At 60.4% G+C, this 57671-nt stretch carries 48 protein-coding genes and 2 pseudogenes (2 of these 50 running past the window's edge); 25 read left to right on the forward strand and 25 right to left on the reverse strand.

Annotated elements, in window-relative coordinates; translation table 11 throughout:
• Both AKG12_RS11440 and rhaI read left to right on the forward strand, forming a co-directional pair.
• Positions 1 to 2041, forward strand: the 3' portion of a protein-coding gene (locus tag AKG12_RS11440; protein WP_052818885.1) for a bifunctional rhamnulose-1-phosphate aldolase/short-chain dehydrogenase. 56 nt of this gene lie to the left of the window's left edge; the window shows 2041 of its 2097 coding nt (coding positions 57–2097); the start codon falls outside the window, past its left edge; the stop codon is at positions 2039 to 2041.
• Positions 2042 to 2092: 51 nt separating this feature from the next.
• Positions 2093 to 3385, forward strand: a complete 1293-nt coding sequence (rhaI, locus tag AKG12_RS11445; RefSeq protein ID WP_052819073.1) for an L-rhamnose catabolism isomerase — start codon at positions 2093 to 2095, stop codon at positions 3383 to 3385.
• 162 nt (positions 3386 to 3547) lie between these two features.
• On the opposite strand, the gene panB is transcribed toward rhaI, so the two are convergent.
• From panB to AKG12_RS11485, 8 genes are all read right to left on the reverse strand, one after another.
• Complete coding sequence (gene panB / locus AKG12_RS11450) at positions 3548 to 4387, reverse strand: 3-methyl-2-oxobutanoate hydroxymethyltransferase (protein WP_052818886.1); 840 nt, start codon at positions 4385 to 4387, stop codon at positions 3548 to 3550.
• The gene (gene panC, locus AKG12_RS11455) at positions 4384 to 5262 is read right to left on the reverse strand and encodes a pantoate--beta-alanine ligase (RefSeq protein ID WP_052818887.1); all 879 of its coding nucleotides are present in this window, start codon (positions 5260 to 5262) and stop codon (positions 4384 to 4386) included. Before panC ends, panB begins: the two co-directional genes overlap by 4 nt.
• Positions 5263 to 5404: 142 nt before the next feature.
• Positions 5405 to 6181 carry an enoyl-CoA hydratase-related protein gene (locus tag AKG12_RS11460; RefSeq protein ID WP_052818888.1) on the reverse strand — a complete coding sequence of 259 codons (777 nt, stop codon included), beginning with the start codon at positions 6179 to 6181 and terminating at the stop codon, positions 5405 to 5407.
• Positions 6171 to 7097: a hydroxymethylglutaryl-CoA lyase gene (locus AKG12_RS11465; protein WP_052818889.1), complete on the reverse strand. Its 927-nt coding sequence runs from the start codon at positions 7095 to 7097 to the stop codon at positions 6171 to 6173. Before AKG12_RS11465 ends, AKG12_RS11460 begins: the two co-directional genes overlap by 11 nt.
• 1 nt (position 7098) lies before the next feature.
• Positions 7099 to 9096: an acetyl/propionyl/methylcrotonyl-CoA carboxylase subunit alpha gene (locus AKG12_RS11470; RefSeq protein WP_052818890.1), complete on the reverse strand. Its 1998-nt coding sequence runs from the start codon at positions 9094 to 9096 to the stop codon at positions 7099 to 7101.
• A 7-nt stretch (positions 9097 to 9103) separates the two neighbouring features.
• On the reverse strand, positions 9104 to 10705 hold the full coding sequence (locus AKG12_RS11475) for a carboxyl transferase domain-containing protein (RefSeq protein WP_052818891.1): 1602 nt from the start codon (positions 10703 to 10705) through the stop codon (positions 9104 to 9106).
• A gap of 9 nt (positions 10706 to 10714) precedes the next feature.
• The gene (locus AKG12_RS11480; protein WP_046801904.1) at positions 10715 to 11887 is read right to left on the reverse strand and encodes an isovaleryl-CoA dehydrogenase; all 1173 of its coding nucleotides are present in this window, start codon (positions 11885 to 11887) and stop codon (positions 10715 to 10717) included.
• A 77-nt stretch (positions 11888 to 11964) separates the two neighbouring features.
• Complete coding sequence (locus AKG12_RS11485) at positions 11965 to 12438, reverse strand: Lrp/AsnC family transcriptional regulator (protein WP_035221263.1); 474 nt, start codon at positions 12436 to 12438, stop codon at positions 11965 to 11967.
• Between the two features lie 183 nt (positions 12439 to 12621).
• Between AKG12_RS11485 and AKG12_RS11490 the strand changes: the two genes are divergently transcribed.
• The 6 genes from AKG12_RS11490 (at position 12622) to gpmI (ending at position 20208) form a co-directional block, all read left to right on the forward strand.
• Positions 12622 to 13785: an acetyl-CoA C-acyltransferase gene (locus tag AKG12_RS11490; RefSeq protein ID WP_082178813.1), complete on the forward strand. Its 1164-nt coding sequence runs from the start codon at positions 12622 to 12624 to the stop codon at positions 13783 to 13785.
• A gap of 12 nt (positions 13786 to 13797) precedes the next feature.
• Positions 13798 to 14925, forward strand: coding sequence for an acyl-CoA dehydrogenase family protein (locus AKG12_RS11495; protein ID WP_052818892.1), 1128 nt, complete (start codon positions 13798 to 13800; stop codon positions 14923 to 14925).
• A 44-nt stretch (positions 14926 to 14969) separates the two neighbouring features.
• Positions 14970 to 16208 carry a 3-methyl-2-oxobutanoate dehydrogenase (2-methylpropanoyl-transferring) subunit alpha gene (locus tag AKG12_RS11500; protein WP_046801907.1) on the forward strand — a complete coding sequence of 413 codons (1239 nt, stop codon included), beginning with the start codon at positions 14970 to 14972 and terminating at the stop codon, positions 16206 to 16208.
• 3 nt (positions 16209 to 16211) lie between these two features.
• Complete coding sequence (locus AKG12_RS11505) at positions 16212 to 17225, forward strand: alpha-ketoacid dehydrogenase subunit beta (protein WP_046801908.1); 1014 nt, start codon at positions 16212 to 16214, stop codon at positions 17223 to 17225.
• A 2-nt stretch (positions 17226 to 17227) separates the two neighbouring features.
• Entirely contained in the window at positions 17228 to 18481 is a 1254-nt protein-coding gene (locus AKG12_RS11510; RefSeq protein WP_052818893.1) for a dihydrolipoamide acetyltransferase family protein, read from the forward strand.
• Positions 18482 to 18690: 209 nt separating this feature from the next.
• Entirely contained in the window at positions 18691 to 20208 is a 1518-nt protein-coding gene (gene gpmI, locus AKG12_RS11515; RefSeq protein ID WP_052818894.1) for a 2,3-bisphosphoglycerate-independent phosphoglycerate mutase, read from the forward strand.
• An 80-nt stretch (positions 20209 to 20288) separates the two neighbouring features.
• On the opposite strand, the gene AKG12_RS11520 is transcribed toward gpmI, so the two are convergent.
• Genes AKG12_RS11520 through blh form a run of 4 tightly spaced genes read right to left on the reverse strand, consistent with a single transcriptional unit; the run spans position 20289 to position 22769 of the window.
• Positions 20289 to 20726: a YeeE/YedE family protein gene (locus AKG12_RS11520; protein ID WP_052818895.1), complete on the reverse strand. Its 438-nt coding sequence runs from the start codon at positions 20724 to 20726 to the stop codon at positions 20289 to 20291.
• Positions 20723 to 21130, reverse strand: coding sequence for a YeeE/YedE family protein (locus AKG12_RS11525; RefSeq protein WP_052818896.1), 408 nt, complete (start codon positions 21128 to 21130; stop codon positions 20723 to 20725). The genes AKG12_RS11520 and AKG12_RS11525 overlap by 4 nt, the downstream gene beginning before the upstream one ends.
• Positions 21127 to 21480, reverse strand: a complete 354-nt coding sequence (bigR, locus tag AKG12_RS11530) for a sulfite-sensing transcriptional repressor BigR (protein WP_052818897.1) — start codon at positions 21478 to 21480, stop codon at positions 21127 to 21129. Before bigR ends, AKG12_RS11525 begins: the two co-directional genes overlap by 4 nt.
• Positions 21474 to 22769 (reverse strand): bifunctional sulfur transferase/dioxygenase Blh, encoded by a 1296-nt coding sequence (blh, locus tag AKG12_RS11535; RefSeq protein WP_052818898.1) that lies wholly within the window; start codon positions 22767 to 22769, stop codon positions 21474 to 21476. The genes bigR and blh overlap by 7 nt, the downstream gene beginning before the upstream one ends.
• Positions 22770 to 23029: 260 nt before the next feature.
• Between blh and AKG12_RS11540 the strand changes: the two genes are divergently transcribed.
• Positions 23030 to 23761 (forward strand): FadR/GntR family transcriptional regulator, encoded by a 732-nt coding sequence (locus tag AKG12_RS11540; protein ID WP_046801915.1) that lies wholly within the window; start codon positions 23030 to 23032, stop codon positions 23759 to 23761.
• Between the two features lie 26 nt (positions 23762 to 23787).
• Here the strand turns inward: AKG12_RS11540 and AKG12_RS11545 are convergent.
• Positions 23788 to 24444: pseudogene (locus tag AKG12_RS11545) on the reverse strand (LysE family translocator).
• 318 nt (positions 24445 to 24762) lie between these two features.
• On the opposite strand from AKG12_RS11545, the gene AKG12_RS11555 reads away from it, so the two are divergent.
• From AKG12_RS11555 to AKG12_RS11570, 4 genes are read left to right on the forward strand one after another with little or no spacing between them, the layout of a single operon-like run.
• Positions 24763 to 25785, forward strand: coding sequence for an ABC transporter permease (locus tag AKG12_RS11555; protein ID WP_046801475.1), 1023 nt, complete (start codon positions 24763 to 24765; stop codon positions 25783 to 25785).
• On the forward strand, positions 25785 to 26672 hold the full coding sequence (locus tag AKG12_RS11560) for an ABC transporter permease (protein WP_052818900.1): 888 nt from the start codon (positions 25785 to 25787) through the stop codon (positions 26670 to 26672). The genes AKG12_RS11555 and AKG12_RS11560 overlap by 1 nt, the downstream gene beginning before the upstream one ends.
• A 4-nt stretch (positions 26673 to 26676) precedes the next feature.
• Positions 26677 to 27513, forward strand: a complete 837-nt coding sequence (locus AKG12_RS11565) for an ABC transporter ATP-binding protein (RefSeq protein WP_052818901.1) — start codon at positions 26677 to 26679, stop codon at positions 27511 to 27513.
• Positions 27513 to 28271 (forward strand): ABC transporter ATP-binding protein, encoded by a 759-nt coding sequence (locus AKG12_RS11570; RefSeq protein WP_046801472.1) that lies wholly within the window; start codon positions 27513 to 27515, stop codon positions 28269 to 28271. The genes AKG12_RS11565 and AKG12_RS11570 overlap by 1 nt, the downstream gene beginning before the upstream one ends.
• Positions 28272 to 28678: 407 nt before the next feature.
• Here the strand turns inward: AKG12_RS11570 and AKG12_RS11575 are convergent, their stop codons facing one another.
• The 3 genes from AKG12_RS11575 to AKG12_RS11585 all read right to left on the reverse strand — a co-directional run bounded on the left by AKG12_RS11575 (position 28679) and on the right by AKG12_RS11585 (position 32143).
• A complete protein-coding gene (locus tag AKG12_RS11575; RefSeq protein ID WP_052818902.1) occupies positions 28679 to 30277 on the reverse strand; it encodes an ABC transporter substrate-binding protein in 1599 nt (532 codons plus the stop codon).
• Between the two features lie 81 nt (positions 30278 to 30358).
• On the reverse strand, positions 30359 to 30988 hold the full coding sequence (locus tag AKG12_RS11580) for an SGNH/GDSL hydrolase family protein (protein ID WP_052818903.1): 630 nt from the start codon (positions 30986 to 30988) through the stop codon (positions 30359 to 30361).
• A 6-nt stretch (positions 30989 to 30994) separates the two neighbouring features.
• The gene (locus AKG12_RS11585) at positions 30995 to 32143 is read right to left on the reverse strand and encodes a mandelate racemase family protein (protein ID WP_046801469.1); all 1149 of its coding nucleotides are present in this window, start codon (positions 32141 to 32143) and stop codon (positions 30995 to 30997) included.
• Between the two features lie 422 nt (positions 32144 to 32565).
• Here AKG12_RS11585 and AKG12_RS11595 point away from each other — a divergent pair, with 422 nt between their 5' ends.
• Positions 32566 to 33594 carry an LLM class flavin-dependent oxidoreductase gene (locus AKG12_RS11595; RefSeq protein WP_052819075.1) on the forward strand — a complete coding sequence of 343 codons (1029 nt, stop codon included), beginning with the start codon at positions 32566 to 32568 and terminating at the stop codon, positions 33592 to 33594.
• Between the two features lie 82 nt (positions 33595 to 33676).
• On the opposite strand, the gene AKG12_RS11600 is transcribed toward AKG12_RS11595, so the two are convergent.
• Entirely contained in the window at positions 33677 to 34984 is a 1308-nt protein-coding gene (locus AKG12_RS11600; RefSeq protein ID WP_052818905.1) for an NtaA/DmoA family FMN-dependent monooxygenase, read from the reverse strand.
• A 354-nt stretch (positions 34985 to 35338) separates the two neighbouring features.
• On the opposite strand from AKG12_RS11600, the pseudogene AKG12_RS11605 reads away from it, so the two are divergent.
• The 8 genes and pseudogenes from AKG12_RS11605 (at position 35339) to AKG12_RS11640 (ending at position 45228) form a co-directional block, all read left to right on the forward strand.
• A pseudogene (locus AKG12_RS11605) lies at positions 35339 to 36405 on the forward strand (ABC transporter substrate-binding protein).
• 7 nt (positions 36406 to 36412) lie between these two features.
• On the forward strand, positions 36413 to 37309 hold the full coding sequence (locus tag AKG12_RS11610) for an NmrA family NAD(P)-binding protein (protein ID WP_052818906.1): 897 nt from the start codon (positions 36413 to 36415) through the stop codon (positions 37307 to 37309).
• Positions 37300 to 38484 carry an LLM class flavin-dependent oxidoreductase gene (locus AKG12_RS11615; protein WP_052818907.1) on the forward strand — a complete coding sequence of 395 codons (1185 nt, stop codon included), beginning with the start codon at positions 37300 to 37302 and terminating at the stop codon, positions 38482 to 38484. The genes AKG12_RS11610 and AKG12_RS11615 overlap by 10 nt, the downstream gene beginning before the upstream one ends.
• A gap of 89 nt (positions 38485 to 38573) precedes the next feature.
• A complete protein-coding gene (locus tag AKG12_RS11620; protein WP_052818908.1) occupies positions 38574 to 39773 on the forward strand; it encodes a M20 aminoacylase family protein in 1200 nt (399 codons plus the stop codon).
• Between the two features lie 34 nt (positions 39774 to 39807).
• Positions 39808 to 41397, forward strand: coding sequence for an ABC transporter substrate-binding protein (locus tag AKG12_RS11625; RefSeq protein ID WP_052818909.1), 1590 nt, complete (start codon positions 39808 to 39810; stop codon positions 41395 to 41397).
• Between the two features lie 438 nt (positions 41398 to 41835).
• Positions 41836 to 42186 carry a DUF3088 domain-containing protein gene (locus AKG12_RS11630; protein ID WP_052818910.1) on the forward strand — a complete coding sequence of 117 codons (351 nt, stop codon included), beginning with the start codon at positions 41836 to 41838 and terminating at the stop codon, positions 42184 to 42186.
• 40 nt (positions 42187 to 42226) lie between these two features.
• Positions 42227 to 43822: an ABC transporter substrate-binding protein gene (locus tag AKG12_RS11635; protein ID WP_052818911.1), complete on the forward strand. Its 1596-nt coding sequence runs from the start codon at positions 42227 to 42229 to the stop codon at positions 43820 to 43822.
• A gap of 53 nt (positions 43823 to 43875) precedes the next feature.
• Entirely contained in the window at positions 43876 to 45228 is a 1353-nt protein-coding gene (locus AKG12_RS11640; protein WP_052819076.1) for an LLM class flavin-dependent oxidoreductase, read from the forward strand.
• Positions 45229 to 45244: 16 nt separating this feature from the next.
• Here the strand turns inward: AKG12_RS11640 and AKG12_RS11645 are convergent, their stop codons facing one another.
• The 7 genes from AKG12_RS11645 to AKG12_RS11675 all read right to left on the reverse strand — a co-directional run bounded on the left by AKG12_RS11645 (position 45245) and on the right by AKG12_RS11675 (position 52526).
• Positions 45245 to 46216: a LysR substrate-binding domain-containing protein gene (locus AKG12_RS11645; RefSeq protein ID WP_052818912.1), complete on the reverse strand. Its 972-nt coding sequence runs from the start codon at positions 46214 to 46216 to the stop codon at positions 45245 to 45247.
• Positions 46217 to 46253: 37 nt separating this feature from the next.
• Entirely contained in the window at positions 46254 to 47492 is a 1239-nt protein-coding gene (locus AKG12_RS11650; protein ID WP_052818913.1) for an acyl-CoA dehydrogenase family protein, read from the reverse strand.
• A gap of 70 nt (positions 47493 to 47562) precedes the next feature.
• Positions 47563 to 48618: an aldo/keto reductase gene (locus tag AKG12_RS11655; protein ID WP_046801458.1), complete on the reverse strand. Its 1056-nt coding sequence runs from the start codon at positions 48616 to 48618 to the stop codon at positions 47563 to 47565.
• Between the two features lie 18 nt (positions 48619 to 48636).
• The gene (locus tag AKG12_RS11660) at positions 48637 to 49572 is read right to left on the reverse strand and encodes an ABC transporter ATP-binding protein (protein ID WP_052818914.1); all 936 of its coding nucleotides are present in this window, start codon (positions 49570 to 49572) and stop codon (positions 48637 to 48639) included.
• A complete protein-coding gene (locus AKG12_RS11665; RefSeq protein ID WP_052818915.1) occupies positions 49550 to 50548 on the reverse strand; it encodes an ABC transporter ATP-binding protein in 999 nt (332 codons plus the stop codon). The genes AKG12_RS11660 and AKG12_RS11665 overlap by 23 nt, the downstream gene beginning before the upstream one ends.
• On the reverse strand, positions 50545 to 51540 hold the full coding sequence (locus AKG12_RS11670; protein WP_052818916.1) for an ABC transporter permease: 996 nt from the start codon (positions 51538 to 51540) through the stop codon (positions 50545 to 50547). The genes AKG12_RS11665 and AKG12_RS11670 overlap by 4 nt, the downstream gene beginning before the upstream one ends.
• Positions 51537 to 52526: an ABC transporter permease gene (locus tag AKG12_RS11675; RefSeq protein ID WP_052818917.1), complete on the reverse strand. Its 990-nt coding sequence runs from the start codon at positions 52524 to 52526 to the stop codon at positions 51537 to 51539. Before AKG12_RS11675 ends, AKG12_RS11670 begins: the two co-directional genes overlap by 4 nt.
• Positions 52527 to 52795: 269 nt before the next feature.
• On the opposite strand from AKG12_RS11675, the gene AKG12_RS11680 reads away from it, so the two are divergent.
• The 3 genes from AKG12_RS11680 to AKG12_RS11690 all read left to right on the forward strand — a co-directional run bounded on the left by AKG12_RS11680 (position 52796) and on the right by AKG12_RS11690 (position 56678).
• Positions 52796 to 54403, forward strand: coding sequence for an ABC transporter substrate-binding protein (locus tag AKG12_RS11680; RefSeq protein ID WP_052818918.1), 1608 nt, complete (start codon positions 52796 to 52798; stop codon positions 54401 to 54403).
• A 68-nt stretch (positions 54404 to 54471) separates the two neighbouring features.
• A complete protein-coding gene (locus AKG12_RS11685) occupies positions 54472 to 55503 on the forward strand; it encodes an ABC transporter substrate-binding protein (protein WP_052818919.1) in 1032 nt (343 codons plus the stop codon).
• Positions 55500 to 56678, forward strand: a complete 1179-nt coding sequence (locus AKG12_RS11690; RefSeq protein WP_052818920.1) for an acyl-CoA dehydrogenase family protein — start codon at positions 55500 to 55502, stop codon at positions 56676 to 56678. The genes AKG12_RS11685 and AKG12_RS11690 overlap by 4 nt, the downstream gene beginning before the upstream one ends.
• Before the next feature lie 58 nt (positions 56679 to 56736).
• Here the strand turns inward: AKG12_RS11690 and AKG12_RS11695 are convergent, their stop codons facing one another.
• Positions 56737 to 57671 carry the 3' portion of an LLM class flavin-dependent oxidoreductase gene (locus AKG12_RS11695; RefSeq protein ID WP_052818921.1) on the reverse strand. Its footprint extends 136 nt past the window's final position, so only the last 935 of its 1071 coding nucleotides appear in the window; its start codon lies off the right edge, out of view; its stop codon occupies positions 56737 to 56739.

The following is a 57671-nucleotide window of genomic DNA, read 5'->3' on the forward strand; positions in this document are numbered from 1 at the left end:
GCTCGATGAGCCCGGCAAGCTGCTTTATCGCTCCAATCTCTTGGGTGCCGACAAGCGCATCACCAATTACGGCGGTGGAAATACCTCCGCAAAGGTACTGGAAATCGATCCGCTGACCGGTGAAAAGGTCCGTGTCATGTGGGTGAAAGGCTCCGGCGGCGATGTCGGCACCATCAAGCTTGATGGTTTTGCAACGCTTTATCTCGACAAGCTGGAAGCGCTGAAGGGCATTTATAAAGGTGTCGCAGACGAAGACCGCATGGTCGGCTTCCTGCCGCATTGCACCTTCAACCTCAATCCGCGCGCCGCCTCCATCGATACGCCGCTGCACGGTTTCGTGCCTTACGATCATGTCGATCACATGCATCCGGATGCGATCATTGCGATTGCCGCCTCGAAGAATTCTAAGGAACTGACGCAGCAGGTCTTTGGCGATGACATCGGCTGGCTGCCCTGGCGTCGCCCCGGTTTCCAGCTGGGTCTCGATCTCGAAGCTTTCGTCAAGGCCAATCCCAAGGCCAAGGGCGTCGTGCTGGAAAGCCACGGTCTCTTTACCTGGGATAATGACGCCAAGGCGTGTTACGAACTGACGCTTGCCATCATCAACAAGGCGATCGAATGGTTTGCGGCAGAGACCGAAGGCAAGACGATTTTCGGCGGCGCGGTGGCGAAAAGCCTGCCGCTTGCCGAACGCCGTGCGATTGCCGCCCGGCTGATGCCGGAAATTCGTGGCCGTATCGGCCGCGAAGAGCGCAAGCTCGGCCATTTCGATGATCAGGATGCGGTTCTGGAATTCGTCAATTCGAAAGATCTGAAGCCGCTCGGTGCGCTCGGTACATCTTGCCCGGACCACTTCCTGCGCACGAAAATCCGCCCGCTGATCCTTGATCTCGATACGGCAAATCCCGATGTGGATGCGTTGATGGCCGGTCTCGACAAGGCGCTTGACGCCTATCGCGCCGACTACAGCCGTTATTACGAGGCGTGCCGCCACGATAATTCGCCCAAGATGCGCGATCCGAACCCGGTGATTTTCCTGATCCCCGGCGTCGGCATGCTGTCCTTTGCCAAGGACAAGGCCACCGCTCGCATCGCCGGTGAGTTTTATGTCAACGCCATTAACGTCATGCGCGGCGCTTCCGCCGTCTCCGAATATCAGGGCCTGCCCGAGCAGGAAGCCTTTGATATCGAATATTGGCTGCTGGAAGAAGCGAAGTTGCAGCGCATGCCGAAGCCGAAAAGCCTTGCCGGCCGCGTGGCCTTCGTCACCGGCGGTGCCGGCGGCATTGGCCGGGCAACGGCGGAACGGCTGGCGGGCGAGGGCGCCTGCGTGGTTCTGGCGGATATTGACGAGGCGGCGCTGGAGGCTGCCAAGGGCGATTTCGTCAAGCGTTACAGCGCTGACGCGGTGCGTAGCGTCAAGCTGGACGTGACGCAGGAAGACGCCGTCATTTCCGCCTTCGCCGAAGCGAGCGTGGAATTTGGCGGCGTGGATATTCTCGTCTCCAATGCCGGTATCGCGTCCTCTGCGCCGGTTGAAGACACCACGCTTGCCATGTGGAACAAGAATATCGATATTCTCGCCACGGGTTATTTCCTCGTCTCGCGGGAGGCGTTCCGGTTGCTGCGGCGTCAGAATCTCGGCGGCAACGTCGTCTTCGTCGCCTCGAAAAACGGCCTTGCCTCTTCGCCCAATGCGTCGGCCTATTGCACGGCGAAGGCTGCGGAAATCCATCTCGCCCGTTGCCTTGCGCTCGAAGGGGCTGAAGCCGGCATTCGCGTCAACACCGTCAATCCCGATGCCGTGTTGCGTGGTTCGAAAATCTGGAACGGCGAGTGGCGCGAGCAGCGTGCGGCTTCGTCCAAGATCGAGGTGACCGATCTGGAGGAACATTACCGCAAGCGCTCGATGCTGAAGCTCAATGTGTTCCCGGAAGATATCGCCGAGGTGATCTATTTCCTGGCGTCAGATGCTTCGGCCAAATCGACCGGCAACATCATCAATGTCGATGCCGGTAACGCGCAGAGCTTCACGCGATAATATGGGACGGTGACAGGCGGCGGCAGCGCCGCCATGACCGGGGAGGAAGACATGACCGAAACGAAAATCGCCGCCGATGTGATCGCGGCCGAAAACGAAAAGCGCGCCGCCGCGCTGAAGGATGATTATCAGGCGCTGGGCAATCAGCTTGCACGTCGAAATATCGATATCGATGCGGTCACGGCCAAGGTGGCGGAGTTTTTCGTCGCCGTGCCCTCCTGGGGCGTCGGCACCGGCGGCACCCGCTTTGCACGGTTTCCGGGCACGGGGGAGCCACGCGGCATCTTCGACAAGCTGGATGATTGCGCTGTCATCAACCAGCTGACGCGCGCCACGCCGAATGTCTCCCTGCATATTCCCTGGGACAAGGAAGACCCAAAGCGGTTGAAGGCCCATGCCAATGCACTGGGTCTCGGCTTCGACGCCATGAATTCCAATACGTTTTCGGATGCGCCGGGCCAGAGCCATTCCTACAAATACGGTTCGCTCAGCCACACGGATGCCGCCACGCGCCGGCAGGCCGTGGAGCACAACATCGAATGTATCGAAATCGGCAACGCCATCGGCTCCAAGGCGCTGACGGTGTGGGTGGGTGACGGCTCGAATTTCCCCGGCCAGAGCAACTTCACCAGAAGCTTCGAGCGTTATCTCGCCGGCATGGCCGATATCTATAAGGCGCTGCCGGATGACTGGCGCATCTTTTCCGAACACAAGATGTATGAGCCGGCCTTCTATTCCACCGTCGTACAGGACTGGGGCACCAATTACCTGATCGCCAATACGCTCGGCGAAAAGGCCTTCTGCCTCGTCGATCTCGGCCATCATGCGCCCAACACCAATATTGAGATGATCGTCGCCCGGCTGATCCAGTTCGGCAAGCTCGGCGGTTTCCACTTCAACGACAGCAAATATGGCGATGACGATCTGGATGCAGGCTCAATCGAACCTTACCGCCTGTTCCTTGTTTTCAACGAGCTTGTCGATGCCGAACATCGCGGCGTGAAGGGTTTCCATCCCGCTCATATGATTGACCAGTCGCATAATGTGACGGACCCGATTGAAAGCCTGATCTCCAGCGCCAATGAAATTCGTCGCGCCTATGCGCAGGCGCTGCTGGTCGATCGCGCAGCTCTGGATGGCTATCAGCAGGAAAATGATGCGCTGCTGGCTTCCGATACACTGAAACGGGCTTACCGCACCGATGTTGAGCCGATCCTCGCGCAGGCCCGGCAATTGGCTGGGGGCGCAATCGACCCCATTGCGGCCTATCGGGCAAGCGGCTATCGCAAGCGGGTGGCGGCGGAACGACCTGCCTCGGTTGGTGGCAGCGGTGGGATTGTGTAGTCGCTCGATTTACTGGATGTCAAAAGCCTGCGATCAGGCCGAGTACACCGCTGGGAGCTGACAGCGTCGCGCCTCAACCTCTCCTTCGTCGCCCTCGGGCTCGACCCGAGGATGACGTCGAGTTTTGGTCAGGGCGTTGTCCAGCACATCAGCCCGGTTCCCTCACTCCCCCGAACGCGACGGCTTGCGAACCTGAAACGTATGCTCAGGCCCCGGAAATGCGCCGGAGCGCACCTCATCGGCATAACTTGTCGCTGCATCCGAAACCGCCGCACCAAGATCGGCAAAACGTTTAACGAATTTCGGTTTGAAGTCGGTGAAGAGGCCGAGCATGTCGTCGGAAACGAGCACCTGCCCATCGCAGGCCGGCGATGCGCCGATGCCGATGGTGGGGACGGAAAGTTTCTCGGTCAGCTCCCGGGCAAGCGGCTCGACGGTGCCTTCCACGACGATGGCGAAGGCGCCCGCCTGATCGACAGCAATCGCATCTCGCCAGATTTTCTGCGTTTCCGCTTCCGAATGGCCGAGCGAGCGGAAGCCGCCAGCGGTGTGGACAAGCTGCGGCATCAGCCCGACATGGCCAAAGACAGGAATGCCACGGGCCACGAGGAAGGCGATTGTCTCCGCCATTTCCTCGCCGCCTTCCAGCTTCACGCCGTCGCAGCCGGTGTCCTGCATCAGCCGCACCGCGTTGCGGAAGGCCTGTTCCTTGGATTCCTGATAGGTGCCAAAGGGAAGGTCGACAATAACGCAGGCTCGGTTGACGCCGCGCATGACGGCGCGGCCGTGGGCGATCATCATGTCCAGTGTGACACCAACCGTCGTGTCCATGCCGTAAAGCACCATGCCCAGGGAATCTCCCACCAGCAGCAGGTCGCAATGCGGATCGAGCAGGCGGGCGATCGGCGTCGTATAGGCGGTGAGGCTAACGATGCGCGCCTCACCTTTCATCTGCCGGATGGAGGCCGTCGTCAGCCGCTTCAGTTTTCCATGGGTACTCATCGTGCGGCCTCCTGTTGATTGGTTTTGTCGCGGCCGATGACGCGGTTGTCGAGAAGGCGCGTGCTGCCGAAGCGCACGAACAGCGCCACCAGTACGGGGCCTGCCTGCACGGAGGTAACCGGCGCCAGCGTATCGGGATCGCGCACCGCAACGACCTCCGGCGAAGCCAGTGGCTCAGCGGCGATGAACTTTTCTATCGCCGCTTCCAGGGCGGCGGGATCATCAAGGCCTTGGTCATAAAGCCGGTTAGCTTCTTCAAGCGCGCGCGGCACGATCACCGCGGCAGCACGTTGCTCGGGGGTCAGATAGACATTGCGCGAGGAGCAGGCGAGACCATCCGCCTCACGCACCGTCGCGACCGGCACGACCCGCACCGGCTGGGCAAGGTCTTCGACCATCCGCCGGATCAACGTCACCTGCTGATAGTCCTTTTCGCCGAAATAGGCCGCGTCCGGCTGGACGAGGTTAAAGAGCTTGGTCACGACGGTGGTGACGCCGGCAAAATGCCCCGGCCGCACCGCGCCTTCCAGCTGGCTGCCCAGTTCCGGCACATCCACGACGGTCGACATCGGGCGCGGATACATCTCCGTTACCTCTGGCGCGAACAGAATATCGACGCCCGCCTCTTCCAGCAACGCGCTATCGCGGGCGAGGTCACGCGGGTAACGCGCCAGATCCTCATTGGCGCCGAATTGCAGCGGATTGACGAAGATGGAAACCACCGTCACGTCGTTTTCTGCCTTGGCTTTGGCAACGAGTGTGAGGTGGCCGATATGGAGAAAACCCATGGTCGGCACAAAGCCGACAGTCTTGCCTTCGCGGCGAAAGGCGGAAATCGCATCCCGCAATTCGGCGACGGTTTTTACAAGGCGCATAGGGTCTCCTCCGGCTGCTCGATCACCGTCCGGCGAAAGGTGCTGGATAGAACGCGATTTGCTGAACCGGGTCAACGCGGCTGCGGGCATTATATCGATTAACGCCCCGGGGAGACGACGACTACGGTGAGCGTGCTGCTATTCAGGATGTGCCCGCCCATACAGGAGGCCGCTTTTCCGCAAAAGCCTGCCGTCCTTCGCGGGCTTCATCGCTGCGGCTGATGGTGGCGATGGTACTTTCGGCAAAGGTCAGCCGATCATCGGACGGCATGTCGCGCATCGCCAGCAAGGCTGCCTTTCCGGCTGCGATGGCGCCCGGCGCATTCTGTCGCAGTTTTGCAAGAACATCCTCGATCAAGCGATCGAGTTCGGCCGCAGGTGCTGCGCGATTGACAAGGCCGAGACGCGTTGCCTCCGGGGCGCTGACTGGCTGGCCGAGATAGGCCATTTCCTGAAGCCCACTCAACGGTATTTTCGCCAGAAGCTTCGCCGCCACCATGGCCGGGAAAAGCCCGACCCGCACTTCCGGCAGGCCGAATTCGGCGTGATCTGCGGCATAGGCAAGATCGCAGGCGGCAACGAGGCCTAGCCCGCCGGCCAAAACCCGGCCATTGATGCGGGCAATGACGGGTTTTTCGCATCGCTCGATGGCGCGCATCACATCGGCGATCGGGTTTGTTCCATCGCGCGAAAGAAACATGCCACCCGCGCTTTCCTTGAGATCGGCTCCCGAACAGAAACTGCGGTCTCCTGCTGCCGTTATTACCACGGCGCGCAGGCTGTGGTCACCGGATGCAGCGCGGATGGCATCCGTGAGCGCGTCCGTCATCGCAGCATTGAGGGCGTTGTGCACCTCGGGCCGGTTGAGCGTCAGCCACAGAACATCCTTGCGTGTCTCACACAACAACTCATCCGCCATTCAGGTCACCCTCCTGTTTTGCGGCGAGCAGCGCTTTTCCGGCGCGTACCGCGTTCGGCCTGCCGAGATGCCGGCTGATCCAGTCACCGGTCTTCGCTACCGCCATCAGGTCGATACCGGTTCCGATGCCAAGCCCCTGCAGCAGATAAACGACATCTTCGGTGGCGACATTGCCGCTCGCTCCCGGCGCAAAGGGGCAGCCGCCCAGCCCGGCAACGGAACTGTCGAAAACGACGATGCCTTCCTCAAGCGAGGCCAGCACATTGGCGACGCCCTGCCCATAGGTATCATGGAAATGCATGGCGATTTTTTCGCGCGGGATGCGGCTCGACACACGCTCGATGACATTGCGAATCCGGCCGGCCGTGCCGATGCCGATCGTATCGCCGAGCGAAATCTCATAGCAGCCCAGCGCGATAAGCGCCTCAGTCATTGCCGCCACCTCATCGGGCGCAACCGCGCCATCATAGGGGCAGCCGGCGATGCAGGAGACGTAACCGCGCATGCGGATATTTCGGCCAGTTGCGGCCTCTGCGACGTCGTGTAATCGTTCGAGGCTTTCCGCACGCGTGCAACCAATATTATGCTGGCTGAATCCTTCGGATGCGGAGACGAAAACGGCGATTTCCGTCACGCCGGCTTCAATGGCCGCCTCGAAACCTTTCATATTGGGAACGAGCGCCGGATAGGCTGTGCCTTGCCGCTGCTTCAGGCCCCGAAACACCGCCGCCGAATCCGCCATCTGCGGAACTCTTTTGGGCGACACGAAAGCTCCTGCCTCGACCGCTGGCAAACCGGCTGCGGCAAGTCGTTCGATCAATTCGATCTTGATGGCGGCGGGAACCTCGGCGCTTTCGTTCTGCAGGCCGTCACGCGCCCCCACCTCTACGATCTTCACGCTGCGGGGCCAGTCCATCTCACGCACCTTCCGGCTCGAAGTCTACCAGCACGGCACCGGCGGTCACCATATCGCCTTCGGCACAGTTGATGGCGGCGACGATACCTTTCGCCGGAGCACGTATCGTGTGCTCCATTTTCATTGCCTCCATTACCACCAGCGCCTCGCCCGCTTCGACGAGCGCACCTTTCTGGCTGAGCAAAGCGCGGATAATACCCGGCATGGGCGCCTCCAGACCGCCGGTGTGACTGGTGGAATCGGCAATATCGACCGGGTCCGGCTGGCTGATGCGATAGTGTTCGCTATCCAGAAAAAGGGCGGTGCTGCTACCTTCCGAAAAGAGATAGCCCTGCTTACCCCTGCCATCTATGGCCGCACGCAGCTCGCCATTTTCTGAGAGGTTCCCGGCGACATGGATCGACCCGCCGTCAATCTCCAGCGAAAACCCGTCCTCCTCATGAGTAACGGCAACCGTGAGCGGCTGGTGGTCGAGAGTGAAATTCAGGGTTTCCCGCGTTGGTGCATTCAGGCGGAAAGCGTTAGTGTTGTTCCAAGGGCTATAGGGATCGGTCGATGACAGAGAACCAGTCTTGGCCGCTTTCTGTCGCAAAAGAAGAAGGCCAAGCGCGGCTACAGCTTTCTCGCTCTCGCCGGTGGCTGCGGGGGCGAAAAGTGCCGCCTCGTTGCGGGCGATGAAGCCGGTATCGAGATCGGCGTTGGCGAAAGCCTCGAGCCTTGCAAGCCGCGCCAGAAAGGCAACATTGCTGGTGACACCGCATATTGCCAGTTTTTCCAGCGCCAGCCGCAGCCGCCGCACGGCGGCGGCTCGGTCATGATCCCAGACGATCAGCTTGGCGATCATCGGATCATAATGCACGGTGATCGCGTCTCCGGCGCGGATGCCGCTGTCGATCCTGAGATACGGGCCTTCATCGGGAAAAACGAGATGGCTGACCGTGCCGATTGACGGCAGGAAAGCATGCGCCGGGTCTTCGGCGTAAATCCGCGCCTCGATGGCATGGCCGTTGATGTCGAGATCGGTCCAGCTTTCCGGCAGGACCTCGCCGTTCGCGACGCGGATCTGCCATTCGACCAGATCGAGCCCGGTAATATATTCCGTCACCGGATGCTCGACCTGAAGCCTGGTGTTCATTTCCATGAAATAGAAGTCGCCGGAAGGGTCGAGCAGAAATTCCACGGTTCCCGCGCCGCGATAATCGATGGCGCGGGCGGCGGCGGTCGCTGCATCATACATGCGTTGCCGCAAGGCATCGGGCAGGCCGGGAGCGGGTGCCTCCTCTATGACCTTCTGGTGCCGGCGCTGGATCGAGCAATCGCGCTCGAAAAGCGAAACACAATTGCCGTGGCCATCGGCAAAGACCTGCACTTCCACATGCCGTGGCCGTTCGAGATATTTCTCGATCAACATGCGGTCATCGCCGAAGGCGGCAAGCGCCTCTCGCTTTGCGCCGGCAAGCTCCGCCGCAAAGTCGCGTTTCTTCCGCACGATGCGCATGCCCTTGCCGCCGCCACCGGCCGAGGCCTTGAGCAGAACGGGATAACCGATCGCCTCCGCCTCGCTGCTCAGCCGTTCTTCTGCCTGATCCTCCCCGTGATAGCCGGGAACGACGGGAACGCCGGCCTTCGCCATCAGCGCTTTCGCTTCGCTTTTCCCGCCCATGGCGCGGATTGCTGTGGCCGGCGGGCCGATGAAAACGAGCCCGGCAGCGGCGCAGGCTTCGGCGAAGCCGGCATTTTCGGAGAGGAAACCGTAACCGGGATGAATGGCTTGCGCGCCGGTCGCTTTTGCGGCGGCGATGATTTTTTCGCCGTCGAGATAGGAGGCACGCGCGGGCGCAGGGCCGATGGCAATTGCCTCGTCGGCCAGTGCCACATGCATGGCGTCACGGTCGGCGTCCGAATAAACGGCGACGGTGCGGATGCCCATGCTGCGGGCAGTGCGGATGATGCGGCAGGCGATTTCGCCCCTGTTGGCGATCAGTATTTTCGAGAACATCGTCGCCTCACATCCTGAATATGCCAAAACGGGTGGGTTCTATCGGTGCGTTAAGCGCCGCGGAAAGACCAAGGCCAAGCACGAGGCGGGTATCTTTCGGGTCGATGATGCCGTCATCCCACAGCCTTGCGCTGGCATAATAGGGATGTCCTTCCCGCTCGTATTTTTCCCGGATCGGCTGCTTGAAGGTCTCTTCGCCTTCTTTCGACCAGTGGCGGCCATCGGCCTCGATGCCGTCGCGGCGGATTTGCGCCAGAACGGAGGCCGCCTGTTCGCCGCCCATCACGGAAATGCGGGCATTTGGCCACATCCACAAAAAGCGCGGCGAGTAGGCGCGGCCGCACATGCCGTAATTGCCAGCCCCGAAGGAGCCGCCGATGATGACGGTGAATTTCGGCACCTTGGCTGAAGCGACGGCGGTGACGAGCTTGGCGCCATCCTTGGCGATGCCACCAGCCTCATAGGCCTTGCCGACCATGAAGCCGGTGATGTTCTGCAGGAACACCAGGGGAATGCCGCGCTGGCAGCAGAGTTCGATGAAATGCGCGCCCTTCAGCGCCGATTCCGAAAACAGAATGCCGTTATTGGCGATGATGCCGACAGGATAACCGTGGATGTGGGCGAAACCGCAGACCAGCGTCGTGCCGTAAAGCGCCTTGAACTCATCGAATTCGGAACCGTCCACCAGGCGGGCGATGATCTCGCGCACCTCGAAGGGTTTTCTCGTATCGGCGGGCACTATGCCGTAAAGTTCGTCCGCCGGATAAAGCGGTTCCGCCGGTTCGCGAATATCCAGCTCCACCTGTTTGCGGCGATTGAGGGTAGAAACGATCCGCCGGGTCAGCGCCAGCGCGTGGCGGTCGTCGTTGGCATAATGATCGGTGACACCGGATTGCCGCGAATGCACATCCGCGCCGCCCAGTTCTTCAGCCGTCACCACTTCCCCGGTCGCAGCCTTCACCAGCGGCGGGCCGCCGAGAAAGATCGTGCCCTGATTTTTGACGATGACGGACTGGTCGCTCATGGCGGGCACATAGGCCCCGCCCGCCGTGCAACTGCCCATCACCACGGCAATCTGGGCGATGCCTTCCGCCGACATATTGGCCTGATTATAGAAGATGCGGCCGAAATGATCGCGGTCGGGAAAGACTTCGTCCTGATTGGGCAGGTTCGCGCCGCCGGAATCCACGAGGTAAATGCAGGGCAGGCGGTTCTCAGTGGCGATTTCCTGCGCGCGCAGATGTTTTTTCACCGTCAGCGGATAATAGGTACCGCCCTTCACCGTCGCATCATTGGCAACGATCACGCATTCGCGGCCCGAGACCCGGCCGATGCCGGTGATAATGCCAGCGGCGGGAACGGGTTCGTCATACACCTCGTAAGCTGCAAATTGCGAAAATTCGAGGAATGGGCTGCCGGTATCAAGAAGGCCTTCGATGCGGTCGCGCGCCAGCAATTTGCCGCGGGAAAGATGCCGCTCGCGGGCCTTGTCGCCGCCGCCTTTGGAGATTTTTTCGACGTGCTGCCGCAGGTCATCCACCAGACCCGACATGAAATCGACATTGGCAGCGAAGGTGGGGTCGCGGCTCAGACTGGATGTAAGCTTCATCGCGCGTCCTCACCCGTTGCCTTTGACCAGTTCGCGACCGATCAGCATCCGGCGGATTTCGCTGGTGCCTGCGCCGATTTCATAGAGTTTAGCGTCGCGCAGCAGCCGTCCGGCCGGGCTTTCATTGACGTAACCGGAGCCGCCAAGAAGCTGGATCGCGTCCAGCGCCACCTGCGTCGCACGCTCGGCGGCGAAAAGGATCGCGCCTGCCGCATCCTGCCTTGTGATGCGGCCATTGTCGCAGGCCCGCGCCACGGCATAGACATAGGCGCGGGATGCATTCATGGCCGAATAGATATCGGCAAGCTTGCCCTGCACCAGTTGGAATTCGCCGATGGGTTTGCCGAATTGTTTGCGCTCGCGGGCATAGGGCAGCACCAGATCGATGGCCGCCTGCATGATGCCAACCGGGCCGGCAGCCAGCACGGCGCGCTCGTAATCGAGACCACTCATCAGCACCGTCACGCCGTCATTGAGGCGTCCGAGAATGTTTTCCTCCGGCACCTCGCAATCCTCGAAAACCAGCTCTGATGTGGGGGAACCACGCATGCCGAGCTTGTCGAGTTTCTGGGCCGGCCGAAACCCCTTGAAGCCTTTTTCGATCAGGAAGGCGGTGATGCCGCGCGGGCCGGCCGACATATCCGTCTTGGCGTAGACCACCAGCGTATCGGCCTCGTGGCCATTGGTGATCCACATCTTCGCGCCGTTCAGCACGTAGCGGTCGCCCCTGCGCTCCGCCTTCAGTCGCATCGACACGACATCCGATCCGGCTTCCGTCTCGCTCATGGCGAGCGAACCGACATGTTCGCCGGAGACGAGTTTCGGCAGATATCTGTGCTTCTGCTCTTGCGTTCCCCAGCGGTGGATCTGGTTGATGCAGAGGTTGGAATGAGCGCCATAGGAAAGGCCGATGGAAGCGGAAGCCCGGCTTATCTCCTCCATCGCCACGCAATGGGCGAGATAGCCCATGTCAGCACCGCCGAACTCCTCCGAAACGGTGATGCCGTGCAGGCCGAGATCACCCATTTGCGGCCAGAGCTGACGTGGGAAGTGGTCGTCCCTATCGATTTCTGCCGCCAGCGGGGCGATTTTATCGTCTGCGAATGCACTTGCGCTGTCGCGCAATGCTGCGATTTCCGGGCCGAGATCGGCGTCGAAAATGGCGGCGAGGTTCAAACTCATCGCGTCTCCTCCTCCGGACGGTATTTGCCGTCCCTTTTGTCAGCTGCCGGCACCTCCTCCGCGCCGGCAACCCTTGATTACGGCGCGTCACCTCCGGTGAAGGCGGCAGAACGGCGCACGAATGTCTTGATGGCAAAGTTGGACTGGATGCGCGACACGCCGGGAACCGTGGTCAGGAAATCCAGTAGCTCCTGATAATGCGGCAGGTCCCGCACCATGGCGTGGATCAGATAATCGGAACTGCCGCTCGTCTGGTAACCGCCCACGACTTCGGGGATAGAAGCGACGTGGTGTTCGAAGGTCGTCAGCGCTTCCTTGATCTGCCGCTCCAGCGTGACGGAGATGAAGACGCCCATATTGCCGAGCAGCCGGTTCTCATCGAACACGGCGGTATAGCCACGAATGATGCCTTCCTCTTCCAGCTTGCGCACGCGGCGCAGCGTCGGCGTGAAGGAAAGACCGATACGGGCCGCCAGATCGCGCCAGCTCACCCGCCCGTCATCGCCGAGCACATGCAAAATCTTGCGGTCGAAACTGTCGAGCTCAATCATGGATCATTTGCTCTATGATATGACTAATTGTTGGATCAAAGATATCGTCAATCAAAAAACTGTCAATCAAAATAGCTTTGAAATGAATTCGAGTTGGTGATAGCGTTCATGTCAGTCGAGGTCTGGAGGAGATCGCGATGACGGTCGTTTTCTCAAGCGAGAGAATGCCCAAGGGAGGTGAATTTGGCTGTGCATGACCCTGTCGTGATCGTCGGGGCCGCCCGTACTGCTATGGGTGGGTTCCAGGGCGAATTCAAATCGGTGGCTGCGCCCGATCTCGGTGCGGCGGCAATCCGCGCTGCCGTCGAGCGGGCCGCTATTCCAATTTCTGATATTGACGATGTGCTGATGGGGTGTGTGCTCACGGCCGGGCAGGGGCAGGCGCCCGCCAGACAGGCAGCCATTGCCGCCGGCATTCCCAATTCGATTGGCGCAACGACCATCAACAAGATGTGCGGCTCGGGCATGAAGGCGATCATGCTGGGCCATGACCAAGTCGCGGCGGGAACCGCCTCCATCGTGTTGGCCGGCGGCATGGAAAGCATGAGCAATGCGCCCTACCTGCTGGACCGTGCCCGAAATGGCTATCGTCTCGGCCACGGCAAGGTCATCGACCATATGTTTCTCGACGGTCTCGAGGATGCCTATGACAAGGGCCGGCTGATGGGTACTTTCGCGGAAGACTGCGCGCAAGACTACCAATTTACCCGCGCCATGCAGGACGACTATGCGCTCACCTCGCTGGAACGGGCGCGGCGCGCCATAGCAGAAGGTGCGTTCGAAGCGGAAATCACGCCTGTTGGCGATGTTGCCGTGGACGAGCAGCCGGGCAAGGCAAGGCCGGAGAAAATTCCGCAGCTGAAGCCCGCCTTTCGCGATGGCGGAACGGTGACGGCTGCGAATTCAAGTTCTATCTCCGATGGTGCGGCGGCGCTCGTTCTCATGCGTCGCTCCGAAGCGGAAAGGCGGGGTCTTTCACCGCTGGCGACCATTATCGGTCAGGCCGCCTATGCGGATGCCCCTGCCGGATATCCAACGGCTCCCATCGGCGCGATGAAAAAGCTGTTCGATAAAACCGGCTGGACGGCGAAGGATGTCGACCTGTTCGAAATCAACGAAGCCTTTGCCGTGGTGGCCATGGCGGCGATGCGCGATCTCGATCTGCCGCATGACAAGGTGAATGTGCATGGAGGGGCCTGTGCGCTCGGCCACCCGATCGGCGCTTCCGGCGCGAGGATCGTCGTCACATTGCTGGCCGCCCTGCAGCGCCACGGGTTGAAACGCGGCGTGGCCGCCGTCTGCATCGGCGGCGGTGAAGCAACCGCGCTCGGCATCGAGCGGCATTGAGGGGAGGCGGCGATGATCCTGAACGAAGCCCAGCAGCAGATCAGGGACATGGCCCGTGATTTCGCCCGCGAACGGCTGGCCCCCGGGGCTGCCGCGCGGGACCGGGAAAGCCGTTTCCCGAAAGACGAGTTGAAAGAGATGGGAGACCTCGGTTTCCTTGGCATGCTGGTCTCCGAGGATCATGGCGGGTCGGAAACCGGTGCCGTGGCCTATGCTCTTGCGCTGGAGGAAATCGCTGCCGGCGACGGGGCCTGTTCCACCATCATGAGTGTGCATAATTCAGTCGGCTGCGTGCCGATCCTGAAATTCGGGACCGAAGACCAGAAGCAGCGTTTCCTGCCGAAACTGGCTTCCGGCGAATGGATTGGCGGTTTTGCGCTGACCGAACCGCAGGCCGGCTCCGATGCCTCCAATCTGAAAACCCGGGCGCGGCGTGATGGTGACCGGTACATTCTGGACGGTGCAAAACAGTTCATCACGTCAGGCAAGAATGGTGATGTCGTCATCGTCTTTGCCGTCACCGATGCGGCGGCGGGCAAGAAGGGCATCACCGCTTTCATCGTGCCGACGGATACGCCGGGTTACGAGGTCATTCGGGTCGAGGAAAAGCTTGGCCTGCATTCGTCCGATACCTGCCAGATCGCTTTCACCGAGATGGCGGTCCCGGCCGAATTGCGGCTGGGCGAAGAAGGGCAGGGATATCGCATTGCGCTCGCCAATCTGGAAGGCGGCCGCATCGGCATCGCCGCGCAGGCCGTCGGCATGGCGCAGGCCGCCTTCGAGGCGGCGCGGGATTATGCCCGTGAGCGCAAGGCCTTTGGACAGGCGATTATCGAACATCAGGCGGTAGCGTTTCGGCTGGCAGATATGGCGACGCGCATTGCGGCGGCGCGGCAACTGGTGCTGCATGCAGCGGCGCTGAAGGAAGCGGGTGAGCCCTGTCTTTCGGAGGCGTCGATGGCCAAGCTCTTCGCCTCCGAAATGGCCGAGCGCGTCTGCTCGGACGCCATCCAGATTCACGGCGGTTATGGTTACATGGCGGGTTATCCGGTGGAGCGGATCTATCGCGATGTGCGTATCTGCCAGATTTACGAGGGAACAAGCGATGTCCAGCGCATGGTGATCGCTCGGAACCTGTGAGGATTGTTTCGCGGTCTGGAGGAGACCGTGACGGGAGGAGTAGAATGGATATATCAGAAACGCCACACCTCAGCCTGCATGTTCCGGAGCCTGCGGTGCGGCCCGGCGGGGAGCCGGATTTCTCCAATGTGAAGATACCCAAGGCGGGCACCGTGCCGCGTCCGGAGGTGGACGCCGCACCTGAAAGCATGCGCGATCTCGCCTATTCGATCATCCGCGTTCTCAATCATCAGGGCGAGGCTGTCGGGCCGTGGGCGGGGCTGCTTTCGGACGAGGAATTGCTGGTCGGCCTCAAGAACATGATGCGGCTTCGGGCTTTCGATGCCCGCATGCTGATGGCGCAGCGGCAGGGCAAAACCTCGTTTTATATGCAGCATCTGGGAGAGGAGGCGGTCAGTTGCGCATTCCGCAAGGCGCTTTCCAAGGGCGACATGAATTTCCCGACCTACAGGCAGGCCGGGCTGTTGATCGCCGATGACTATCCGCTCGTCACCATGATGAACCAGATCTATTCCAACGAACTCGACCCGCTGCATGGGCGGCAGTTGCCGGTTCTTTATTCCTCGAAGGAGCATGGTTTCTTCACCGTCTCCGGCAACCTCGCCACACAATATGTGCAGGCGGTCGGCTGGGCGATGGCCTCGGCCATCAAGGGCGATACGAAGATCGCGGCTGCGTGGATCGGTGACGGTTCGACGGCGGAGTCGGATTTCCACTCCGCGCTGGTCTTCGCCTCCACCTATAAGGCACCGGTCATCCTCAATATCGTCAATAATCAATGGGCCATTTCCACCTTTCAGGGCATTGCGCGCGGTGGCTCCGGCACATTTGCGGCGCGTGGGCTTGGCTTCGGTATTCCCGCGCTCCGGGTCGATGGCAATGATTATCTCGCCGTTTATGCCGTGGCGCGCTGGGCGGTGGAGCGGGCGCGCCGTAATCTCGGCCCGACGCTGATCGAATATGTCACCTATCGTGTCGGCGCCCATTCCACCTCGGACGATCCAAGCGCCTATCGCCCCAAGACCGAATCCGAAGCCTGGCCGCTGGGCGACCCGGTTCTCCGCCTCAAGAAGCATCTCACCCTGCGTGGCGTCTGGTCGGAAGAACGGCACCGGCAGGCGGAGGCGGAAATCGCGGACGAAGTGCTGGAAGCGCAACGCGAGTCGGAAAGCCACGGCACCCTGCATGAGGGCAAAAAACCGCCGAAAAAAGATATTTTTGAAGGCGTTTATGCCGAGATGCCGCCGCATCTCGCCCGCCAGCGCCAGAAGGCAGGATGGTAAGACATGGCAAGAATGACGATGATTGAAGCCGTCCGCAGCGCCATGGATGTGTCCATGGAGCGCAGCGACGATGTCGTGGTGTTCGGCGAAGATGTGGGTTATTTCGGCGGCGTCTTCCGCGCCACGCAGGGGCTGCAGGGGAAATACGGCAAGACCCGCTGTTTCGATGCGCCGATCAGCGAATCCGGCATTGTCGGCACGGCCATCGGCATGGCTGCTTATGGGTTGCGGCCCTGTGTCGAAATCCAGTTTGCCGATTACATGTATCCCGCTTACGACCAGATCACCCAGGAAGCGGCGCGTATCCGGTATCGCTCAAATGGCGATTTCACCTGCCCGATCGTGCTTAGAATGCCGACCGGCGGCGGCATTTTTGGCGGGCAGACGCATAGCCAGAGCCCGGAAGCGCTCTTTACCCATGTCTGCGGACTGAAGGTGGTGGTTCCCTCCAACCCCTATGACGCCAAGGGGCTGTTGATCGCCTCGATCGAAGACCCCGATCCGGTGATGTTTCTGGAGCCGAAGCGGCTCTATAACGGTCCCTTCGACGGCCATCACGACCGGCCGGTAACGCCGTGGTCCAAGCACGATATGGGCGAGGTGCCGGAGGGGCACTACACCATTCCCATCGGCAAGGCCGAAATCCGCCGCCCCGGAAACGATGTCACCGTCATCGCTTATGGCACCATGGTGCATGTGGCGCTGGCGGCAGCGGAAGAAACCGGAGTGGATGCCGAGATCATCGATCTGCGCAGCCTGCTGCCGCTTGATCTCGATAGTATCGTCAAATCCGTCTCCAAGACCGGCCGCTGCGTCATGGTGCATGAGGCGACGTTGACCTCCGGCTTTGGCGCAGAGGTGGTGTCGCTGGTGCAGGAACATTGTTTCTATCATCTGGAGGCGCCCGTCGTCCGTGTCGCCGGTTGGGATACGCCTTACCCGCATGCCCAGGAATGGGACTATTTTCCCGGACCCGCTCGCGTCGGGCGCGCACTTGTCGAAGTCATGGAGGCCTGATTATGGCGGAATATACCATTACGATGCCCGATGTCGGCGAAGGCGTTGCTGAAGCCGAACTGGTGGAATGGAACGTCAAGCCGGGCGATCCGGTACATGAGGACATGGTGCTGGCCGCTGTGATGACCGACAAGGCAACGGTTGAAATCCCGTCGCCGGTGGCGGGCATCGTCACCTGGCTGGCCGTGACGGTCGGAAACACCGTGCCGGTGAAAGCACCGCTCGTCCGCATCGAAACCGATGTCTCTGCCGACGCCCCAGAGCTCAACGCGCCGGAAGCCGAAGCGCCCGCGGATATGACGGAAGCACCGCCACCCGTTGAAAACCAGCCGGCTGTCCGCCAGGCCGAGGATGCGCCGCCGCCCCTTCCAGTCGAACCGCATCACAAACCGCTGGCGTCTCCCGCCGTTCGCCAGCGCGCCGACGATCTCGATATCGATCTCACAAAGGTCAAGGGAACCGGGCCGGACGGGCATATCACCCATGCCGATCTCGATGGGTTCTTAACCGTGCGGGAAAGGCCGGAACGCCCCGAGCCGGCAGCGGCCCACGATAGCGCCGTCGAGGAAGTGAAGGTGACGGGGCTGCGGCGCAAGATTGCCGAGAAGATGGTGCTCTCCGCTTCCCGTATTCCGCACATTACCTACGTCGAGGAAATCGACGTGACGGATCTCGAAGATTTGCGTGCGACCATGAACGGCAATCGTCGTTCCGGACAGCCGAAACTGACGATCCTGCCGTTTCTGATGCGCGCTCTGGTGAAAGCCGTGGCCGATCATCCCGGCATGAATGCCACTTTTGATGACGAGGTTGGTGTCATCAGCCACTACGAAGCCGTCCATATCGGCATTGCCACGCAGACACCGTCCGGCCTCACCGTTCCGGTCGTGCGCCACACCGAAACGCTCGGCCTTTGGGAATGCGCAGACGAAGTCGCACGCGTTGCCGAAGCCGCCCGCACTGGCACCGCGCATCGGGAAGAATTGATGGGCTCCACCATCACCATCAGTTCACTCGGAGCATTGGGCGGCGTGGTTTCGACGCCTATCATCAACCATCCGGAGGTGGCGATCATCGGCGTCAACAAGATCATGACGCGTCCGGTCTGGGATGGCACGCGCTTCGTGCCCCGCAAGATGATGAACCTGTCGTCCAGCTTTGATCACCGGGTGGTCGATGGCTGGGATGCGGCTGTCTTTATTCAGGCTATCAAGGCGCTCATGGAAAAGCCGGCTCTGATATTCATCGACGGCTGAGGTTTCATCCAAAAGCTTTTTTCCGTGAAGCGCTCCGGCTTCACGGAACTGTTTCGGTGTCGGTATAGGCTTGCGTTCGTGATCTTCGGGTATAGAAGAGAAGAACGAGAAGCATGTTTTCTCATCATGATCATAGTGGCGGACGGGGGCGCTCCGGTGCCCGGCGATCCGCTGTCCGCCGGCAACCGAATGAAGAAGAAGGTCCTCCCATGCGCACTCCCAAACCCGTTGTCCTGACTATTCTCGATGGCTGGGGGCTGAGTGAGGATAAATCCAGCAACGCACCGGTGCTGGCGAACACGCCCACCATGGACCGGCTTTTCGCCACCTGCCCGAATGCGACGCTGACCACTTTCGGACCGAATGTCGGCCTGCCCACCGGCCAGATGGGTAATTCCGAAGTCGGCCACACCAATATCGGCGCCGGCCGTATCGTTGCGATGGATCTCGGCCAGATCGATCTGGCGATCGAGGATGGCAGCTTTTTCCGCAATGCGGCGATGCTTGATTTCGCCGCCACCGTAAAGGCGGCGGGCGGCGTGGCGCATCTGATGTGCGTCGTTTCCGATGGCGGCGTCCATGGCCATATCCTCCACGGCCAGGCGGCGGTGAAGCTGATGATCAGCCACGGTCTGAAAGTCGTCGTGCACGCCATCACCGATGGCCGCGATGTCGCGCCGCAATCGGCGGAGGATTTTGTGGCGGCGCTCGTGGCGAGCCTGCCGCAAGGTGCCAGCATCGGCACCGTGATCGGTCGCTATTATGCGATGGATCGCGATAATCGCTGGGAGCGCGTTGAAAAGGCCTATGACGCCATGGTTCTCGGCAAGGGCGAACATGCGTCGGATGCGGTAAGCGCGGTCGCTCAGAGCTACAAGAACAATGTGACAGATGAATTCATCCTGCCGACGGTGATCAATGGTTATGAGGGCTTCAAGGCCGGCGATGGGTTGTTCTGCCTGAATTTCCGTGCCGACCGTGCCCGTGAAATCCTGCTTGCCATCGGTGCGGATGATTTTGATGGCTTTGCGCGTGAAAAGCCCGTGCTTTCGGCATTGCTTGGTATGGTGGAATATTCCACCCGCCACGCGGCTTTCATGACGACGGCCTATCCGAAGCGCGATATCGCCAATACGCTGGGCGCATGGGTGGCAAAACAGGGGCTCACGCAGTTCCGTCTTGCCGAAACCGAAAAATATCCGCATGTCACCTTCTTCCTGAATGGTGGCAAGGAAGAGCCGGAGGTGGGCGAAGACCGCTTCATGCCGAAATCCCCCAAGGTCGCGACGTATGATCTGCAGCCAGAAATGAGCGCGCCGGAAGTGACGGAGAAATTCGTCGAGGCGATCGGCAAGGGCTACGATCTCATCGTCACCAATTACGCCAATCCTGACATGGTTGGTCATACCGGTGATCTGCAGGCTGCGATCAAGGCCTGCGAAGCCGTGGATCGCGGGCTTGCCGCCGTCGTTGCCGCTCTCGAAAAAGTCGGTGGCGCCATGCTGGTAATCGCCGACCACGGCAATTGCGAAACCATGGTCGACCCAGTGACCGGCGGCCCGCACACGGCGCATACCATCAATCCGGTGCCGGTGATCCTGTTTGGCGGTCCGCAAGGCGCAAAGCTGCATGACGGCATTCTCGCCGATGTTGCGCCCACTTTGCTGCAATTGATGAACGTGGAGTTGCCCCCGGAAATGACGGGCAAGAGCCTGATCGACCTGTAATCGAAGGTCCTTGCGCGGGTGCTTTGCCACCCGCGCAGCCCATTTTTATCATGCCTGGGTATGAACGTTGGCCGGTTGCGTTATGGCTCTTTTGCCACGAGGCGATCATGCGCCAACATGCCTGCAATCATGGCGCAGACGAAAAGAATGACCGGCAGAAGCCCAAGAGCAAAAGCCGACAGTGCCGGGCCGGGGCAAAAACCGGCAATCCCCCAACCGATGCCGAAAATGGCCGAACCAAGGATAAGGGGCCGGTCGATGCGGGTTTTTGCCGGAAGGCTGAAGTCGTCGGCAAGAACCGGTCTGCCAATAAAACGGCTGAGCAGGACACCCGGCACGGCGACCGAGACTGCACCGCCAAGAACAAACATTAGGCTCGGGTCCCAATGGCCGCTCGCCAGATCAAGAAAACCTGAAACGCGGGCCGGATCGACCATGCCGGAGAGCGACAGACCGAAACCGAACAGTGTTCCTGCAACCAATGCCAGCATAACACGCGCCATGGCTTGATTTTTCATGACAGTGCTCCCGCGATCGTTGCCGCGAGAATGCCGGTGATCAGGAAGGTTGCGGTTGCGGCGATGGAGCGCCGGGAAAATCGCGCCAGCCCCATGATGCCGTGGCCGGAAGTGCAGCCGGAGCCCATGCGCGTGCCGAAACCCACAAGCAGGCCGGCAATGATGATCAGCGGCCATGGGGCGATTATGGTTATCGTGGGAAGCTGGCCAAATGCGGCCGCATAAAGATAGGGCCCGGCCAGCAGGCCAGCCACGAAAGCCAGATCGGTGAGACGCCGCTCCCTGCCGAGCATCTTGCCCATGATACCGCTGATGCCGGCGATGCGGCCGTTGAACAAAAACAGGAGGATGCTTGCAAGACCGAGAAGCATGCCGCCGAAAAGCGAGGGCCAATAGGGGCTCACGGGGCCGCCTCCGGTGCACAGAATATGGCGTAGAGAGCTTCGATAAGCTGGGCCGCTTTCGTCTCGCTCATCCGGTAGAAAATCTGCTTGGCTTCGCGCCGGGTTTCGACGACACCCGCTTCCCGCAGCACGCCGAGCTGCTGGGAAAGTGTGGGTTGGTGAATATCAAGCTTCGTCTCCAGTTCGCCGACGGAAAATTCGGCCTGGGCCAGCGTACAGGCGAGCATCAGCCGGGCGGGATGGGCGAGTGTTTTTAAAAGCAGCGCAACTTCGACCGCGCGTTCCTCCATGGCGGGCAGGGGGATTTCGGTGATGCGCCGAGCCTGTTGCAAGTTATTGTCCTTCACCATGTGCTGCCCTCCAGCACATCGAGCGGGAATTTGAGGTAACGTTTGCCATTGGCCTCCGGCTCCGGCAGGCGGCCACCACGGATATTGACCTGCAGCGCGTGCAGAATGAGCTTGGGCATGGGCAAGGTGCGATCCCGAGCTTCGCGCAGGCGGATGAAGCCTTCTTCCGTCATGTCGGCCAGATGCGGATTGTTGCGTTTCTGTTCTCCGACCGTGCTTTCCCATTTCGGCGCGCGGCCGCCGGGCTGGTAGTCATGGCCGGTGAAAAGCCGTGTTTCGTCAGGAAGGGCAAGGATATCCTGAATGGAAGCCCAAAGCTCCTTGGCGCTGCCGCCTGGAAAATCGGCTCGGGCTGTGCCGGAATCCGGCATGAAAACCGTATCATGCACAAAGGCGGCGTCGCCTACCACATAGGTGACGGAAGCCAGCGTGTGTCCGGGCGAAAACAGCACGCGGGTCTCCAGCGAACCGATGTTGAACCTGTCACCCGCTTCAAACAGCCGGTCCCATTGCGAGCCATCGGTCTCAAGATCGGGCCAGTTGTATTTCGCCTGCCAGAGTTTCTGTACGCCGGTAACTTTTGCGCCGATGGCGGTGTGTGCGCCGGTTTTCTGTTTCAGATAATGGGCGGCGGAAAAATGGTCGGCATGCGGATGGGTATCGAGAATCCATTCTACCGACAGGCCCTCGTTTTCGACGTAGGCCAGAATGGCATCGGCATTCATCGTGCCCGTCGCGCCGGATTTCTCATCAAAATCATAGACGGGGTCGATAATGGCGCAGCGTCCGGTCGCTGGGTCCGAAACGACATATTGCAGGCTGGATGTACGCGGATCGAAGAAGGCCTTGACGTGTGGCGCCGCCAAAGACCGCCGCTCCAGCCAGCGAACCGCACCGGACAGGTCAAAACCATGCGTCCTGCCGAAAGCCTCGATTTCGCTTTGCTGCATACGCGCGTCAAGCGCTTCTCCGAGCACGTAGAGCGTCAACGCGCGGGTGCCGCCTTTGCAATGGGCAAAAACAGGGCCGTCAGCCGCAGCCATCGCCTGCTGGAAGGCGCGAATATCGGCCTCGGTCATGGTCGGCCCGGTGACCGGAATGAAATTATAAGTCAGACCTGCCGTACCGGCGGCGCTTTTTTCCCGCATGTTGCCCGGCTGGCCGACATCTTCGTCATCCGGTCGGGCGTTAATGATGCTTTTATATCCTTGAGCGGAGAGCGAAGGGAAATCGGCGATCTCCGGCTGGCCGGCTACGGTCAGGCGCTCATTGATCTTCACGGCGCTCATCAGCATCTCCTGTTGTTCTAAATTAATATACGTTATTATATAATGTATATTGTTTCCATGCAAGAGCTGGAAATTTCTTTTCGAGTGACTGGATTGATTTGACATCCTTCGTGACAGGGCATTCTGGCTGGTGCAAGGCATCGCCCAAGATGGATGACCGCGAGGAGCAGGCAAGGCAGCCAATCGTCAAGGCGCCCGGCCCTTGCAATGTTGCGGGCGTTTGCTAACATGCCAGACAGGTTAAAAACAGGTGGGCTGGAATGGACGTTGAGAGCAGCACGAAGCAGGGGGTATCGCTCGCGGCGAAAATCAGTTCGGCACTGAGGCGGGATTTGTCGGAGGGCGTGTTCCGTCCCGGTGACCGTCTTCCGAGCGAGAGCGCCCTGACGCGTGAATATTCCGTAAGCCGTACCGTCGTGCGCGAGGCCATCGCCATTCTGCGCGCCGATGGTCTCGTTGAAGCCCGCAAGGGCGCGGGCGTTTTTGCCGTGGAGACGAAACCAGCCAAGGAACTGCCCTTCAACGATCTGGCTATCGGGCGGATTTCTTCGGTGATCGAATTGCTGGAATTGCGCACGGTTTTCGAGGTCGAATCCGCCGGCCTTGCGGCATCGCGCCGTTCCGCCGTGCAGGTGGAGGCGATTGTCGATGCGCACCGGCGGATTGGTGACTGCCTGGCCGCCGGGCTGCCGACAAGGGACGCCGATTTCGAATTCCATCTGGCGATTGCGCAGGCGACGCAGAACCGGCGTTTTCCGGAATTTCTGCAACTCATCCGTTCCGGCATCATCCCGCGCGGCGAATTGCAGGGTGCGGCACCCGGCGCACGTCCGAAGGACTATAATCTCCATCTGCAGGAAGAACATGCCAGGATCGTCGATGCCATCATAGAAAGCGATGCGGATGCCGCGCGCCAATATATGGCGGCGCATCTGCGCGGCAGTCTGGAACGTTACAAGGTGCTTCTGCGCTCCCGTACAGCGGCGGAGTAAGCGGGAAACATAGTTAGCTCAATGGCTTACGTGCTTGCCCGGCGATAAAGCGCCAGAGAGGCGGCAAGCGTCAACAGCGCGCCGCCGCAAATCCGGTCGAGCCACAGGGCGCCGGATTTGCGTAACATTCTGACGGCCTGTGCGCCCAGCAGGGCATATCCGAACATCACGATGAAATCGATGGCGGCAAAGACCATCGCAAGCACGCATATTGCGGAATTTGCGGCGCTAAAGGGTTGATGAACTGCGGCAGGAAAGCAGAAAAGAACAGATAGCCCTTGGGGTTGGTCGCCGCGACCAGAGTGCTTTGAGGAAGATCGAGCGCGCGGATGTTGCCCTGTTCCTATCTGCCGGTTGCAGCGCGCCGTCGAGCTTGCTTCTGGAGCGAAGCAGCATGAAGCGAGAAAGACAAGATAACAGACGCCCACCCATTTAACGACGTTGAACCAGAATTCCGAGGCAGCGAGCAGGGCTCCCAGCCCCAGCCCCAGCCCCAGCCCCAGCCCCAGTGCAACCGCACCGATTAGAACGAAATCGGAGAGAATGGCGCGGGCCATGCCGGTCAAAGTGCACGGAATTCCGAATTTCGAGCCATCCGAGAGTGCCAGCAGAACAGTCGGAGCGGGCGTCGCGATACCGACGAAAGCGACCATGGCAAATGCCAGAAGCGTCATATCGGCCATCTCTTGCTCTCCGCCGGAAGCCCTCGATGTTGTCGGTAGTGTCGTGGAACTGCACCCGCGCCGGCATATTTTCGAAGCGGAAGAACACCGGCTTTTGCGGTTGCAGCAACGCAGGCGGTTCATTTTCCCGCGAAGTAGAAACGCCGGTAACCGCAGGGTGAAATTTCCACCGGGAGAAATTTTTTGGAGCCTTTGGCACTATCGATTTTGCCGACCCGTGCTTGACAGCTTTCGACACCTGTGACAACTTGCGAATAGTTGTCAGACAGGATTGCGCTATCATCCTTGCGTCGGTCGGTTTCTGGCAAGGGAGGAATCATGTCAAAAAGACGCCTTTCGCTTTATGGCCTGTCCGGCCAGATCGGAAGTATTGCCGTTACGCTGCTTGGATTGCTGTTGCTGACCTTCTTTATCGGCCGACTGATGCCTGCCGATCCGGTGCGGGCGATCGTCGGCGAGGATGCAACTCGCGAAACCTATGAACAGGTGTATCATGCGCTCGGCTTCGACCGTCCGCTCTGGCAGCAGTTCATCTATTATCTCGGCGATGTGTTCACCGGCGATTTCGGCACCTCGATCCGCACCGGCCGTCCGGTCATCGAGGACATCATACGCGTCATGCCGGCGACGATGGAGCTTGCGACCTTTGCGATCCTGATCGGTGCTGGCCTCGGCATTCCCATGGGGGTTTATGCCGCCGTCAAGAAAGACCGCTGGCAGGACCATCTTGTGCGGGTTCTCAGCCTGTTCGGCCATTCCATGCCGATTTTCTGGACCGGCATGATCGCGCTGATCGTTTTTTATGCCCATCTCGGCCTTGTCGGCGGCGGCGGTCGCATGGACCAGTTCTATATCGGCCTGGTGGAGGAACGGACGGGCTTTCTTCTGATCGACAGCCTGCTTGCGGGCGATATGGAAGTGTTTTGGTCGGCCATCAATCACCTCATCCTTCCCGCCGCCTTGCTGGGCTATTCTTCGTCCGCCTATATTACCCGAATGACACGCAGCTTCATGCTGGATCAGCTGGGGCAGGAATATGTAACGACAGCCCGCGTCAAAGGTCTGTCGCAGCGGCAGACCGTGTGGCTGCATGCTTTTGGCAATATCCGCGTGCAGCTGGTCACCATCATTGCCCTTGCTTACGGCTCGCTGCTGGAAGGCGCGGTGCTGATCGAGACCGTCTTTGCCTGGCCGGGTTTCGGGCAATATCTCACCAGCAATCTTATCATCGGCGACATGAATGCCGTGATGACCTGCGTTCTGATCGTCGGTGTCATCTTCATCGGGCTTAATCTCCTGTCCGACATTCTCTATCGCTTTTTCGATCCGAGGACCCGCTGATGACGGCTCGTGCAGAAACTTCCTCTCGTCTTCCGGTGCCGTTGAACGCGCTGAAGAACATCATCCTCTTCCTGCTGAAAAGCCCGACATCGGCCTTCGGCCTGTTGATCTTGCTGCTTCTCGTCATTTCGGCGATTTTCGCGCCCTGGCTCGCGACGCACGATCCTTACGTGCAGGATCTCGCCAACACGCTGCAGCCACCCGGCAATGGCCATGTCTTCGGTACGGATGAGCTGGGGCGAGATATTTACAGCCGCCTGCTCTGGGGCGCGCGCATTACGCTCACCATCATCACGCTGGTGTCGGTCATCGTCGGCCCGGTCGGTCTTCTGGTCGGCACGGCATCCGGTTATCTCGGAGGCAAGTTCGATACGGTGATGATGCGTATCACGGATATCTTCCTGTCGTTCCCGAGCCTCATCCTGTCGCTCGCCTTCGTCGCAGCACTCGGGCCGAGCCTCAACAATGCGATCATCGCCATTGCGCTCACCTCGTGGCCGCCGATCGCGCGTCTTGCCCGCGCCGAGGCCATGACCTTCCGTAAAGCGGATTATATCGCCGCCGCGCGGCTTCAGGGCGCCTCGCCACTGCGCATCATCGTCAAGTCGATCATGCCCATGTGCCTGCCCTCGGTTCTCATCCGCCTGACGCTGAATATGGCCACCGTCATTCTCACCGCCGCCGGCCTCGGCTTTCTCGGGCTCGGCGCGCAGCCGCCGCTGCCGGAATGGGGGGCGATGATCGCTACGGGACGACGTTACATGCTGGATAGCTGGTGGCTGGTGACTTTCCCCGGGGTCGCGATCCTCTCCGTCAGCCTCGCCTTCAATCTTTTAGGCGACGGCCTGCGGGATGCGCTCGATCCCAAGCAGATGAACCGGAGATAAGACCATGGAAAAACCAATCCTTGACGTCGAAAATCTCCGCATTCGTTACGGCGGCTCGCCCACCGAGGCGGTGCGCGGCATCTCCTTCACCCTTGGCCGGGAGCGGCTGGGCATCGTCGGCGAAAGCGGCTCGGGCAAATCCACCGTCGGCCGTGCCCTTCTGCGCCTCCTGCCATCAGCGACGATCACCGCCGACAAGCTGGATTTCGAGGGTCTCGATCTTCTCGCGCTGAGCGAAAAAGAGATGCTGAAGGTTCGTGGGCGACGCATGTCGATGATCCTTCAGGATCCGAAATTCTCCCTTAACCCCATCCGCCGGGTTGGCGAACAGGTGACGGAAACCTATCTTCGCCACTTCAAGGCGTCGAAGTCAGAGGCCCGGGAAAAGGCGCTGGCCATGCTCGATGCGGTGAAAATCCGCGATGCCGCCCGTGTCTATGAGCAATATCCGCACGAGATCTCAGGCGGCATGGGCCAGCGCGTCATGATCGCCATGATGCTGCTTGCCGATCCCGATCTCGTCATTGCCGACGAGCCGACCTCAGCGCTTGACGTGACTGTGCGGTTGCAGGTGCTGAATATTCTCGACGGTCTGGTGCGGGATCGCGGCATTGGCCTGATCATGATCAGCCATGACCTCAATCTCGTGCGCAATTTCTGCGACCGGGTTCTCATCATGTATGCCGGCCGCGTGGTGGAAACGCTTGCCGCGCGCGATCTCGATCAGGCGCAACATCCCTATACGCGCGGCCTGTTGGCGGCGCAGCCGCGCATCGGCGGCTCGCGCTCACCGCTCGCGGTGCTGGATCGCCGTCCCGAATGGCTGGAGGAGAACGTATAATGGCCGTTTCCGTTGAAACCCGCGATCTCTCCATCACCTTCGGCAGCGGCCATACGGCCCTGAAAGTGCTGCCTTCGGTATCCTTCCGTGTCGAGCCGGGCGAATGTTTCGGGCTGGTCGGCGAGAGCGGTTCGGGCAAGTCCACCGTTCTGCGCTGCGTGTCGATGCTGAATGATTTCTGGAGCGGGGAAATCCTCATCAATGGCCGGTCGGTGCGTGACATGCCGCTGATCGAACGATGCCGCACCCTGCAGATGGTGTTTCAGGATCCATATGGTTCGCTGCATCCCCGCCAGTCGGTGCGCACCGTGCTTTCGGAATCGCTTGCGATCCACAAGCTCGGTGACCGTGAAGAGCGCATGCGCAAGGTCATCACCGATGTCGGCTTGCCCGTCTCCTTTCTCGACCGATTTCCGCACCAGCTTTCCGGCGGCCAGCGGCAGCGCGTGGCGATTGCCCGGGCGCTGATCCTCGAACCGTCGCTGCTCCTGCTTGATGAGCCGACCTCGGCGCTCGATGTCTCGGTGCAGGCGGAAATCCTCAACCTCCTCCAGCGCCTGCGGGAAGAGCGCGGCTTCACCTATATCATGGTGACCCACGATCTCGCCGTGGTCGATCATATGTGCGACCGCTTTGCGGTGATGCTGCGCGGCGAAATTACCGAAATCCTGCCGCGCGAGGCTATCGCCGGCAATGGCGCGACGCATCCCTATGCGCGCGAACTGATCGGCGCCTCGCTGGAATATGAAGGCGCGTGACGGCTCCAAGAACGTGACCGTCCTCCTCCGGGGCATCACGATAATAACATCCTCCTTCCTTGCCCGGCCTCCCTGTCGGGCATTTTTTTGGGATGGCTTGAGAGGAGCAGGCCGGCAACTGCACCATCGGGTATTGACGTAATGATGAAGCAGGAACGGGCGATGTTTTGCTGGGCTCCCTCCCACCGTCATACCGGCCTTGAGCCGGTATCCAGCCAGCCCAAGTCCTTGGGCTGAAAGGACTCTTTCCGCCATGCAGACGCACGTCGGCTGGATTCCGGCTCAAGGCCGGAATGACGGAAGCGATATGTTTTCGCCAGTTGGAGCCGCTCTGTGCAGTCTTGCCGCCAACAAAAAAGGCGCGGGGTAAGCCGCGCCTTTTCCTGAGTAACCGCTGTGTCGGCGAATTACCGATCCTTGCTCACCTCTTCAAACCGCGAAAGCCAGGGGCTGACGATCATGCCCTTGACGTCACTGCGGAAGGCGGCGGTGTCGATGACTTCCGAGAAGGGCTGAATGGACATGACGATCTCGTCCATATAGCCCTGCAGGTCCTCATATAGCTTCGTCTGCTTCGCCACGTCACGCTCGACCAGCGCTGCCTCGATCATCTTGTTCAGCTTCTCATCGAAGAAGCTGGTGCGCCAGCTCTGATAATTGGTGAGCTTGGCGTCGTCGGCATTGTTCGGATTATAGGCGATGGAGCGCAGATTGTTGTCGGGATGCGGCTGCTGGCCGCCGCCGCCGCGGCCGAGCAGCAGTTCGAAATTCCGCTCGCGCATCGCGCCGTAGATCTGGTCGCCGGAGCCGCTGATCAACTCGGCCTGAATGCCGGCCTGGGCAAGCGTGTTCTGGATCGCCGTTGCCGCCTTCATGAAGGGGTCTTCGGAAAGCACGCGAAGCGTCGTCTTGAAACCGTTGGGGTAACCGGCTTCGGCCAGAAGCGCCTTGGCTTTTGCGATGTCGAGCTTGTAGCCCTGGTCCGGCAGCGCGCCCATGACGCCGGTGCTGAGCGAGCGCTGATGCAGCTTGCCGTAATAGGGCATGACCGCCTTGTCGAGACCGTCGTAATCGATCAGGTAACGCAGGGCCTCGCGCACCTTCTTGTTGGCGAATTTCTCATCCTTCATCGAAACGCTGAGGTAATAAAAACCGGAGCCGGGTGTGGATTCAATGGTGACGGTCTTGTCGGCCTCAAGCGATTTCAGGTCCGGGGCCTGCAGGGAATAGGCAACGTCGATATCGCCTTTTTCCAGCATCAGCCGTTGCGATTGCGATTCCGGCAGATGACGCATCAAGATGCGCTTCATCTTGGCCTTTTCGCCCCAATAATCGTCATTGCGGGTGAGGATGATATATTCGTTGGATTTCCACTGGGTCAGCTTGAAGGGGCCGGAGCCGGCGGAATTCAGCGTCAGCCATGCGCCGCCCAGATCGCCGTCCTTTTCATTCTCAAGCGCCGTCTTGCTGTCGATGATCGAGCCGGGGCCGTTCTGCGCAAGGATCATCAGCAGAAGGTTGGGGTCGTCGGGTTTCGGGATATTCAGCACGAAGGTCTGGTCGTTCTCAGCGACGAAGAGCTTGTCGGCTTCCTCGAGCTTGAAGCCGCGGGTTTTCAGGAAGGACGATTGCGCCAGGTTGCGGGCGAGCAGGCGTTTCAGGCTCCATGCCACGTCCTTGGCCGTCACGGCGTTGCCGGACGCGAATTTGGCATCGGCACGCAGATGGAAACGGATGGATTTCCGGTCTTCGGCAATTTCCCAGCGTTCGGCAAGGCGGGGCTGAACACTGCGATCCTCAGGGGAAAGCACGACCAGCGTGTCATAGACGTTGTTCAAGACCTGCACGGTTTCGCGGCCGGTAATGGCGGCGGGGTCGAGGGTGAGGATATTGCTCATGGTCGTGGCGACGATAAGCTGGTCTTTCGGCGTTTCGGCAAAGCTGCTGAGCGGCATGGCGCCGATCAGCAATGCGCCAAGTGCTGCGGTTGCAAGAAAATGTCTCATCTTTCCTCCCAATACGGCCGGTTCATACGGCCTTTCCACGTTTTGATCCACACGCCCGGTTCCTCCTCGGGCGTCGCAGGATCAGCCAAGAATCTCTCTGACGGGTGCGACGAGCGCCCGGCCGATTGCGGCTGTTGCCGGTGCTTCCAGATGCACGCCATCCACCGGTGAGGCGCTGGCCACCGACCCGGCATCGAAGAATGCGTGTCCGAGTTCGGCGGCGAGCTTGCGGTAAAGCGGCGCAAGCCTGAGCGATTGCCCGATATCGCGCCCGCCCGCCGGTTCTCCGCCGGGACCGGCGACGCAGGGTGGCGGGGCGACGATCAGCAGTTTCGGTACGGCCTCGCGCGGTTTGTAGATGAAGGTTTCGACGATCTGCGCCAGCCGCCGCATGCCGGAAACGGCGGCTTCCGCCCGCCCGCCATGCACCGGCTTGATGTCATTGGTGCCGAGCATGATGATGACGAGATCAAGCGGCATGTGGCATGAAAGCGCAACTTCCAGCGCCCGCGCGCCGTTGCGGCAGGCGGGGCCGGCATGGTCGTCATAACAGGTGGTGCGCCCGCCAAGCCCTTCCGGGTGAACCTTCACCTTTCCGGTAAGCGCGGCCTCCAGCACCTCCGGCCAGCGGTTTTCAACGGGGTGCCGGAGACCCGTGGCCGGGTCCGCGCCCCAGGTGAGGCTGTCTCCGAAGGCGAGCACCGTTTTCATTACCCGTTACCTCACCCGGTTGTTGTCGATGAAGGTAAAATCGATGTCCTCGCCAAGGCCCGGCCGATCAGGGACATGCACGAAGCCGTCGCCATCCATCGGGTCGGACAGCGACTTCAGATAATCGTGGCCGTCATCATATTCGAGGAAGGGGTGCAACAGGCCGCGCTCATACCAGCGGCAATTCTTGGTGGCGGCGACCACATGCAGGTTCATGGCCGTGTTGCCATGCACCTCGCATTCCATGCCGAAGGCTTCGGCCAGATGCATGGTCTTCAGCGCCGGGGTGATGCCGCCGACATCATTGACGCCGGTGCGCAGAATATCGCAGGCGCCGGCCTTGATCCATTCGGCACGATGCCAATGCTTGCCGGCAGCGCTTTCTGGGCCGACGACCGGAATATCAAGATTGTCGGAAAGCCACTTGTAGGAGGATAGCGACTGTTCATCCATCGGCTCCTCGATCCAGTCGAAGCCGAGCTTTTCGAGGCCACGCCCGAGCGCCAGCGCATCGGTGCGGGAATACCAGTGGAAAGCGTCGATCATCAGGCGAATATCGGGTCCAACAGCCTCGCGCACGGCGGCGCAGGCCTTGAGGTCCATCTTCACATCCGGCGCCCAGCTGACGGGCGGCATCCAGGTGTGTAGCTTGATGCCCTTGTATCCGCGCTTCACCAGCGTTTCGGCAAAACGACCGTAATCTTCCGGCGTCGCCAGCCCGCCTTCCAGCTCGTCGCCGCACATGATGGAGCCATAGGCCAGCACCTTGTCGCGATAACCGCCGATCAACTTGTATACAGGTTGGTTGAGCGAGCGGCCGGCGAGGTCCCATAGGGCGCAATCAACCACCGCCAGCGTGCGGTCGGTCAGCTGCGCGGCCGATCCGCGCTGCCAGTGGGCAAGGTCCTGCCACAGCCGCTCCCGGTCGCGATGGTCCTCACCGATCAGGACTTTCTTGACGAATTTTTCGATGACATGCGGGCGAACGATCTCCGGCGCCGTGAAGGAATGACCTTCCTGCCCATCTTCCGTGCGGATGGTCAGCATGGCCTGTTCCACCTGATGCGCCGGACCCGGATGCGCGTGACCGGCACTGTCCGAGTGCCGACGGGTCGTCGTGCGGAAAACACGGACCTCGACGTCGGTGATGATCATAATTCCTCCCTCGTGCAGGTATCGCAGCGTTCATGATTGCTGCAATGTCATACATGTCTGCGTTATTTGTCAACATGTATGATAATCTGTATTACATGTTTGAGGCGGAAATCAAGTTTTTGTCGGCTGGCCCGTATCTGGCGTCGTGGGCCAGACCGGCTTTGTGGCTGGCAGAAACGGCGAAAGGAGCGCGGGAAGTGGAGAGCTGGACGCGGCAGGATTGTCGCGAATAACCTATAATTTTAGTAGACTATTGAATCGCGCAACGATCTTTCAACAATGACCGGGACTATAAAAGACCATGCCGTGCAAGCTGAGCCCCTCATCAGGCATTCTGCTGGAGTATGCGCGGCACGGAAGAACGGCCGCAGCAGCATCGCCTGAGCCCATCTTCCGTCAACAACCATTCCCGGACGTGCACTATGCCTCTCTCCCGTATTTCCCATTTCGCTTTTCTGGTTCCCGGCAATTATCACGATGATGACCCCGCAAAGGGGCTGGAGGAAACCCTGCAGCTTTTCGAAGCCGGAGAGGCGCTGGGTTATCACAGCGCCTGGGTGCGTCAGCGCCATCTGGAACGGGGCGTTTCCTCGGCAGCCACCTTTCTCGCCGCTGCATCGCAGCGCACGAAGCGGATCGGGCTGGGCACAGCCGTCATTCAGCTGGGTTATGAAAATCCTTTCAGGCTGGCCGAAGATCTCGCCACGGTTGATGTCCTGTCACACGGGCGGTTGAATGTTGGCGTTTCGGTGGGCGCGCCGCCCTTCGCGCATCTTATTTCGGATTATGTCGATAACGCTGCCGATGCGGATTACAGTCACGCCCGGGCGGAAAAGCTGGCGAAGGCGTTGAGATCGGAACCTTTATCCAGTGACACGGAGGCTGGAAATGCGGCCGGCGCGCAGGTGCCGCGCCTTCGTCCGTTAGCAAAGGGTTTGACCGACCGGCTGTGGTACGGCGGCGGATCGCAGAATTCCGCCCGATGGGCCGGCAAAGCAGGGTTCAATCTTCTGACCGGCAATATCGTCAGTGGCGAAAATACCGATGATTTTTTGACCGCGCAGGCGGCTCTCCTTGCCCGCTTCCGGCAGGAATGGGCGCATGAGCGCCAGCCGCGTGTCGCGCTTGGGCGGGTGATCCTGCCGACCGATAGTGCAAGCCCCGCGACACGCCGCCGTTATGCGGAATTCGCCGCTGAGCGTGACAAGCGCACGCATGCGCCGCATGGCGCGCGCCGCACGCTTTTCCTGCCCGACATCGTTGGCACGACTGAGGAGATTCTGGAGAAGCTGTCGCGTGATCCCGTGCTGCCGCATGTCTCTGAATTCCGTCTGGAATTGCCCTATGAGTTCCAGCCGGACGATTATCGCCAGATCGTCACGGATTTCGCGTCTGCCGTGCCGCAGCTTTCCGGCGGGCGGCCAGTTTTGAAAGTGGCGGCTGGCCAATAATATGCCCTTGCCCTCCATTGCCATGTACGGCGCAAAGGGGGGCGATGGAGGTGTGGCGCTTTACCCGCGCCCCATCCTTGGTTCAATCGGGATAAGGCAGACCATAGCGGTCGCGGATCGTCGCACCGTCATATTCACGCGGATAAACGCCGCGGTCCTGTAGCACCGGCACGACCTTTTCGACAAATTCGGCGATATCATCAGGCGCACGCGGCGGCTGCAGGGTGTAGCCATCAACCGTGCCATCCTGCCAGAGGTCGATAATGCCATCCGCCACCTCTTCCGGTGTGCCGAGCAGCAGCCGGTGATGTCCCTCGGAGCGGCGCACGGCCTCGCGGGCGGTGAGCTTCTCATGGGTCAGCAGCTCGGAAAGGCCAAGCCCCATGCCAACGGCCCATTGCCGGTTCTGGTCGGGAATGAAGCGCTCGCCATCGAGTTTTATGTCCGGGTTGAAATCGCGCGGATCAATGCCGTTTTCCTTGGCGAAACGCGCCAGAAGGCCGTCTTCCGAGCCGGTTCCGCTGAAGAGTTCATGCTTGCGCAGCGCTTCCTCACGGGTCTGACCGAGAATGACGACGAGGCCGGGAACGATGCGGATGCTTGCGGGATCGCGGCCGAAAGAGACGGCGCGGTCACGCACCTTTTTGCCGAAGGCCTGACCCGCCGGGCGTGACAGGATGTTGCAATAGATGATCTCGCCATGGCGAGCCGCCAGATCGATGCCACCTTCGGAAGCGCCGGCCTGCGCGATGACGGGATGTCCCTGCGGACCACGTGGAACGTTGAGTGGGCCTTTTACATGGAAATATTGCCCCTCGTGATCGATGGTTGCAGCCGTTGCCGCATCCCAGAAGCGGTCTTCCGGCACCTCACCTTCGCGGCGCGGATCCCAGCTAGACCAGAGCTTTTTCGCGACATCAAGAAATTCGGTGGCCTTGGCATAACGCTCGCTGCGTGGCGGCAGCGGATCGTTGCCGAAATTGGCAGCGACATTGGGATTGAAGGACGAGACGATATTGACGATCAACCGGCCACCCGTGACGACGTCGATAGACTGCGTCCGTCTCGCAAAATTATAGGGTGAATTATAGGTGGAGGATATGGTTGCCACGAAACCGATATCCGGCACCTGCGCGGCGAGCGATGTGGAGAGGATGAGGGGATCGATGGTGTGAAATGGGCGGCTTGCCGGGTCGGTCAGCAATGCCGGGTGATCGGAGAGGAAAACGGCGTCGAACCGGCCTTTGTGGGCCAGTTCCGTCAGCCGCCGATAATAGCCGATATCATTGATATCGTGCCGGTCTCCGCTTCTGTATTTCCAGGCATTGGGAAGATATCCCGTTGTGTTGATGCCGACATTGAGATTGAGCCGGCGTTCGGTCTTGCTCATGCTTTTACTTTTCCGTCTGTGTGGGGATTCCAGCCTGTAGCCGGCACATTTGTCTGAAAGCGTAACAGCCGCGATTGCGGTCGCGAGTTAAAAATCCTTGCTGCTCGGAGAAGAAAAACTTTCGAGCATGGCTTTTCCTGTTCCCAGGTAAGCGCCCGGTTGTGAATGGATGCAATCGGAAGCCGCGTTCGAAAATAACGCTATTTTCGAAACGATATTTCGCTCGCCATGTGACGGGCTGGTGTTATGGAAACGAATTTCTTCAATCGCCTCTTAAATAGTACACTTTATCTATAGAAAATATTTAACGACGTGTAGCGTGCTGTCCAGATCGCAATTTCGAGGACGACTGCCATGGCTGATGCCGCCCTTCGCCAAGCAACCCAACCCGTAACGCTCTGGTACACCCGGTGCCCGGCACCCACGCCGCTTTCCATCGCGGTACAGCTTGGCTGGATAGAGGAGCGTTTGCCGGTCATGGCATCTCCGTTTCCTCCATTCGCGATGCGGCTGATCCGGCTATCAGGCAAAGCCATTTCGATCATCGGCTGGACTGGTCCTTCCGCCAGGGCGGTAACATCCCGCCAATCTGGGCGAAGGCGGGTGGCCGGCAGACGCGGCTGGTGGGACTGACGAGAACCGATGAGTTTCAGGCGGTCATAGCGCTACCCGCAAGCGGAATAACCAAGGGTCGTGATTTGAAGGGGCGGCGCATCGGCCTGCCGAAACGTCCGAATGAAACCATCGATTTCCAGCGCGCCACATCGCTGAAGGGCATCGTGTCGGCACTCACCGTTTCCGATCTCACCGTTGCGGATGTCGAACTTGTCGATTTGACTGCCCGGGAGCCCGTGCTGCTTGGTCCAACGGATGAGCGGTTCCATGGCCTGCGCCGGCGACTTCCCTATGGCGAGGAAATTGCAGCACTGCACCGCGGCCAGATCGATGCGTTTTTCGTCAAGGGTGCCGAAGGTATCACCGTCGCCAATCTCATTGGCGCGCAGGTCGTCGTATCGACCGGGTTTCATCCCGATCCGAAAATTCGCATCAACAATGGCACGCCGCGTCCCTTGACGGTGGACGCTACCTTTGCCGATGAGCGGCCGGATCTGGTGGCGGAACTGGTGGCCACCGTTCAGCGGGTTGCCCAGTGGGCAAATGACAATCCGGCAGAAGCCGTGCGGTTCATCGCCCGCGAGATCGGCGTCAGCGAAGAGGCGGTGCTGGCTGCCAATGGCGCGGATGTGCATCGCAATTTGCGGCTCGATCTCGATCCGGCCGAGCTGGACGCACTGAGCCACTTCAAGGATTTCCTGCTGGAATGGAAATTCATCCCTGACGATTTCGAGGTGCGAGAGTGGGCCGATCCACGCGCCCTTTCTTCACTGCAAGAGGTCGCGCAACACAGTGCGGGAAAGTGAGGGCATCATGGCAGCCACCATTCTTGTAACGGGTGCAACCGGCAAGCTCGGCCAGCGTGTTGTCGGCCGTCTTTTGCAAAGACAGGCTAGAGTTCGTGTGCTGAGCCGCAGACGTGAGTATGCACTGAAACTGTGGGGCGACAGGGTCGATATTGCGGAGGGGAATTTTTCCGATCCGGCCAGCCTGAAGGAGGCTGCGCGCGGCATAAACGCCATATTTGTGCTTTCCCCCATCGGTGAAACGCTGACGGTTGATCAGAATGCGGTCATCGATGCGGCTCTCACCGCCGGGGTTTCGCCGATCGTGAAAATATCCGGCTCCGACTGGACCATTGAAAATGCCGCCCGCTCCATCTCGGGTGCGGCCCATGCTGAGGTGGAAGCGCATCTCGCCAGAACCGGCGTAGCGCATACGGTGCTGCGGCCGAATGCATGGATGCAGGTGGCGCTGGAACCCGTTGTCGCCGCGCTGCGCAAGGGAGAGGATGTACCCGCCCGGTTCGGCAATGCGGCCGTCTCCTTCATCGATGCCGACGATATCGCCGATGTGGCGGTTCATGCATTGACTGCCGACGCGCCGCTTGCCGGCCCCTTGGTGCTGACCGGCGGCGAAGCGTTGACGGGGCTGGAGATCGCCCGCATCGCGGCCCGTATCCTGCATCGGCCGGTTGGTGTTTCGCATAATGCCGTGCTGGCCTTTCCACCGGATATCGGCGTGTTCGAACAGAAAGCGATCGGCGAATTCGGGCAGCTCATCCGCGAAGGTCTGGCGGCATCCGTCAACGATACCATCCACCAGATCACCGGTCATCAGCCCCGCAGTGTGGAGGGGTATCTGCGCGCCCGGCTGGCTGCGGATACCCCGCAGGGTGATCATTCCGAGGGAGAAAAGACATGGCGCTGAGTGTTCCTTTGCCCGATGGTTCGGAGTTGAAAGGTCTTGAACTGAAAAGTCCTGCCGATTTTGACGACAGCCCGCTCAGCCGGGCGGTAAAACAGCCGCTGATGCTGGGCCTGTTCCTCAATCTGCAGGACATCAATTTTTCCAGCCTGCCGACCAGCAATAGCTGGACTTTCGATTATAACGTCGAGCTGGTGAAGCGGGCGGAGGAACTTGGTTTTGAAATCGCCTTCAGCCGCACGCAATGGCTGCCCAAGGGCGGATATGACGGCGAATCCTCGCTCGACAGCTTCATCGCGCTCGGCGCCATGGCGGCGGTCACGAAGAGCATTCTGCTGATCTCGACCATCCATGTGCTTTACGGGCCTCTGCATCCGCTGCATCTCGCCAAATATGGCGCGACGCTGGATCATATCGCCAAGGGGCGCTGGGGCATCAACATCGTCACCGGCCACCGCGCCATCGAGCATGAAATGTTCGGCTGGCAGCGGATCGACCATGACAAGCGTTACGATATGGCGGGTGAGTTGTTCGATGTGCTTCACCGCCTGTGGGGTGAGACCGAGAACTTCTCCTACGAGGGCAAGCTCAACCCATGGGCCATCAACAATGGCTGGATTACACCGAAGCCGGCCTTCGGCCGCCCGCCACTGGTGACGGCGACTGGTTCGCCTGCCGGTATCGATTTCGCGGCGCGCCATTCCGATCTGGTTTTCGTCACTTCGCCAGGCGGGGCGCATATAGACAGCGCGCTGGAAACGCTTCCCGGTCATGTCGCCACCATCAAGAACCGTGCCAAAGCCCATGGCCGGCGGGTGAAGACTCTCATCAATCCGATTATCGTCAGCCGCGATACGGAAAAGGAGGCGATCGCCTATGCCGATGCCATCGAGGCTGGAAAACCGCAGGCCGGCACCCGTGCCTTTGCCACCAATAATTACGACAGCGATGCCCATGCCTGGCGCGGCCGTGGCGATGCACGCCACAAGCAGGGGCGCAATCTCGGTGGCAATATCGAAATCATCGGTTCACCGGAACAGGTGGTCGAGCAGTTGATCGGCTTGAAAAAAGCCGGCATCGATGGGGTTCAGCTGAATTTCTACGATTTCCGTGAAGACCTTGATTACTTCGCCGAGCGCATTCTGCCCTTGATGAAGGAGGCTGGCCTGAGGCTCTGACCTCTTTCCAACCCCGATTTTCCAGTTCCGAAGCCACCTTCGCAATCGCCCGATTGCGAAAGCGATATTTTTTGCCCTGAGGAGATACCGTGAACATCGCCGTCGATCCCGTCAAAACATCCGCACCGAAAATTCTGGACCGGATCGGGACCTATGTTCCCGAACTCGTCTCCATCCGTCACGATCTGCACCGGCATCCGGAAATCGGATTCGAGGAGGTACGCACGTCAGGCATCGTGGCTGAAAAACTCGCTTCCTGGGGTATTGAGGTGCATCGCGGTTATGGCAAGACCGGCGTGGTGGGTGTGCTGCGCGGCCGCCATGCGGGCAATCGCTCCATCGGGCTGCGGGCGGATATGGATGCCTTACCGATGCCGGAGGAAACCGGGTTGTCCTATGCATCGGTCTATCCCGGCAAGTTCCACGGCTGCGGGCATGATGTGCACACCACCATCCTGCTCGGCGCCGCCCGTTATCTGGCGGAAACCCGCGATTTCGCCGGCACGGTGGTGTTCATTTTCCAGCCGGCCGAGGAAGGTCTGGGCGGCGCGCGCGCCATGATTGCCGATGGGCTTTTCAAGGATTTCCCCGTCGATGAGATCTACGGGTTGCATAATTCCACCCATGCTGCGCCCAATCATCTCAAGGTTTCGCCCGGCACCATTCTGGCAGGTGCGGATTTCTTCGATATCCGGCTAAAGGGCAGGGGCGCCCACGCCGCCCACCCCGATGTTTCGCGTGACCCGGTGCCGGCAACGGGCGAACTCATTCAGGCCCTGCAAACGATCGTCAGCCGCAACGTGTCGCCGACCGATCCTGCCGTGCTGTCGATCACGCGTATCGAGGCGGGATCGGCCTATAACGTCATTCCCGAAACGGCCTCGATTGCCGGAACGGTGCGCGCTTTCTCCGACAGCGTGCGTGAAACCATCCGGCAGCGCATCCACACGATTTCCGATCACATTGCCGCCGCCCATGGCCTCACCGCCGAGGTGGATATTCGCGACATATTCTCGGTTTTGACCAATGACGATGCATCTGTGGAGATCGTCGCCGGCGTGGCGCGCGAGGTTCTTGGAGACGAGCGCGTTTCCACCGAGCCCGGCCGCTTCATGGGCAGTGAGGATTTCGCCGATCTCCTCAAACATGCACCCGGTGCATTTTTCACCCTTGGCCATTCCGGCACCGTGCCCGCTCACAATCCCGGTTTCATCGTCGATGACGCCATTCTTCCAGTCGGCGCCACCCTGTTTGCCCGGCTGGTGGAAACCCGGCTGAAGGCTGTCTGAAAATTTAAAAACAATTTCGCAAAGGGAAACATCCATGGATATTACGAGACGTAGGACATTGCTTTTGAGTGCCGCTCTTGCCGGGGCAATTCTGTTGCCGTCCTTGCCCACGCTGGCGGCGGAACCGCCGAAAAAGGGCGGAATCGTCACGCTTGCGGGTCTTGGTGAGCCGACGACGCTGGTGCCGCTTTCTGATTCCAATACGCGCACCCGCGCCATTTCCACGAAAATCCTCGAAGGGCTGGTACGTTTCGACAGCGAGTTCAAACCGCATCCGGTTCTTGCCGAAAGCTGGGAAACCTCCGCCGACGGGCTGCGCCACACGTTCAAGCTGCGCAAGGGCGTCAAATGGCATGACGGCAAGGATTTCACGTCGCAGGATGTCAAATTTTCCCTGCTGGCCTTCAAGAAGGTCGGTCCACGCGGACGCATCACCTTCGCCAATGTTGCCGATATCGAAACGCCCGATCCGCTGACGGCCGTGGTGGTGCTGTCCAAGCCCGCGCCCTATCTCCTGCGGGCGCTGACGGGCGGCGAAACGCCGATTTTGCCGGCTCATGCCTATGCTTCGGAAAACTACAATGAAAGCCCGAACGGCAACGCGCCAATCGGCACGGGCCCCTTCGTATTCGAGGAATGGAAACGCGGCAGCTATGTGAAGCTGAAGAAGAACCCGAACTACTGGCAGGCCGATCTGCCTTATCTCGACGGTTTCGTGGCGCGCTTCGTTGCGGACGCCGCCTCCACCACTATCTCGGTGGAAACCGGCGAGGCGGATTATACCGCCGATGTTTCGTACAGCGATCTGGAGCGTCTGCGGCAAAATCCGAAGCTCGCGGTGGAGGTATATACCGACTCCTACCTTAACAATGCCGCCATCTTCGAGTTTAATCTGGAGAACCCGATCCTCGCCAAAAAGGAAGTCCGGCACGCACTGGCCCATGCCATCGACCGCGATTTCATCAACGACGCCATCTTTTTCGGAACGGCCAAACCCGCCGGTTCGAACATCCCGGCCGTCTTCACCGCCTATAATGATGAAAAGCCTTTCACCTATCCTTTTGATCTCGCCAAAGCGAACGAATTACTGGATAAGGCTGGTTACCCGAAAGGTGCTGATGGCACCCGTTTTTCACTACGGCTCGCCTTCCTGCCATCTGACGTCTTCCGCAAAACCGCCGAATATCTGCGCTCATCCTTCGGTAAACTCGGCGTGAAGGTGGATATCGTGGAAGGCGATCTCGCCACCTTCATCAAGCGCGTTTACACCGAGCGCGGTTTTGACCTGACGGTAAACGGCATCAGCCGGTTGTTCGATCCGACGGCTGGCGTGCAGCGTCTCTACTGGTCCGATGGCATCAAGAACCCCGCGCCCTATGTCAACGCTGCCCATTACAACAACCCCAAGGTGGACGACCTTTTCCGCGCGGCCGCCATCGAAGTGGATGAAACGAAACGGGCGGCGCAATTCCGCGACATCCAGAAAATCACTGGCGACGACCTGCCGAATTTCTCCATCGTCGCTTTGCCGACCGTCATCCTGCGCACCACCAGTCTGAAGTCGCTCGTGACGACCATCGACATTGCCTATGGCGATCTGGCGACGGCCTGGAAGAGCGAGTGAAGGCGAACCCGGCGTCCTGTGCAGCGAGAGTAGCGGCGAACTTTCCTATATATTCGACGTCATCCTCGGTCTTGTACCGAGGATCTACCAGGGCATCCTGACCTTGTAGCTCGCAGATGCTCGGGACAGGCCCGAGCATGACGAAGGAGAGGTTTTTCGCCAACAGCATCTCACCGGAACCCGGCAATTCTGCCGGGTTTTTTATTGTCGAAACCCACCCTCCATCCTGTTTGCACCTTCGCGCGGCAAGCCCGTTTCAGGGAAAAACTTTGCGCACGAAACAGATCGGGCGAAACAGCGATGCCATGCGTTAAAATTTCGAAAAAATAAGTTTCATCAATAATTTAGCGCAAAGCAATTCTTCGTTTCAAAGCAAGAATTGCTTTCTGGACCCACGCTTTGGCTGCCTGCACTGTGAGCAGGAAATCTCACCCACAAATGATGGATGCCATGGCCAAGGACACACTTTTTCTGATCGCCCCCGGTTTTGAAGACCCAAAGCACCCGGGTGTCCGCTTCGTCTGCCCGCATTGCAACCAGATCGAGGGACTGCTTGCCGCCTTTCCAGACCTAGCGGCGCAGATCGATATTCGCCGGGTCGGTTTTCAGCGTCCGCGAGAGGCGGTCATCGCCGCCGTGGGGGAGGAAAACCAGTCGCTGCCGCTGTTCGTCTTTGCCGGCGAGGCGCCCGCTGACGCTGCGGCAAAGGGCGACACGCACTTCATTCAGGACACCAAACGCATTTTGCAAATCCTCGCCGAGCGCCACGGGTTCCCGCAGCTGCATTGAGTTGCCGCTCCCTCGCATATCGGATTTTTCGGAGACAGACATGATCATTTCCAGACGCCAGTTTCATAAGATTGCACTTGCCGCCGGCGCATTCGTGGCGCTTCCGGGCGGTTCCTTTGCCGCTGCCGAAGAGCCCGTTTCGGGTGGCACACTCAAGATCGTGTATTTCCCTGAACCGAACCAGCTCGTGGCCATCAATACCAGCGCGGGTGGCCCGCAGTTCATCGGCTCAAAGATTTACGATGGGCTTTTGACCTATGATTACGAGCTATCGCCCCAGCCAAGTCTTGCGAAGGAATGGAGCGTTTCGGCCGACGGGCTGGAATATGTCTTCCATCTGCAGCCGAATGCGAAGTTCCATGACGGTAAGCCGGTAACATCGGTGGATGTGGAGTTTTCCATCCTGCGGCTGAAGGAAGCCCATCCGCGCGGCCGGGCGACGTTCTCGCATGTCGAGAGTGTCGATACCTCCGATCCACTGGTTGCGAAGGTGAAGCTTTCCAAACCCGCACCGGGCCTGATCACCGCGCTTGCCTCCTCGGAATCGCCCGTTGTGCCAAAGCACATCTTCGAGACCTTCAAGCCGACTGAAAATCCGAAGCCTGCCCAGATCATCGGCAGCGGCCCTTTCGTGCTGAAGGAATGGGTGCCCGGCAGTCATATCCTGCTGGAGAAGAATGCCGATTACTGGGATGCGCCGCGCCCTCATCTTGACCGCGTCATCATTCGCCTCATCAACGATGCCGGCGCCCGCGCGGCCGCACTGGAAACCGGGGAAGGGGATATTGGCCCCAACCCGGTCGCGCTTGCCGATCTGGAACGGCTGAAATCCATCCCGACACTGAAGGTGGATGACCGCATCTATGCCTATGCCGGCCAGCAGAACCAGCTCGTCATCAATCTTGAGAACGAGTATCTCAAGGAGCTGAAAGTCAGGCAGGCCATCGCCCATGCCATCGATGTTCCGGCGCTGATCGATACTGTGCTTTATGGTTACGCCGTGCCATCGCCGACGCCGATCAGCCCCGGATTGGCGAAGTTCCACAATCCCGACATCGGTTTCGCCAAGTTCGATGTCGCACAGGCTGAAAAGCTGCTGGATGAGGCGGGCTTCCCTCGTAAGGACGGCGGCAAGCGCTTCAAGCTCCGGGTCACCACCAACCCCTTCAATCCGCAGACCTATTCGGATTTCATCGCGCAGGCCCTGTCGAAAATCGGCATCGAGGCGGATATCCAGAAATTCGATTTCGGCACCTATGTGAAGGTAGTCTATACCGACCGCGCCTGGGACCTGTCGGTCGAATCCCTTTCCAATACCTTCGATCCGACAGCCGGTGTCCAACGTGTCTACTGGAGCAAGAACTTCAAGATCGGCCTGCCATTCTCGAATGCCAGCCATTACGCCAATCCCGAAGTGGATCGGCTGCTGGAAGCGGCGGCGGTGGAGCCGGATATCGAAAAACGCGCCGCCTTCTTCAAGGAGTTTCAGGCCGTTATCGCGAAAGATCTTCCCGTCATCAATCTCGTCTCGCCCATCCAGCCGGTTGTCGGCAGCGTCCGCATCAAGGATTACGCGACGGGGGCCGAAGGTCTCAGCGGCAATCTCGCCAAAGCCTGGGTGACGAAGGAGGCGTGAGCCGCCTTGCCTTCGGTTTCAAGCCGCATCAGAGCGAAAAAGAGGTCATTTCCATGAGCAGAAAATCCGAAAAGCTGGTTCTCAACGCCTTCATCTATCCGGGTGGACATCATGAGGCGGCCTGGCGGCATCCGGACTCGGAGCCCCACCGCGTCACCGATATCAGGCTCTATCAGGATATTGCCCGCAAGGCCGAGGCGGCGAAGCTGGACGCCATCTTCTTTGCCGATGCACCGGTGCTGGACGCCAATATCCGCTACGCCGCCCGCCACCGGCTGGAGCCGATCACCATGCTGGCGGCTCTCGCCGCCGTCACGGAAAAGATCGGCTTCATTGCAACGGCCTCCACCACCTATTACGAGCCTTATAATCTTGCCCGGCTGTTTGCCTCTGTCGATCATATCAGCGGCGGGCGCGTGGGCTGGAACATCGTCACGACCTCGGCCGATGCCGCAGCCGGCAACTTCAATCTGCAAAAGCACCCGCCGCATGCCGATCGTTACCGTCAGGCCATCGAGTTCGTCGATGTGGTGACGAAGCTCTGGGATAGCTGGGAAGACGATGCCATCGTCGCCGACAAGGAGAGCGGTCTGTTTGCCGAGACAGACCGCATCCACCCCGTCAATCACGATGGCGAATTTTATCGGGTGCGGGGCGCGCTGAATGTACCCCGTTCACCACAGGGCCGGCCGGTCTATGTTCAGGCGGGCTCCTCGGAGGAGGGCCGTGGTTTTGCGGCTCACTATGCCGAGGCAATCTTTACCGCGCATCAGACTCTGGAGAGTGCACGGTCTTTTTATTCTGACATCAAGCGACGTGTCGCGGCCACGGGGCGTAATCCCGCCCATGTAAAAATCCTGCCGGGCATCAGCCCCTTCATTGCGTCAACCGAAGAAGAGGCGCGCAAACTTGAGGCCTCCTTCAACGATCTCATCCAGCCTGCCTTTTCGCTCGGGCAATTGCAGCGCATCACCGGTATCGATCTTTCATCGGCCGATCTTGACCAGCCGCTGCCGATTGAGGCCGTCGAAGCGACACGCGCTCAGGCGGATAGCAGCCGCCATCAGCTGGTTCTTGATGTCATAGACCGGGAAAATCCGACGATCCGGCAATTGTTGCACCGGCTTGCCGGCGGGCGCGGCCACAAGGTTATTTCCGGAACGCCGGAACAGGTGGCGGACTGGATAGAGACCTGGTTCCGCGAGGGCGCTGCCGATGGGTTCAACATCATGCCGCCATGGCTGAATGGCGGGTTCGATATCTTCGTGGACGAGGTAGTGCCGATCCTGAAACGGCGCGGATTGTTCCGCGAGGACTATGAGGGCGACACGCTGCGCGACCATTATGGCCTGCCACGGCCTGAAAACATCTATGCGGCCCAGGAGCTGCAAAGGGAGCGCGCCTGAGGTGGGACGGGCGTGTTCAGGCGGCGGCCTCGAGAGAGCGCATATCCTCGCGCAACAGGGCGAGTAGAGATGCGACCTCCGGCAGCCGCCGCCTGTCGGGACTGGTCAGCAGGTGATAACGGCTGGCGGTCGGCTGCGGTGTGCCGAAGGGGGCGATCAGCCGGCCGGTCCTGAGTTCCTCCGAAATCAGCGAATGGCGCACGAGGCCGATGCCGTGGCCGGATAAAATCGCCTCTATCAGCGCGGTCTGGCGTGAAAAACGCGGGCCGGTGGCAGAAAGCCTGAGCGGAATGCGGCAGGCGCGAAGCCAGTTTGCCCATTCGAAGGCGGGGTCCATGCCATTGCCACGCAACATCGCAAAACCGAAATTTCGCAACCGCTCCGGTTCGTCTGCAAGCGCATGGCGGGCCGCGAAATCCGGGGTGCAGACGGCGTTGACCGTGTCGGCGAAAAGCGGCTCGTGAATGAAGCCCGGGATTTGCGCATGGGTGGCGACGATGGCGCAATCGGCATCGAAATGGGTGAGGTCGATGGTTTCGCTTTCAAGGGATTCGATCGAAAGCTCGACGTCGCCGAGTGCCGGAACGATGCTGCCCAGCCGCGGAGCCAGCCAGCGGGCGGCAAAACAGCCTTCGGCCAGCACCTTCAGCTGCGGTCGGGCGTTCGAAACCATCAGGTCGGAAAGGCTGCCAATCATGGTCTCGAAGGCGTCCGCAAGGCCGGGATAAAGCGCATTGCCGGCATCGGTCAGCAACAATTCACCGCGCTGGCGGCTGAAAAGCGGCTGGCCGAGATGGGTTTCGAGAATTCTCACCTGCTGGCCGATTGCCGCGGTCGAGACATGCAGCTCCTCCGCCGCCCGCGAGAAACTGGCATGGCGGGCGGCGACGACGAAGGCGCGCAAGGCGGTCAGCGGCGGCAGCCGGGAAAGTGTGGGCAGGCGAAAAGCCGCCCGGCTCCCGGCGGGAGCAACAAACTCTGTTCTCATTGCTGTTCCTCCTTTGCCGCCTGCACCTTCCGCATGGTCAGAACACCCGGCCTTCCCGGAGATGCGTCGTGGTGCCGTTCAGGTAATAGTCACCGATCACCCGCGCCTTATGCGCGAGCGGATTGTGATTGTAGACAGTGCGGATGTTGCGCCAGTGGCGGTCGAAATTCCGATCGCTCGATGTCGCCGAGCCGCCGCCGAGTTCGTAAAGATTGGTGGCGACCGTCAAAGAAAGCTGCGAGGCGATGATCTGGGTACGGGCCGTGGCGAGCGAGCCTTCCAGCAGGGCCGCCTCTATCGCCTCTTCGTCCCCGGCGGTGAAGGCCGCAGCGGTGCGGTCGAGCGTTCTCGCCGCTTCGCGGATCAGGGTCTTCACCGCGAAGGCACCGGCGCTGATTTCGCCGAGCATCTTCTGCACGAACGGATCCTGATTGGCGGTTTCGGCAGCGCTGTGAAGCGTGGTGCGCGCCTGGCGCAGAACATAATCGACACCGTCATTCAGCGCGCCCTGAACAGCGCCAGCGGCCGAAGCGGCAAGATGCAGCTGCCGCATGGCCGAGCTGTGGCGGCCGATCTGGGTGCCGAGCTTGCGGGTCGTCAGCTCATGCGGCAGGACCTCGACATTCTCAAGTAGCACTCCGCCGCTTGCCGTCATGCGCTGGCCCATGCTGTCCCAGTCGTCGAGAATGGTGATGCCGGCGCGATCGAGCGGAATGAGCACGCCGATCGGCTGCTCGTCATCGCCAATGGCGCTGAAGGTGCCGAAATCGGCAAAGGCAGTGCCGGTCGCATACCATTTGCGGCCGTTCAGCCGGTAGCGGTCGCCGTCGGCGCTTAGACGCGTGGTGATTTCACCGGGGCGTTTGGTGCCCTGTTCGGTGCTGGCGCCCGCGAAGAGCTTGCCGGTAAGCACATGTTCGAGATGCCGCCGGTCCTCCAGCTCGATAGGGGCCAGAGCGAGGGTTTCGGTGAAATTGAAATGGCTGCGAAGCGCGTGCGGAATATTGCTGTCGGCTTCGCCGAGGATCATCAGTACTTCGATATAGTCGGCAATCGAGCCGCCCGGTCCGCCCTTGGCTTCGGGAACGCGCAGCGTGCCGATCTTCGCCTCCTTGATAAGGGCGAAGATATCGAAGGGCAGTTCCCGCTGGCGTTCGCGGCGGGCGGCATCCCTAGCCGCAATAGCCGCAATGTCCTTTGCCCGGGCCAGAATCTCGTCCCGGCTCGGCACGCCGGCATTATCGGTGGTGGTTGTCTGTGGTTTCGGATTGGACATTGCGGTTTTCCCGTGAGCGGATGTGAGGGCCTGCGGCACAATCGCGCCGCAGGCGTGTTCGTCTGGACGATCAGGCGACCGCGCGTGGCTTGAGCGCCGGGCGGGGTGCGGGCTCGAGATTGCGCGGCACGCGGCCTTCGACGGGATGGCTCGGATCGTTGAAGCCGGGCGTGGAGGGATGGCCTGTCGTCACAAGGCTGTCGACCAGCGCTTCATCTTCGGCATCGATCTTCACATCGAGGGCGCGGATATAGCCGTTCCAATGTTCTTCGGTGCGCGGGCCGGTGATGGCGGCGGTGACGAACTTGTTGTTCAGCACCCAGGCGAGCGCGAAATCCGCCGCCGAAACGCCCTTCGAAGCGGCATGGGCCGCAACCTTCTGGGCGATTTCAACCGATTCCGGACGCCATTCCGTTTCCAGAACGCGCTTGTCGCCACGGCCGACGCGGGTATCGGCGCCCGGCTGTTCGCCCGGCTGATATTTGCCGGTCAGCACACCGCGTGCGAGCGGCGAATAGGACACCACGCCAAGACCATAATGATTGGCTGCCGGCAGTTGCTCGGCTTCGGCCGTGCGGTTGACGATATTGTAGAGCGGCTGGCTGGCAACGGGACGGTCGATGCCGAGTTGATCGGCCAGATGCGAAATTTCGGCGATACGCCAGCCACGGAAATTCGACACGCCGAAATAGCGCAACTTGCCAGCACGGATGAGATCGGCGATGGCGCGCACCGGCTCTTCCAGCGGCGCATCGAAGACGGCGCGATGGAAATAGAGAATATCGATATAGTCGGTGTTGAGGCGGCGCAGCGAATTCTCGACCGTCTCGATCACCCATTTGCGCGAATGCCCGCCGAGGTTCGGACCCTTGGTGTGGGAGTTGACGAATTTCGTCGCCAGAACCCAGTGATCGCGCGTGGACTTGATGCCGCGGCCAACGACCTCTTCAGACTTGCCGTCGTGATAGACATCGGCGGTGTCGATGAAGTTGATGCCCTGTTCGCGTGCCTTGTCGATGATGCGGAAGGCCACGTCATCCGGCGTCGGGCCTCCGAACATCATCGTGCCGAGGCTTAGCGGTGAAACTTTCAGCGCGCTGCGTCCGAGATAGCGATAATCGACCATTATGGTTGCTCCTTTACGTTATTGGGCATGGTGGCAGGCCACGGCGTGGTTCTTGCCGAAAAGGCTGTAATCCGGCGCTTTTTCGCGACAGAGATCGGTGGCGAGCGGGCAGCGGGTGTGAAACCGGCAGCCGGATGGCGGATCGTGCGGGCTGGGCAGATCGCCGGAAATGGGGGCCGCCTGCTTGCGGCGGGCGGGATCGGGAACTGCGGCGAGAAGCGCACGGGTATAGGGGTGTTTCGGCGAGGCCCAGAGTTCCGCCGTCGGCGCGCTTTCGACGATCTTGCCGAGATACATGACCAGCACGCGGTCGGAGAAATAGCGTACCACGGAAAGATCGTGGGAGACGAAGAGATAGGAGAGCGAAAGCCGCTTTTTCATCTCCACCAGAAGGTTGAGGATCTGCGCCTGTATCGAAAGATCGAGCGCCGAGACAGGCTCGTCGCAGACCACCAGTTCCGGTTCCAGAACCAGCGCGCGGGCAATGCCGATGCGCTGGCGTTGGCCGCCGGAAAACTCATGCGGATAACGGTCGAGCGCGTCAGCCGGCAGGCCAACCTGTGCGACGATGGCTTCAACAATCTCCCGCTGGCGCGCCCGGTCGCCGATGCCGTGCACCTTCAGCGGGCCGGTAAGGATGGTGCGCACCGTCTGGCGCGGGTTGAGCGAGGCGAAAGGGTCCTGAAAGATCATCTGGATGCGGCGGCGGATGCCGCGCAGTTGCGATGACGTCATTGCCGTGACATCGGCGCCCTTGAAGGTGATCCGGCCGGAAGACGGCTCGACCAGACGCATCAGCGACTTGCCGAGCGAGGATTTGCCGCAGCCGGATTCCCCCACCAGCGCCACGGTCTCGCCTGCCTCGATATCGAGCGAGACGTCATCGACGGCACGCACGGTTCCGCGTCCGCCCGTGTAATGGGTGGACAGGCTATGCACTGACAAGAGCGTCATCGGATACTTCCTTGGATGTGGGAGCAACGAAGGGGCAGGCGGCGTAACGACCTTCCGAAATATGCCGCAGCGGCGGTACGAACTGCCCGCAGAAGCCGCGGGCGCTCGGACAGCGTGGCCGGAAGGCGCAACCGCGTTCCCCCGTGGCGGAAACGATGGAACCGGGAATTTCAATGAGCGGCCCGTCGCGATAATGCTGGCCGTCTTCCGCGCGCGGTGACGCCGCAAGCAGGCCGCGCGTATAGGGATGGTAGGGGTTGGAGAAAACCGGCTCCGGCAATCCTTCTTCCACCTTGCGGCCGGCATACATGACCATCACCCGGTCCGCCCATTGCGCCACGATGCCGAGATCGTGGGTGATGAGGATGACCGCCATGTTGAGGTCGCGGCGCAGATTGTCTAGCAGCTGGAGTATCTGCGCCTGTATCGTCACGTCGAGCGCTGTCGTCGCCTCGTCGGCGATCAGCAATTTAGGATTGCAGGCAACACCGATGGCGATCATCACGCGCTGGCGCATGCCGCCGGAAAGCTGGTGCGGATAATCATCCACCCGGCGGCCGGCATCGGGAATGTTGACGAGATCCAGAAGCTCGATGGCGCGTTTGCGCGCCTGGTGCCGGTCTATCTTCTCATGGATGCGCAGCACCTCGATGATCTGTTCGCCGACGGTTAGGACAGGGTTGAGCGAGGTCATCGGTTCCTGAAAGATCATGCCTATATCCCGGCCGCGAATGCCGCGCCATTGCCGTTCGGAAAGCGGCAGCAGATCGCGGCCCTCGAGCAGAACCCGCCCACCGGTCTTGGCGTGCGAGGGCAGCAGGCCAATCAGGCCGAGCGCCGTCAGGGATTTGCCAGAGCCGCTTTCGCCGACGATCGCCAGCATTTCGCCGGAGCTGACATCGAAACTGACGCCTTTTACCGGCTGGGCCGAGCCGAAGCTGACGGAGAGATCATGGACTTCGATCAGTTTGCTCATCGGCGTTCCTCCGAAAAACGGGGGTTGAGCGCATCGTTGAGGCCATCGCTGATGAGGTTCAGCGAAATGACGGTGAAGACGATGGCGAGGCCGGGAAGGGCGGTCAGATACCAGGCGGTGCGGATGACATCGCGGCCCGAACCGATCATCGACCCCCAGGAGACACGGTTGGGATCGCCAAGCCCCATGAAGGAGAGTGCTGCTTCCATGAGGATCGCGCCCGCCACCATGACGGAGGAGGTGACGATGATCGGCGGCAGCGCATTGGGCAGGATTTCCTGAAAGACGATGCGCGCGTGGCCGTAACCCAGGCTGCGGGCGGCGAGCACATAGTCCTTCTCGCGGATGGCGCGGAATTCGGCGCGGGTGAGGCGCGCAACGAGCGGCCAGGTGATGATGCCGATGGCCGACGTGACCGTGGTGACGGATGGCTGGGCGATGGCGACCAGCACCACCAAGAGCACGAAGTTCGGCAATGTCTGGAAGATTTCGATCAGCTTGACGAGGATGTCGTCAATGACGCCGCCGAAATAACCGGCGAAGGCGCCGATGGCGATGCCGATCGTCAGCCCGATCAGTGTTGCCACGACACCGACGGTAAGCGAGATGCGCGCGCCATGCACGATGCCGGCCAGAACATCCCGGCCCATGGAATCGGTGCCGAGCGGATAGGCCGCATTCTGGCCCGGCCAAAGGAACGGGCGGGCCACCATTTCCAAGGGATCGCCGGGATAGATCAACGGGGCGATCAGTGCGGTGACGATGACGGTCGCGAGAAAAAGCAGCCCGACGATGGCGTTGGGATTGGTGAGGAAGATTTTCAGTTCCCGCCGCAGGCCGCGCCGCGGCACGGAGACGGAGCGGGCCGAAAGCGCATCCGGGGCATGGATATAAGGCCAGGCCTTTTCTTCCGGCTTTTTCGGTTTGGGATTGGTCTCTTCAGCACCAATTTCGGCCGTGTTGAGAACCGCTGTTGTGTGGGATGAGCTCATCGGCTTTTTCCGATGCGGGGGTCAAGCCATGCCTGCAGCAGGTCCACGGCGGCATTGACGATGATGACGACGAGGGAAGAGAGAAGCAGAATGCCGAGCAGCACGCTGAAATCCCGCGCCATCACGGCTTCGAAGGCGAGCCGGCCAAGGCCCGGCCAGCTAAAGACGGTTTCGACCACGACTGCGCCGCCGAGCAAGCCGCCAATATGCATGCCGGCCATGGTGGTGATGGGGATGAGCGCGTTGCGCAGGATATGGCGTGTGGTGAGCCTGATCGGCGAAACGCCCTTGGCACGCGCCGTACGCACATAGTCCTGCGATTTCACTTCCAGCATCGCCGCGCGGGTGAGGCGGGCATAGATCGCCAGAAAATAAAGCGCCAGCGAAAGGGCAGGGAGAACGATATAGCGAAGCCTGTCGAGAAAGGCTGCAAAACCGGTAAGGCTACTGCCAATGGTGCTATCCCCGCCCGAAGGCAGCCAGCCGAGCTTGACCGAGAAGGTCAGGATCAGCATCAGGCCGATCCAGAAACCTGGCACGGAATAAAAGATCAGCGAGCCGATCGAAATGATCCGGTCCGGCAGCTTGCCGGAAAAAAGCGCCATGATGGAGCCGAGGAACACGCCGACGAAAATGGCAATGCCAAGCGCCGCACCCATCAGCGCAAGCGTGCCCGGCAGGCGCTGGCCAATCAGATCAGCCACCGGCATGCCGTATCGCGGCGAAAAACCAAGGCTGAACTGGGCGAGATTGCCGAGATAATTCATCAGCTGATGCAGAACGGGCAAATCCAGACCGAAGCGAGAGCGGATTTCTGCCATGGTCTCGACGGTTGCCGAACCCGCTTCCGCCGCCAGCACATCGGCGGCATCACCCGGCGCCAGCTGCAGCAGGAAGAAGTTCAGGATGACGATACCGAGAACCGTCGGAATGGCCTGAATGGCCACCCGCTTTGCCTGCGATAAAATCCGTTTCGAATTCGACATCGGCTCCAGTCCGTAAGCGTGAAAATGTGAAATCAGCCCGTGAGGGCGTTGGTATTAGTTGACTAATTTTATGGAATTTGTCAAAGAGTAATAGAATTATTTTCTGAAATTTACGGAAAAATGCGCAATAAAGAAAAGATAATTCCTAATTATGAGAATGATTGGTTCTTCATGCCAAACTCACTCTCCTCTGCGGAACAAACTTCTTCCTAAGCGCGGCCGTTCAGTTTGCCGGTTTTTCGCCGATTCAATCAAGGAGAGGGTATCGCATGACTGTTTTCAACCAGACGACGCGGCGTGGATTTCTGCTGGCGTCGGTGGCGCTTGGCGTGGTGTCGCTGCCGGGACTGAGGCTTAACGCGGCGGAGCCGGCAAGTGGCGGCACGGCCACGCTGCTGATTTCGTCGGAACCGCCGGTGCTGACGACGATTGCGCATACGGCCTATAATTCCGTCTACATATCGCCCAAGGTCACCGAAGGACTTTTGACCTATGATTTCGATCTAAACCCCAAGCCGCTCCTTGCCAAATCATGGGATGTGAGCGCGGATGGCCTGCGTTACACCTTCAAGCTGAGGCCCGGCGTGAAATGGCATGACGGCAAGCCCTTTACCTCCGCCGATGTGGCTTTCTCCATCAATACCATCAAGGAAGTGCATCCGCGCGGCCGTAACACATTCCTGAACCTCACAAGCGTCGAGACGCCGGACGAGCTGACGGCGGTTCTGGTTCTTTCCAAGCCTGCGCCCTATCTGATTACGGCGCTCGCCGCTGCCGAAACGCCCATCGTGCCGAAACATCTTTATGAGGGTACGAAGGTGACCGAAAATCCGGTCAATCTCGCCCCCATTGGCACCGGCCCGTTCAAGTTCAAGGAATGGGTGCGCGGCAGTCATATCGTTTTCGAGCGCAACGCGGACTATTGGGATGCGCCACGCCCTTATCTCGACAAGCTGATCGTTCGTTTCATTCCGGATGCTTCGGCCCGCGCGATTGCCATCGAAACCGGCGAGATCGATCTCGCGCCCAGCACGCCAGTCGCCTATAGCGATCTCGACCGGCTGAAGGAGCTGCCGAGCCTCGGCTTCGAAACCAACGGCTATCAATATTCGAATTCCGTCAGCCGCGTTGAGTTCAATCTCGAAAAGGATGTGTTCAAGGATGTGCGCGTTCGCCGCGCCTTCGCCCATGTCATTGACCGCAACGTCATCTTCAACACGGTCAATTACGGTTATGGCGCGACGATCACCGGGCCGATTAATCCGAAGCTGACGAAATGGTTCGTGGATGATCTGAAAACCTATCCTATCGACCTGAAGGCGGCCGAGGCGCTGCTGGATGAGGCCGGATACAAGCGCGGTACGGATGGCATCCGTTTCAAGCTCAATCTGGATTACGTGCCGAGCACCGAAGCCTATCCGCGCGGCGCGGATTATATTCGCCAGGCGCTGGCGAAAGTCGGCGTCGACGTGACGGTGCGCACGCAGGATTTCGCCACCTATACCAAGCGCATCTATACGGATCGCGATTTCGATTTTGCCTATGAGGGCATGAGCAATCTCTTCGATCCGACCGTCGGCGTGCAGCGGCTTTATTGGTCGAAGAACTTCAAGAAGGGCGTGCCTTTCTCCAATGGCGCGGCCTACAGCAATCCGAAGGTGGATGCGCTTCTCGAAGCCGCCGCCATCGAGATCGATCCGGACAAGCGCGTCGCGCAATGGAAGGAAATCCAGCAGATTCTCGTTGAAGACGTGCCTGCCATCGACATCGTCGCGGCACCGGAGATCACCATCTTCAACAAGCGTATTTCGGATCACACCATCGGTGCCGAAGGTGTGGCGGGAAGTCTCGCCTTCGCGCATATCGCCGCATCCTGATCGTTTCACCAGACCCGGCCCCCCTTTGCGGCGGGCCGGGACTTTTCCCTTTCATCGAGGACAAAGCCATGAGCACGTCACTTTCTGAAATCTGGTATACACGTTGCCCGGTGCCCACGCCCGTGGGCCTGGCGGCGCAGCTCGGTTATCTCGGGCAGACATTCGAGGAGGTCGGCATAGCGCTGAAATCCATCATCGATTCGCCTGACCGCTCCGTTCGTCAGAGCCATTTCAACCACACGCTGGAATGGTCCTTCCGCCACGGCGGCAATGTGCCACCCATCCGCGCCCGTTCGGAAGGGCGCAATACGCGCCTCATCGGCATTACCTGGACGGATGAGTTTCAGGCGATCATCACCCTGCCGGAGACCGGTATCCGCTCTGTTGCCGATCTTGTCGGTCGCCGTTTCGGCGTGCCGCGCAGGCCGGAGGGCATTGTCGATTTCATGCGGGCGACGGCGCTGAAGGGCATCGTCTCGGCGCTTTCGCTGGAAGGGCTGACGGTTGATGATGTCGAACTGAAGGATATCGTCATTACGGATTCGGTATTGGCCTCGCAGGAGGGGCCGTCTCTTTTCGGGCTGAAGCGCCGGCAATCCTTCGGTGAGGAGATCATCGCGCTGCTGCGGGGTGAGGTCGATGCGATTTTCGTCAAGGGAACGGCGGGTATTGCCGCCGCCAATCTGATCGGTGCGGTGCAGGTGGTGGAATTCGGTTTTCACCCCGATCCGAAGATACGCATCAATTCCGGTTCGCCCCGGGTGCTGACGGTGGACGGGCGTCTGGCCGATGAGCGTCCCGATCTGGTGGAGCGGCTGGTTGCCGCCATCGGCAAAGCCTCGCTCTGGGCGGAGCAGCATCCGGAAGAAACCCGTCGTTTCATTGCGCGTGAGGCCGGTGCGACGGAAGAACAGGTTCTGGCTGCCAACGGGCCGGAAGTTAACCGTCATCTCGGTCTCGGCCTTGATGCAGAGTTTGTGGCTGCTGTCGGTCATTACAAGGATTTCCTGCACCAGTGGGGTTTCCTTGAGAACGACTTCGATCTCGGCGGATGGATTGACGACCGTTTCGTGACGGCAAGTGAAAGGGCGGTGGCATGAGCGTTGCACTTTCCGCCGTTCCGCGGCCGCCGGAACAGCAATCCAGCCCCGTTGCCGTCGCAACCGTGCTGGCCGAAGATTTCAGCCTGACGGCGGCGGACCATGACAAAAGCGGCGAATTCGCCGCCGGCAATTTCGAAGCGCTTTTCAAGTCCGGCCTGCTTGGTCTCGTGACGGCTGAAAAGGATGGTGGCTGGGGCGAGGGCATGGAAACCGCCCACGCAGTCATTGCGGCCATTGCCAGTGGCGATCCGTCGACCGCCCTCATTCTCGCCATGCATTACAGCGTTCATGCCGCGATCCGGCGCGGCAAGTGGCCGGCAGCACTTGCGGCAAGGGTGTTGGCCGCCAATAGCAGGGAACCGGCGCTTTTGAACAATGCACAGGCGGAGCCGGGTGTCGGTTCGCCGGCCCATGGCGGCCTGCCGGAAACGACGGCGCGGATCGAGGGCGATGTCTGGGTTGTCAATGGCCGCAAGAGTTTCGTCACCGGCCTGCCAGGGCTGAAATGGGCGATCGTGCTCGCCGTGACGACGGAAGAGACGCCGCGCCTGATCCAGCTTCTGGTGCCGCTCGACGCACCGGGGATCGCCCAGGAAAAGGCATGGGAGGCGACCGGCATGTACGCCACCGCCAGCCATGATCTGGTGCTGGAGGAGATAAGGGTGCCACTTGCCGATATCGTTGCCGAACAGCCGGCGGACGAGCCGCTGCGGCGCGATGAGGCAGACGGTTACAATTTCTTCGCGCTGCTGGCTTCTGTCTATCACGGTGTTGCGCTTTCGGCGCGGGATGATCTGTTGCGCCATCTGAATGGCCATGTTCCCGCAAGCCTTGGTGCGCCGCTCTCCTCCATTCCCCGTATTCAGGAAGGTCTTGGCCAGATCGAGGTGCTGCTGGCGACAAACAGACGCCTGCTTCTCTCCGTCGCCCGCGATATCGACGCTGGCGAAAGGGTGGGAACCGATGCGCTCGCCGTTCGCCACGTGGTGATCGACAATGCCGTGGCGGTGACGGATCTGGCGCTGGAGCTTGGCGGCAATCGCGGCCTGCGCCGGGATTATAATCTCGAACGTCATCATCGCGATGCCATTACGGCCAGGGCACATGCGCCGCAGAGCCACATGATTAGAACGATCCTCGGCCGCCAGAGCATCAAGGCGTCGGGCGGTTGACCGACGAAGCAACAGGGCGGCCTTGCCTGAGGCGGGCCGCCCATGTTCAAGCCGCGCATCAATCCCGCAACAGCGGTAGCAAGCTGTCGCCCTGCCGTTCGATCTCCTTCAGGTAAGGCGTGTCGGAAAGCACGAAATGGGTGATGCCAAGCGCGCGGTATTTGCGCAGTGACGCCGCGACGTCTTCCGCCGAACCTACCAGCCATGTCGTTGCGGCACCGCCGCCGCCGAATTTGCCGGGCGCTGTATAGAGATTGTCGTCCAGCACGTCGCTCTGACGGTGCAAATCCAGCAGCCTGCGTTGGCCGATTGCCACGCCTTGCAGATGGTCGTTCCAGCGCGCTCCGTTATTTGCCGCCATCTCGGCAACCTTTGCTTCCGCGTCGCGCCATGCTTCTGCCGTCGTCTCACGCACCAGCGTGGTGATCCGCAGGCCGAATTGCAGCGGCGCCAGATCGCGGCCAAGCGTTTCACTGAAATGCCTGAGCCTTTCTATCCGTTCGCCCACACCGGCGAGCGGCTCGCCCCAGAACAATTGTACATCGGCCTCGGTTGCGGCGACCTGCTCGGCCGCCTCGGATGCGCCGCCGAAATAAAGCTTCGGGTGCGGCCGGCCTTCGCGCGCGGCGATGCGCGGCGAAACCGTGGAATTCCTCACCTGGAAATGATCGCCACTAAAAGTGACGTTTTCCTCCGACCAGAGCCGCCGCAGGAGCCGCATGAACTCTTTCGTGCGCGCATAACGCTGTGCCTGATCACCTTCTTCATCGCCATAGGCAGCAAGCTCGTCGCGACCCGAGACGACATTGATCCGTACCCGGCCACCCGAGAGCTGATCGAGCGTGGCGGCGGCGGATGCGAGATTGGCAGGCTTCCAGTAGCCGGGGCGGATGGCGATCAGCGGCTCGAAGGTGGTGGTGCGCGCCGCAAGCGCTGCCGCCACCGTGAATGTGTCGGGCCGGCCCCAGCCGGTGCCGATCAGCGCGCCTTTCC

This window comes from Agrobacterium sp. SUL3 (assembly GCF_001263295.1).
Classification (GTDB): Bacteria; Pseudomonadota; Alphaproteobacteria; order Rhizobiales; family Rhizobiaceae; genus Agrobacterium; species Agrobacterium tomkonis.

Bases quoted from the DNA above. Each gene is read 5' to 3' on its own strand.
- rhaI (WP_052819073.1), top strand. From the start codon at position 2,093: ATGACCGAAACGAAAATCGCCGCCGATGTGATCGCGGCCGAAAACGAA.
- panB (WP_052818886.1), bottom strand. From the start codon at position 4,387: ATGAGTACCCATGGAAAACTGAAGCGGCTGACGACGGCCTCCATCCGG.
- panC (WP_052818887.1), bottom strand. From the start codon at position 5,262: ATGCGCCTTGTAAAAACCGTCGCCGAATTGCGGGATGCGATTTCCGCC.
- AKG12_RS11460 (WP_052818888.1), bottom strand. From the start codon at position 6,181: ATGGCGGATGAGTTGTTGTGTGAGACACGCAAGGATGTTCTGTGGCTG.
- AKG12_RS11465 (WP_052818889.1), bottom strand. From the start codon at position 7,097: ATGGACTGGCCCCGCAGCGTGAAGATCGTAGAGGTGGGGGCGCGTGAC.
- AKG12_RS11470 (WP_052818890.1), bottom strand. From the start codon at position 9,096: ATGTTCTCGAAAATACTGATCGCCAACAGGGGCGAAATCGCCTGCCGC.
- AKG12_RS11475 (WP_052818891.1), bottom strand. From the start codon at position 10,705: ATGAAGCTTACATCCAGTCTGAGCCGCGACCCCACCTTCGCTGCCAAT.
- AKG12_RS11480 (WP_046801904.1), bottom strand. From the start codon at position 11,887: ATGAGTTTGAACCTCGCCGCCATTTTCGACGCCGATCTCGGCCCGGAA.
- AKG12_RS11485 (WP_035221263.1), bottom strand. From the start codon at position 12,438: ATGATTGAGCTCGACAGTTTCGACCGCAAGATTTTGCATGTGCTCGGC.
- AKG12_RS11495 (WP_052818892.1), top strand. From the start codon at position 13,798: ATGATCCTGAACGAAGCCCAGCAGCAGATCAGGGACATGGCCCGTGAT.
- AKG12_RS11500 (WP_046801907.1), top strand. From the start codon at position 14,970: ATGGATATATCAGAAACGCCACACCTCAGCCTGCATGTTCCGGAGCCT.
- AKG12_RS11505 (WP_046801908.1), top strand. From the start codon at position 16,212: ATGGCAAGAATGACGATGATTGAAGCCGTCCGCAGCGCCATGGATGTG.
- AKG12_RS11510 (WP_052818893.1), top strand. From the start codon at position 17,228: ATGGCGGAATATACCATTACGATGCCCGATGTCGGCGAAGGCGTTGCT.
- gpmI (WP_052818894.1), top strand. From the start codon at position 18,691: ATGCGCACTCCCAAACCCGTTGTCCTGACTATTCTCGATGGCTGGGGG.
- AKG12_RS11520 (WP_052818895.1), bottom strand. From the start codon at position 20,726: ATGAAAAATCAAGCCATGGCGCGTGTTATGCTGGCATTGGTTGCAGGA.
- bigR (WP_052818897.1), bottom strand. From the start codon at position 21,480: ATGGTGAAGGACAATAACTTGCAACAGGCTCGGCGCATCACCGAAATC.
- blh (WP_052818898.1), bottom strand. From the start codon at position 22,769: ATGAGCGCCGTGAAGATCAATGAGCGCCTGACCGTAGCCGGCCAGCCG.
- AKG12_RS11540 (WP_046801915.1), top strand. From the start codon at position 23,030: ATGGACGTTGAGAGCAGCACGAAGCAGGGGGTATCGCTCGCGGCGAAA.
- AKG12_RS11555 (WP_046801475.1), top strand. From the start codon at position 24,763: ATGTCAAAAAGACGCCTTTCGCTTTATGGCCTGTCCGGCCAGATCGGA.
- AKG12_RS11560 (WP_052818900.1), top strand. From the start codon at position 25,785: ATGACGGCTCGTGCAGAAACTTCCTCTCGTCTTCCGGTGCCGTTGAAC.
- AKG12_RS11565 (WP_052818901.1), top strand. From the start codon at position 26,677: ATGGAAAAACCAATCCTTGACGTCGAAAATCTCCGCATTCGTTACGGC.
- AKG12_RS11570 (WP_046801472.1), top strand. From the start codon at position 27,513: ATGGCCGTTTCCGTTGAAACCCGCGATCTCTCCATCACCTTCGGCAGC.
- AKG12_RS11575 (WP_052818902.1), bottom strand. From the start codon at position 30,277: ATGAGACATTTTCTTGCAACCGCAGCACTTGGCGCATTGCTGATCGGC.
- AKG12_RS11580 (WP_052818903.1), bottom strand. From the start codon at position 30,988: ATGAAAACGGTGCTCGCCTTCGGAGACAGCCTCACCTGGGGCGCGGAC.
- AKG12_RS11585 (WP_046801469.1), bottom strand. From the start codon at position 32,143: ATGATCATCACCGACGTCGAGGTCCGTGTTTTCCGCACGACGACCCGT.
- AKG12_RS11595 (WP_052819075.1), top strand. From the start codon at position 32,566: ATGCCTCTCTCCCGTATTTCCCATTTCGCTTTTCTGGTTCCCGGCAAT.
- AKG12_RS11600 (WP_052818905.1), bottom strand. From the start codon at position 34,984: ATGAGCAAGACCGAACGCCGGCTCAATCTCAATGTCGGCATCAACACA.
- AKG12_RS11610 (WP_052818906.1), top strand. From the start codon at position 36,413: ATGGCAGCCACCATTCTTGTAACGGGTGCAACCGGCAAGCTCGGCCAG.
- AKG12_RS11615 (WP_052818907.1), top strand. From the start codon at position 37,300: ATGGCGCTGAGTGTTCCTTTGCCCGATGGTTCGGAGTTGAAAGGTCTT.
- AKG12_RS11625 (WP_052818909.1), top strand. From the start codon at position 39,808: ATGGATATTACGAGACGTAGGACATTGCTTTTGAGTGCCGCTCTTGCC.
- AKG12_RS11630 (WP_052818910.1), top strand. From the start codon at position 41,836: ATGATGGATGCCATGGCCAAGGACACACTTTTTCTGATCGCCCCCGGT.
- AKG12_RS11635 (WP_052818911.1), top strand. From the start codon at position 42,227: ATGATCATTTCCAGACGCCAGTTTCATAAGATTGCACTTGCCGCCGGC.
- AKG12_RS11640 (WP_052819076.1), top strand. From the start codon at position 43,876: ATGAGCAGAAAATCCGAAAAGCTGGTTCTCAACGCCTTCATCTATCCG.
- AKG12_RS11645 (WP_052818912.1), bottom strand. From the start codon at position 46,216: ATGAGAACAGAGTTTGTTGCTCCCGCCGGGAGCCGGGCGGCTTTTCGC.
- AKG12_RS11650 (WP_052818913.1), bottom strand. From the start codon at position 47,492: ATGTCCAATCCGAAACCACAGACAACCACCACCGATAATGCCGGCGTG.
- AKG12_RS11655 (WP_046801458.1), bottom strand. From the start codon at position 48,618: ATGGTCGATTATCGCTATCTCGGACGCAGCGCGCTGAAAGTTTCACCG.
- AKG12_RS11660 (WP_052818914.1), bottom strand. From the start codon at position 49,572: ATGACGCTCTTGTCAGTGCATAGCCTGTCCACCCATTACACGGGCGGA.
- AKG12_RS11665 (WP_052818915.1), bottom strand. From the start codon at position 50,548: ATGAGCAAACTGATCGAAGTCCATGATCTCTCCGTCAGCTTCGGCTCG.
- AKG12_RS11670 (WP_052818916.1), bottom strand. From the start codon at position 51,540: ATGAGCTCATCCCACACAACAGCGGTTCTCAACACGGCCGAAATTGGT.
- AKG12_RS11675 (WP_052818917.1), bottom strand. From the start codon at position 52,526: ATGTCGAATTCGAAACGGATTTTATCGCAGGCAAAGCGGGTGGCCATT.
- AKG12_RS11680 (WP_052818918.1), top strand. From the start codon at position 52,796: ATGACTGTTTTCAACCAGACGACGCGGCGTGGATTTCTGCTGGCGTCG.
- AKG12_RS11685 (WP_052818919.1), top strand. From the start codon at position 54,472: ATGAGCACGTCACTTTCTGAAATCTGGTATACACGTTGCCCGGTGCCC.
- AKG12_RS11690 (WP_052818920.1), top strand. From the start codon at position 55,500: ATGAGCGTTGCACTTTCCGCCGTTCCGCGGCCGCCGGAACAGCAATCC.